Origin of the sequence: Nocardia amamiensis, from assembly GCF_015477605.1 — a bacterium.
In the GTDB taxonomy this organism is placed as follows: domain Bacteria; phylum Actinomycetota; class Actinomycetes; order Mycobacteriales; family Mycobacteriaceae; genus Nocardia; species Nocardia amamiensis_A.
In genome coordinates, this window is record NZ_JADLQX010000009.1 from 1 (window position 1) to 57,671 (window position 57,671).

Below are 57,671 nucleotides of genomic sequence, written 5' to 3' on the forward strand. Positions count from 1 at the left end.
TCACCCACGTGTTACTCACCCGTTCGCCGCTCGTGTACCCCGAAGGGCCTTACCGCTCGACTTGCATGTGTTAAGCACGCCGCCAGCGTTCGTCCTGAGCCAGGATCAAACTCTCCGTTGAAGACTCTCGAAACACCCCACAGGGTGAATCAGAAATATCTAACTAGAGTCCGAAAACCCAGCAAAACAATCGCCAGCCGGAAAATTAGCTGACAAAAAATGCCCGACCCTCCACACGGGGAGCGGAAGGCCGGAACCAAAAATATTTGGCACTGACATTCATCGACACACTATTGAGTTCTCAAAGAACACACGCACACACCGTCGCCCGGTTCGAGCCGATTGATCGGTGAAGCAACTTTTCCAGCTTAGCTCAGCCTCGAACCGCGTTGCAAACAAGGTTCTCGTTCGAGCTAGTGTGATCGTCAGGCGCTCCTCGTCCTACCTCGTTTCCCAGTCCTCTAGCTCAGCGTTTCCGCTCAGCTTCTCGGCTCCGGGTCGGTGTCCGTGTCGCTCTGACTTGGACAAAGTTACGTGTCTGCGTGCACGATGTCAAATCCCCTGGTCAGGAAGCGTTTTCAAGGAAACGTTCGGAAGGCGTGGACAACCGGGATCGAATCGGCGATCAATCCGCGGCGCCGACGCGCGCTACCGCACCCCCCAGCGCCTGCAGCTGCTCGACGAAATTCGGATAACCGCGATCGATGTGGAAGACGTCGTGCACTTCGGTGGTCCCGTCGGCGACCAAGCCGGCGAGGACCAATCCGGCACCCGCCCGAATATCGGACGACCACACCGGAGCACTCGACAACCGGGGAATGCCGCGCACCACGGCGTGGTGTCCATCGGTGCGGGCGTCGGCGCCGAGCCGGATCATCTCCTCCACGAAACGGAAACGCGCTTCGAAGATGTTCTCGGTGATCATCGAGGTCCCGTCGGCGATGGACGCGAGCCCGATGGCCATCGGCTGCAGGTCGGTCGGGAAGCCGGGGAACGGCAGGGTCGAGAAGTTCACCGCGCGAGGGCGCTCGGCCTGCACCACGCGGAAGCCCTCCTGCTCGAACGAGATCCGCGCACCCGCGGAACGCAGCTTGTCCAGCACCAGTGACAGGTGCTTCGGGTTCACTCCGGTGACGCGGATGTCTCCCAGGGTCATCGCGGCGGCGATACCCCAGGTCGCGGCCACGATGCGGTCGCCGATGACGCGGTGGGTGGTGGGCGAGAGCCGCTCGACGCCCTGGATGGTGAGCACCGAGGTGCCCGCCCCGCTGATCCGCGCGCCCATCCGGACCAGCATGTTGCACAGGTCGACGATGTCCGGCTCGCGCGCGGCGTTGTCGATCACTGTCTCGCCCTCGGCGAGCACCGCCGCCATGAGGATGTTCTCGGTCGCGCCGACAGAGGGGAAGTCGAGGCGGATCCTGGCGCCCTGCAGTTCGTCGGCCTTCGCCACCACGCAGCCGTGTTCGATCTCGCTGGTCGCGCCGAGCAGACGCAGGCCGGCCTGATGCATATCGAGCGGACGCGAGCCGATCGCGTCACCACCGGGCAGGGCGACGACCGCACGCTTGCACCGAGCCATCAGCGGACCGAGCACACACACCGACGCGCGGAACTGGGTCACGGCGGGGAAGTCCGCGTGGTACTTCGGCTCGGCGGGCGTGGTGATGGTGACCGCCCCACCGTCGATGGTCACGTCGCAACCGAGGCCGCGCAGCACATCGGCCATCAACGGCACGTCGAGGATGTCCGGGCAGTTGGTGATCGTGGTGGTGCCCTCGGCCAGCAACGCAGCGGCCATCAGCTTGAGGACGCTGTTCTTGGCGCCTCCCACCGTGACCTCACCGACGAGTCGATTCCCGCCGGTAACCAAAAACCGTTCCATGCCGCCTCTCCGCGTATTCGGCGCACTGTTGGTGCAAGGATAGTTGCGGCGACCGACTACGGTGCCACCTCTCCGCGACTCCCCCTCGCGTCTGGCCGTTTTTGCCGTACGAGCGGGTGCCGCGCGCTGGGTTTGCGCGGCCGACGGTGTGGTCGGCGTCGTGGTCCTGGCATACCCGGTGGTTACTCGCGTACTCGCATGTTCTCGCCGACGCGATCAGGCGCTCGGCAGGTCCCCACCGGGCTTCCACAGGATATCGCCGCCGGGATTGGCCACCCGGCTCAGGATGAACAACAGGTCCGAGAGGCGGTTGAGGTATTTGGCGGGCAGGACGTTGGTGTCCTCCGGATACGCCTCGATCGCGGCCCACGCGGAGCGTTCCGCGCGGCGCGCAACGGTGCGGGCGGTGTGCAGCAGGGCTGCCAGCGGTGTGCCACCGGGCAGGATGAACGAATTCAGAGCGGGCAACTCCGCGTTGAATTCATCGCACCACGCTTCCAGCCGGTCGACGTAGGACTGGGTGACACGCAGCGGCGGGTACTTCGGCTCCGCGACCACCGGGGTGGAGAGATCGGCGCCGGCGTCGAACAAGTCGTTCTGAATGCGCCGCAGCACCGCGAGCATCGTCTCCTCGGGCTGCCCGAGTGCGATCGCCACGCCGATGGCGGCGTTCGTCTCGTCGCAGTCGGCGTAGGCGACCAGGCGCGGGTCGTTCTTGGCGACCCGGGAGAAGTCGCTCAATCCCGTGGTCCCGTCATCGCCGGTCCGGGTATAGATCCGCGTCAAGTGCACACTCACAGCACAACCCTAATGGGCGCAGGCAGGCGAAGTCCGCCACCGGCCCGCGGTCAGGTCCAGCGGAGACTGGAGGCAGGCGCTCATGCGCCAGGTCCAGCGAAGGCGAGGCAGCCGCACATGTGCCGGCCGGGCGAAGGTTGAGCAGCCGCGTGTGTTCTACAGACCCGGCATCCGTCGAGTGCGGTCCGAAGGACGGGACTCGACCCAGGAAAGAAAGGCGGTCAAGGAGTCGCGATCCAGTGCCAACTCGAAGCCGCCCGCCCGATCCGACACCGCGATCACGGCGATGTCGTCGGTCATGATGTCGTATTCGTCACCGCGCGGGCCGCGGCGATCACCGATCTCGATGCCTTGGCGCCGAATCATGGAATCCGGGCCCAGTTTGAGGCTGGTGAGCTTGAAGAATACGAGCCGGTCCTCGTCGTACCGGATCAATCCGTGCCGCCAACCCTGACCACCGCGGGCGGGTAGGACGCGCAGAATCGCGGCAGTTCCGCCGCGGCGCAACATGATCAGGCGATAGGTCGAGGCCAGTGCGAGGAACACGAGCATGAGCACCAGAATGATCAGCAGAACCATCCCGGTTTGCAATGCCGTTCGTCCCTTCGCTCCGCCGCCGTGTCGTCGACACGGTATTCGATGTGCGGTCATTCAACCACGGCCCTGAGTTTACAAATGGCCCGGCCGTGTCCGACTCGCCTACAAAGACGCTGTCGGCGGTGAAGAGTGTCTTCACCGCCGACAGCCGTCGTTGCGCAATGACAGGTTGTTGCTTACGCGTTCGAGGTCTGCTCGACCGCGCGCACCCGGGCCTGAGCAGCCTTCTGCTGCTCTTCACTGGCCTCCGTGTCGGCCAGCACCCGGCGAGCCGCCTCGACGTCCACCTCGTCGGCGAACTCCGCCGATTCGGCCAGTACCCGAACCGAGTTCGCGGTCACCGAGAAGAAGCCGCCGTGCACCGCCGCGACGATGCGCTCGCCCTCGGTGGACACGATGTTCACGGTGCCGCCCTCGACCAGCTGGCCGAGCAGCGGCTCATGCCCGGGCATGATGCCGATCTGGCCCTCGGTGGTCTGCGCGCTGACGAACGACGCCTGACCGGACCAGAGCAGCCGTTCGACCGCGACGAGATCGACTGACATTTCCGCCATCCGTGACTACTTTCCGGCGATCTTCTTCGCGGCCGCCTCGACGTCGTCGAGACCACCGCAGCTGTTGAACGCCTGCTCCGGGAAGTGGTCGAACTCGCCCTTGCAGACCCGGTCGAAGTCGTCGATGGTCTGCTCCAGCGGCACGACCGAACCAACCTGACCGGTGAACTTCTCGGCCACGATGAAGTTCTGGCCGAGGAACTTCTCCAGACGGCGGGCCCGGCCGACGAGGACCTTGTCCTCTTCGGAGAGCTCGTCCATACCGAGGATGGCGATGATGTCCTGCAGCTCCTTGTACTTCTGCAGGATCCGCTTCACCTCGTTGGCCACCGCGAAGTGCCGGTCACCGACGATCGCGGCCTCCAGGATGCGGGAGGTCGAGGTCAGCGGGTCGACGGCGGGGTAGATGCCCTTCTGCGAGATCGGGCGGGAGAGCTCGGTCGTCGCGTCCAAGTGGGCGAAGGTGGTGGCGGGCGCCGGGTCGGTGTAGTCGTCGGCGGGCACGTAGATGGCCTGCAGCGAGGTGATGGACCGACCGCGGGTCGAGGTGATGCGCTCCTGCAGCTCACCCATCTCGTCGGCCAGCGTCGGCTGGTAACCGACGGCCGAGGGCATGCGGCCGAGCAGGGTGGACACCTCGGAACCGGCCTGGGTGAACCGGAAGATGTTGTCGATGAACAGCAGCACGTCCTGGTGCTGCACGTCGCGGAAGTACTCGGCCATGGTCAGAGCCGAGAGGGCGACGCGCATACGGGTGCCCGGCGGCTCGTCCATCTGGCCGAAGACCAGGGCGGTGTCCTGGAGGACGCCCATCTCTTCCATTTCCAGATGCAGGTCGGTGCCTTCACGGGTGCGCTCACCGACACCCGCGAACACCGAGGTACCGGAGAACTCCCGCGCGATACGGGTGATCATCTCCTGGATCAGCACGGTCTTGCCGACGCCGGCGCCACCGAACAGGCCGATCTTGCCACCCTTCACGTACGGGGTGAGCAGGTCGATGACCTTGATGCCCGTCTCCAGGATCTCGGTCTTGCCCTCGAGCTGGTCGAACGACGGCGGCTTCCGGTGGATGCCCCACTGCTCGCCGTCGCGGCCGGTGCCCGGCGCGTCCAGGCAGTCGCCCAGTGCGTTGAAAACGTGGCCCTTGACCACGTCGCCGACCGGAACCGAGATCGGCTTGCCGGTGTCGGTGACGGTGGCGCCACGGACCAGGCCGTCGGTCGGCTGCATCGAGATGGTGCGCACGATGTTGTCGCCGAGGTGCTGGGCGACCTCGAGGGTCAGGGTCTTGGCCACCGAGGTCAGCGCGATCTCGGCGTGCAGAGCGTTGAACAGCTCAGGGATGGCTCCGCGGGGGAATTCGACGTCCACGACGGGGCCGATGACCCGGGCGACGCGGCCCGTGGCGGCGCCGGTCCGGCTCGTGTCTTCTCGGGTGACAGCTGCGGTCATTGGTGTTGGTTCTCTCCGTGTCGATAGGCGGCCCTCGGGCCGCGGCGCTTAGTCGCGGTCCGAGCTCGCCGCCAGCGCGTTCACGCCGCCGACGATTTCGCTGATTTCCTGCGTGATCTGGGCCTGACGTACCGAGTTCGCCTCGCGCTGAAGCACGCTCGCGAGTTCGTTGGCGTTGTCGGTGGCGGCCTTCATTGCGGTGCGCCGAGCCGCGGACTCGGATGCCGCTGCCTCGAGCAACGACGCGTAGACACGCGTGTTGATGTACTTCGGCAGCAGCGCCGCCAGCAGCACATCGGCGTCGGGCTCGAACTCGTACTGCGCGTGGACCTCCGCGGTCGGGGAATCCGACACGATGTCTTCGCCGATGTCGAAGTTCTCGTCGATGTAGCTCACCTGGATCGGCGCCAGCCGGCGCACCTCCGGGGTCTGGCTGAGCATCGACACGAAGCGGGTGTACACGATGTGCAGTTCGTCCACTCCGGCGATGTCGCCCGTCCCGTGCGGGTGGGGAACCTCGCCGTCGGCCCCGGCCATGAACGCATCCACCAGGTGGTGGCAGGCGGCCGACGCATCGGTGTACTTCGGCTGCTGCGAGAACCCGGTCCAGGCGGACACGAACGGGCGGTTGCGGAAGGTGTAGTACGTCAGGCCCTTGTTGCCCATGACGTAGAGCACCGGTTCCTTGCCCTCGTCGCGCAGGGTGGTCATCAGCTCCTCGGCGCGCTTGAGCACGTTCGAGTTGTAACCACCGCACATACCGCTGTCACTGGTGATCACCAGCACCGCCGCACGACGCGGGTTGGGGCGCTCGGTGAGCAGCGGGTGCGACAGGTTCTTCGACGCACTCGCCAGCTCACTGAGGACCTTGGTGATCTCCTCGGCGTACGGCTTCGCGGCCGCGACCCTGGCCTGGGCCTTGGAGATGCGCGAGGTCGCGATCAGCTCTTGAGCCTTGGTGATCTTCTTGATCGAATTCACACCACGAATGCGGGAGCGCAATTCACGCAAGCTTGCCATCAGCGGTTCACACTCCCTTCATTCGCACGAATCGAATAGCGCATGGCAGGCTCGATTACTTCTCGACGTGCTTGCGCGTCACCGACAGCGACTCGACCTCTTCGTGGTCGAGCTCGCCCGCCTCGGCCTCGTTCACCACACGGCTGCCGTCGGAGGCGAGGAAGCCCTGCTTGAACTTGTCGGTCGCGGTCTTGATCGCCTCGGCCGCGTCGCCGTCGAGCACCTTGCCGCCCGCGATGGCCTTGAAGGCGTCCGCGGCGGTGCGGTGCAGGTCCTCCAGCAGCTCCGCGCTGAAGCGGCGGATGTCGGCGACCGGGACCGAGTCGTAGTAGCCGCCGTCGACCAGGTAGATCGAGACGATCTGGTCCTCGACCGGCACCGGCGAGTACTGGTCCTGCTTGAGCAGCTCGACCCAGCGGGCGCCGCGCTCGAGCTGCGCCAGCGACGCGGCGTCGAGATCGGAGGCGAAGGCGGAGAACGCCTCGAGCTCGCGGTACTGCGCCATTTCCAGACGCAGCGAACCGGCGACCTTCTTCATGCCCTTGGTCTGGGCGGCGCCACCCACGCGGGACACCGAGGTACCGACGTTGATCGCCGGGCGGACACCCTTGTTGAACAGGTCGGACTCGAGGAAGACCTGGCCGTCGGTGATGGAGATTACGTTGGTCGGGATGAACGCCGAGATGTCGTTGGCCTTGGTCTCGATGATCGGCAGACCGGTCATCGAGCCAGCACCCATCTCGTCGGACAGCTTGGCGCAACGCTCCAGCAGACGGGAGTGCAGGTAGAAGACGTCACCGGGGTACGCCTCGCGGCCCGGCGGGCGACGCAGCAGCAGCGAGATCGCGCGGTAGGCCTCGGCCTGCTTGGTCAGGTCGTCGAACACGATCAGCACGTGCTTGCCCTGGTACATCCAGTGCTGGCCGATGGCCGAACCGGTGTAGGGGGCCAGCCACTTGAAGCCGGCGGAGTCGGAGGCCGGGGCGGCGACGATGGTGGTGTACTCCAGCGCGCCGTGCTGCTCCAGCGCGGCCTTCACGCCCGCGATGGTGGAACCCTTCTGGCCGATGGCGACGTAGATGCAGCGCACCTGCTTCTTGGGGTCGCCGGTCTCCCAGTTGGCCTTCTGGTTGAGGATCGCATCGATGCAGACCGCGGTCTTGCCGGTCTTGCGGTCGCCGATGATCAGCTGACGCTGGCCACGGCCGATCGCGGTCAGCGCGTCGATGGCGGTGATGCCGGTGGCCAGCGGCTCTTCGACCGGCTGGCGCTCCAGCACGGTCGCCGCCTGCAGCTCCAGCACGCGCTGCTCCTCGGCCTCGATCTCGCCGAGACCGTCGATCGGCTGACCGAGCGGGTTCACCACGCGGCCGAGGAACTTGTCGCCGACCGGAACCGAGAGCACGTCACCGGTCCGGCGGACCTCGTGGCCTTCCTCGATCTCGGCGAACTCGCCGAGGATGACCGCACCGATCTCGCGGTCCTCGAGGTTCAGCGCCACGCCGAGCACGCCGCCCGGGAACTCGAGCAGCTCGTTGGCCATCGCCGAAGGCAGGCCGCTGACGTGCGCGATGCCGTCACTGGCGTCGGTGACCACACCGACTTCTTCGATGGAGGTCTTGGGGGTGTAGCTCTGGGTGTAGCTCTCGATCGCGCTACGGATCTCGTCGGAGGAGATCGTCAGCTCCGCCATGTTCTTCCTGCTCTCGCTGTCTGGGTCTGGAATGTCGGGGGTGGTGGGAGCGCGCTAGGTCAGGGCCCGGCGCAGCTTTTCCAGTCGGCCGAGGGCGCTGCCGTCGATCACGTCGTCACCGACGCGCACGACGAGCCCGCTCAGCAAACTCGGGTCGACCTGGACGTGCACCGTGATCGCCGTGCCGTAGATACGGCCCAGCGAGGTGGCCAGCCGGTCCCGCTGCTGGTCGGTGAGCGCGATCGCGGCGCGCACGTGCGCGACGATCTGCTCGCGGCGACCCGCCGCCAAGTCGGACAGCTCGTCGAAGGCCGCGCCGAGGCTCGTCCGCTGCCTGGCCACCACCTGCTCCGCCAGGGTCAGCGTGATCGGCTCGGTCTTGTCCGCCAGCAGACGGGCGACCAGCTCGCGCTTGGCCGAAGCCGGCTTCGCGCGATCCGACAGAGCCTGCTCCAGGTCGGGGTTGTCGCTGATGATCCGGCCGAGCCGGAACAGCTCGTCCTCGACCGCGTCGATCCGGCCGCGCTGCGCCGCCGACTCCAGCAACGCCTCCTGGCCGAGCAGCACCAGGGTGTCGACCAGGTCCGCCGTGCGCGACCAGTCCTGGGCCACCGCGGTGGTCAGCACCGCCAGGGTGGCAGCGCTGACCTTGCCGCCGAAGACCCGCTCGCAGAGTTCCGCGCGCGCGGAACCCGGCACCGACACGTCCGCGAGCGCCACACGCAGCGAACGCTGGTCGTCCAGCACGGCGACAACGGCGAACAGTTCCGAGCCCGTCGTGGCCGCAGCCGTGTCGCTTCCGGTCAGAGCGGCCCGAAGCGCCTCCCGGGACCGGGCGCTTGCCTCGCGGCTCGCTGCGTACATGCTTCTCACTTTCGCGTCGTTACCTTCCGACCCCGATGCCTGCGTCCGACTCGTCGAGCTCGTCGAGGAACCGCTCGATCGACGCCGCCTGCTTGGCCTCGTCCGACACCGACTGTCCGATGATCTTCTCGGCCAGGTCCACGGCCGTGCGGCCGACTTCGGAGCGGAGTTCGGTCAGGATCTGCTGGCGCTGGGCTTCCAGCTGGGTCTGGCCTGCCGCGATGATGCGGTCGGCTTCGGCCTGGGCATCCGAGCGCATCTGCGCGAGGATCTCCTGGCCCTGAGTGCGCGCGTCCTCCCGGATGCGGGCGGCCTCCAGCCGGGCGTCGGCCAGCTGCTGCTGGTACTGCTGCAGGGTGAGCTGAGCTTCTTCCTGCGCGGCCTCGGCACGAGCGATGCCGCCTTCGATCTTGTCGGAGCGCTCGTCGAGCGTCTTCATCAGGCGCGGAACCACGTACTTGTAGAACAGGGCCGCGATGATGACGACGCAGACGATCGACCAGACGATGTCGTACGTTTCGGGGACGAGAGGATTCACTTCCTCTCCCTCCGCCGCCGCGAGCAAAACTGACTCGTACATCGGAATCAGAAAATGAAGCCGGCGACGAGACCGATAAGGGCGAGCGCCTCGGTGAACGCGATACCGAGGAACATGTTGGTGCGGATGGTGCCCTGCAGCTCAGGCTGACGCGCGATGCCCTCGATGGCCTTGCCGACAACGATGCCGACGCCGATGCCGGGGCCGATCGCGGCGAGGCCGTAGCCGACGGCGCCGAGACCCTTGAAGGTGCTCTCGTTGGTCGCGGCTTCCTGGGCCAGGTAAGCGAGGCTCATGAGTCTTCCATTCCCTTTCTGTTGCTCACCCGCCGGTCGGCGTGGTGTAGCAGGTTTCCGGTAGTTGTGTCGGTCAGGTCAGTGATCGGCCGCGTGCTGCGCGAGCCCGATGTAAACGGCGGTCAGCAGCGCAAACACATAGGCCTGCAGGAAGATGACCAGCATCTCGAACAGCGTGAATCCGAGTCCCGCGAGCAGCGAGAACGGCGAGAACACCTTCATCCATGAGGTGGCGTCGAACAGGAAGAACCAGGTGGCGCTGAAGAACAGCACCAGCATGATGTGACCGGCCAGCATGTTGGCCATGAGTCGGACGGTCAGCGTGAACGGACGCAGGATGAAGGTGGAGACGAACTCGATCGGAATCAGCAGCACGTGCAGTGCGGGGGGAACATTCGGAACGACGATGCTGCTGCGCATGTAGTTGAAGAATCCGTACTTCTTGATACCGACGTAGTTGAACGCCAGGTACGCGATGACGGCCAACGTCAGCGGCATGCCGATGCGAGCATTCGACGAGATGTTCAACCCCGGAATGATGCCGGAGAAGTTCAGAAAGAGGACCGTGAAGAAGATCGTGGCGATCAGCGGGAAGAATCTGCGTCCCGATTCCTTGCCGAGCACCTCTTCGCAGATCTGCTCTTTGACGAAGACCAGGCCGATTTCGGCGACATTCTGCAGACCGCGCGGAACGATCTTCGGCGAACGGAACGCCAGCAGCATCACGGCGACCAGAACGGCCGACATCAGGATGCGGATCAGCATCAATCGATCGAGTTCGAACGGCGTTCCCTCGAACAGCACAGCTGGAGGGAAGAAGTCGGTAAGCGACGGCGCATGGAACTCGGCCGCCAGAGTGGTGACGCTCAGCGTTCTCTCCCGTGTTCGGGCCGCGGGTACGGTCATTCCCGCGGTTCGATCGGACATTGACGATCAATTTGGGTCGACTCAGGTCGGCTCGAAGTTCGTCAGCAGCTGTGCGGCGGTTTGGACTCCACCCGGCGTCTGTACGTGTGTCGGCGACATCGTCGACATGCAGAACCGGAACCCCTCTCGGAGCCCGGTACGGCAGTAAGCATAGCTGCCGTCATGCGGGATCCAGCGGGTGACCCCTCACTTGGTCGCTTGCTTACCAACACTTTACCAAGTGATCTACGACAGCGCGTAGGGGGTGTGCGTTTTTTGTTACTCGCGGGTATCAGACGCTTCCGTGTCGGTGGTCGTCACGTATGGAACCTTCTGGCGCAGAACGCCATACGTCTCCGCGCCGAGCACGATGACCAAGGCTCCGATGACGGTGAGGAACAGGACGACCCGGTCGTAGAAATCGAACTGATTGAGGATCGCGATGACGACCAGCGCCACCAGCATCTTGCCCACCCAGCTCACCAGCATGACCAGACCGGCCGTGGTCGGCGGCAGTTTCGCGCCGAACAGCACGACCGCCGCGGTGGTCAGAATGAAGCCCCCGCCGATCGCGGCGCCGAGCAGCGCGCCCCATACCCCCGGCATTCCCGAGACGGCGGCGCCCAGTCCGACCGCCAGGACCACCAGTACGCCCAAGCCGATCAGTCCGTAGCGCAGAGCGGACCGCAGCGGCGCGTCGGGGCCGGGAACCGGTTCGGGTGTGAAAGTCACAGCCGCCGACTTTACCCCGACGCCGATCCGTCGCCTGCCGGGTCCCTACGCCGCAGCCCCGGAATCGCGGTGATCACCAGCGCGAAAACCAGACCGCCCGCCATCATCAGGACAACCAGCCTGCGGTCCATCAGCGAGGTGCCCACCGCGCCGAACGCGAGCACACCGACCCACAAATAGATCAGCAGCACGACGCGCCGGTGCGAATGCCCGATCTGCAGCAAGCGATGATGCAAGTGCATTTTGTCGGGCGTCGAGAAACTCACGCCCGCGCGAACCCGGCGCACGATGGCGAGCAACAGGTCCAGCACCGGAATGAACATCACCGCACCCACCAGCAACAGCGGGGAAAGCAGACCGACGATGTCGCGCGGCCCGTATCCCTGCAACGGGATTCGACCCGAAGCGCCGGTGGACACCGCGGCCAGCATCAATCCGATCAGCATCGAGCCGGAGTCGCCCATGAATATGCGCGCGGGCTGGAAATTGTGCGGCAGGAATCCGAGGCATCCGCCCGCCAGCGCGGCGGCGAGCAGCGCGGGCGGGTAGGTGTCCACCGAGCCGCCCTGTTCGTTCATCAATCCCAGGCAGAACACGAAAACGGCCAGCGCGGCGATCAAGCCGAGGCCGGCGGCGAGACCGTCCAGACCGTCGACGAAGTTCATGGCGTTGACCAGGGTGACGGTGACCGCGACCGTGACCAGGCCGCCTTGCAATCCGTCCAGCACGACCGTGGTGTTGCTGAACGGGTTGTAGATGACGTACCAACCGAGCCCCATGACGGCCATCACACCCGCCGCCGTCACCTGTCCGGCGAACTTCGTGAGCGCGTCGAGTCCCCACCGGTCGTCGACGATGCCGACCGCGACGATGAGCGTGCCTGCCACCAGCACGGCGATCGGGATATTGGGCTTGTAGTCGAATCCGCTGCGCAGCGCGGGCAGTTGGTGCGCGAACAGCACCGAGGCGACCACACCGATGTAGATGCCGACGCCGCCCATCCGCGGAATCGGCTTGACGTGCACATCCCGATCGCGCGGCACGGCGACCGCGCCGAAGCCGATCGCCAGCACGCGCACCCCGCCGGTGGCCAGGAAGGTCACCACCGCGGAGATGAGCAGCACGACGAGCAGCTCCCGCAGGGGGACGACAGCGCTCGAACCCATCATCCGAGCCGCTGCGCGGCGCCACCGAGCGCCTCCGGCGACATACCGAGCACCTCGGCGATGTCGGCGACGGGCACCGCGCCCGCACGCAGGATCCGCGGTTGGTCGGCGGTCAGGTCGACGATGGTAGAGGCGACCGCGTGATCGGCGGGACCGCCGTCGAGGTACACACCGACCAGCTCACCGAGCTGCTCCTTGGCCTCGGCAGCGGTCTTCGCCGGTGGCTGACCGGACACGTTGGCGCTGGACACCGCCAGCGGGCCGACCTCACGCAACAGCTCGAGCGCGACCGGGTGCAGCGGCATCCGCAGCATCACCGTCCCACGCGTGTCACCGAGATCCCAGGCCAGCGAAGGCGCTTGCTGCACAACGAGACTCAGGCCGCCGGGCCAGAACGCCCGGATCAGCTCGCGCGCTTGCGGCCGCACCGAGAACACCAGGCCGTCGATGGTGTGCCAGGACCCGACGAGCACCGGCACCGGCATGTCCCTGCCCCGGCGCTTGGCCGCGAGCAGCGAGCTCACCGCGGTGGAATCGAACGCGTCGGCGGCCAGGCCGTACAGGGTGTCGGTGGGCAGCACGACCAGCCGTCCGGATTTCAGGGCGCTGGTCGCCGCGGACAGTCCGGCGGCGCGCGAGTCGGGATCCGCGCAGTCGTAGACGGTACTCACGGCACCCATCCTGTCACGGACGCCACTTCGCGCCTAAGTCCGGATCACTGCGAATAAGGTGATCGCAGCCTCAGGTGCGGATGGCGGCGACAAACCGCGGCTTGCCCGCCAAGTCGGGGTGTTCGACGATGTCGGTGAATTCCCCGTGCTCTGCCAGCAGAGCGGCCAGGGCTGAGCCGTTGGTGTCGTCGTGTTCGATGGCGACGCCGCCGCCCGGGCGCAGCAGACGGGTGATGTTCGGGATCATGCGGCGGATGACCGACAGACCGTCCGGGCCGCCGAACAGGGCGATCGGCGGATCGTGCTCGGCCACCTCGGGGTCGAGGCGGGCGCCTTCGGGGATGTAGGGCGGGTTGGAGACCACCACGTCCACCCGGCCGTCGAGGTTTGTGAGCAGCGTGGGGTCGGTGGCGTCGTCGGCGTAGAGCGTGATCGGTGTGTCGCCCGCCGCGATCCGGTCGTCGGCGTTGCGGCGCGCCCAGGCCAGCGCCGCTGGATCGAGCTCGATCGCGTGCACGTCGGCGTCGGGGCGCGCATGTGCGACGGCCAGGGCGAGCGCGCCCGATCCGGTGCACAGGTCGACGACGAGCGGGGCGTGATCGTGCGGCAGGGCCTCCAGCTGCGCCAGCGCCCACGCGTACAACAGCTCGGTCTCCGGGCGCGGCACGAAGACGCCGGGTCCCACCGCGAGATCGAGCGCACCCATCACGGCCGTTCCGGTCAAGTGCTGCAACGGAATCCGCTGTGCACGGCGATCGACCAGCTCGCGATACTCGGCCAGCTTGCCCGGCGGCACCAGCGGGGTCAGCGCCAGCCTGGTCCGTTCCACGCCGAGGACGTGCGCCGCCAAGTGCTCGGCGTCGGCCTGCGGACTGTGCACCCCGGCGGTCCGCAATGTCTCGATGGCGTCGTTGATGGCGGGGCGCAGCGCGACTCGGGTGGTAGACATGGCGTCGACTCTGCCCGAAACGGAATCATTCCGAAGCCATACGCGCTTCGCGATCCGCCTTACCCAGGGCATCCAGCAATGCGTCGAGGTCGCCGTCGAGCACCGCGTCGAGGTTGTGCGCCTTGAAGCCGATGCGATGGTCGGTGATCCGGTTCTCCGGGAAGTTATAGGTGCGAATCCGCTCGGAGCGGTCCACGGTGCGGATCTGGCTCGCCCGGCCCGCGGCCGCTTCCTGGTCGGCCTGCTCCTCGGCCAGCGCTTGCAGCCGCGCCGCGAGCACTTGCATGGCGCGGGCCTTGTTCTGCAACTGGGATCGCTCGTTCTGGCAGGTGACCACGATGCCGGAGGGCAGATGCGTGATGCGCACCGCGGAGTCCGTGGTGTTGACGCCCTGACCGCCCTTGCCGGAGGAGCGATAGACGTCGATCCGCAGATCGGATTCGTCGATCTGCACCTCTTCGATTTCGTCGGGTTCCGGGTAGATCAGCACGCCCGCCGCCGACGTGTGGATGCGCCCCTGCGATTCGGTCACCGGAACGCGCTGCACGCGGTGCACACCGCCTTCGAATTTGAACCGCGACCACACGCCGTCGCGCGCGGCGTCCCGGCTCTTGATCGACAACGTGGCCTCTTTGTAGCCGCCTAGATCCGACAGCGTGGCGTCGAGGATCTCGACCTTCCAGCCGTGGCGCTCCGCGTAGCGCACGTACATGCGGGCCAGGTCGGCGGCGAACAGCGCGGACTCCTCGCCGCCCTCCCCGGACTTCACCTCGAGCACGACGTCGTCGCCGTCGTGCGGGTCGCGCGGGGCGAGCAGGTCGGCGAGGGCCTGTTCCAGTTCCTCGACCTCTCGTTCCAGGCCGGGGATCTCGGCGGCGAAGGCGGCGTCGTCGGCCGCGAGTTCCTGGGCGGCGGACAGATCGTCGCGCGCCGTCTCCAGCTTGCGGTATGTGGCCATGACCGGGGCCAGCTCGGCGAACCGCTTGCCGACCCGGCGCGCGGCGCCCGCATCGTTGTGCAGCGACGGGTCGGCCAGCTGCGTCTCCAAGCCGGCGTACTCGGCCAGAACGTCATCGATCGCGGACGGTTGCGTCACGGTGCTTCCTTTTCTGGTTACCGGTCCATACAAAGCACCGACGCCCGGCCTGCGCTGCAGGACCGGGCGTCGGCGAGGAAGCTACTTGGCGTCGGCCTTCTTGCCGGCACGCTTGCCGTAGCGGGCCTCGAAGCGGGCCACGCGGCCACCGGTGTCGAGGATCTTCTGCTTGCCGGTGTAGAACGGGTGGCACTGCGAGCAGACCTCGACGGTGATGTGTCCCGACTCCTTGGTGCTGCGAGTCTGGAAGGTGTTGCCGCAACCACAGACGACGGTGGTGTCGACATACGTCGGGTGAATTCCTGCCTTCATGGATGTCCTCTCGAGATGTGGCCGCCGGGTCGCCCACGCGAATTCGCGACGAGCGTGAACCGGAACCGACTAGGCGGGAGGTCTGCTCATCTGAGCAGACGCAACGACCGTTCAGTATGCCAGAACTGCCGTTACGCTCCCAAAACGCCCCCGGCGAGTGGTTTGTTCCCGCCCTAGGTACTTCCCCCGTCGTTCGCGCCCCTGGAAATTCGGGCGCGCGAATCCGCACCGCCTGCAGCGATCCCGAAGTCGGGTAGTGCGCTACTCAGGAATGCGAACAGATCCGTTCATAGAGTGGCAGACCTGGGCACATCGCCGTTGGGCGGCTGGAAGGAGACCGGCGTGGCAATCCGAATCGCGTCCGCGATTTTCGTTCTCCTGATCCTCACCGCGGCCGCCGGCTGGTGCGCCCTCCCCGAAACCACGAACTATTCCGCGCCCGCGAACACCGTGTACGTCCGGAGTACCACGCCGGGTCCCGCAGACCCGACCTGCGCACTCATCCTCGGTTTCCTGATCATCGGCTCGGCCGCGATCGGCTCGGCGTTCTTCGCCCCGCAAACGCCGAAAGGGTCCCGCGGTAGCGGGACCCTTTCGGCCGTTGCCTCGGCGACAACTCGGTGCTATGTACTACTCGTCGAGCGCGCCCGGCGCGGTCTTGCTCACCTGCATGAGGAACTCGAGGTTGTTCTTCGACTTCTTCAGACGGTCGATCAGCAGATCGATCGCCTGGTGCGAGTCCAGGCCGGACAGTACGCGGCGCAGCTTGTGCAGCACGCCCGCCTCGTCGGGGCTGAGCAGTAGCTCGTCCTTGCGGGTGCCGGACGGATTGACGTCCACCGCCGGGAACACCCGCCGCTCCGCGATCTTGCGGTCCAGCTTGAGTTCGGCGTTACCGGTGCCCTTGAACTCCTCGAAGATCACCGTGTCACCGGTCGAGCCGGTCTCCACCATCGCGGTCGCGATGATGGTCAGCGATCCGCCGTTCTCGATGTTGCGCGCCGCGCCGAGGAACCGCTTGGGCGGATACAGCGCGGTGGAATCGACACCACCGGAAAGGATTCGGCCCGAGGCGGGCGAGGAGTTGTTGTACGCGCGGCCGAGCCGGGTGATCGAGTCGAGCAGCACGACGACGTCCTTGCCCATCTCCACCAGGCGCTTGGCGCGCTCGATGGCGAGCTCGGCGACCGAGGTGTGGTCTGACGGCGGCCGGTCGAAGGTCGAGGAGATGACCTCGCCCCGCACCGAACGCTGCATGTCGGTGACCTCTTCCGGACGCTCGTCGACCAGCACGACCATGAGGTAGACCTCGGGGTTGTTGGTCGCGATCGCGTTCGCGATGTCCTGCAGGATCGTGGTCTTACCGGCCTTCGGCGGCGACACGATCAGCGCGCGCTGCCCCTTGCCGATCGGCATGATCAGGTCGATGACCCGGGTGGTCAGCTTGTTCGGCGTGGTCTCCAGCCGCAGCCGCTGGTTCGGGTACAGCGGGGTGAGCTTGCCGAACTCGGGGCGGCGCTTCGCGGCCTCGACCTCACCGCCGTTGACCGTGTCCAGCCGCACCAGCGGATCGAACTTCTGGCGCTGGTTGCCCTGTTCGCCGTCGCGCGGGGCGCGCACCGCGCCGGTGATCGCGTCACCACGGCGCAGACCGTTCTTGCGCACCAGGTTCATCGACACGTACACGTCGTTCGGCCCGGCCAGGTAGCCGGAGGTGCGGACGAAGGCGTAGTTGTCCAGCACGTCGAGGATGCCCGCGACCGGCTGCAGCACGTCGTCCTCGCGGATCTCCAGCTCGCGGGTCTCGCCGCCGCCACCCTCGCGGTCGCGCCCACGACGACGCTCCCGGAAGCGGCGTCCGCGCCGACCGCGACCGCCTTCTTCGTCATCACCGCCGCGCGCCGCGCTGCCGTTCTGGCTCTGGCCACGCTCGCCCTGGCCACGCTCGCCTTGGCCACGCTCGCCTTGGCCACGCTCGCCCTGGCCACGATCCCGGCGACGCTCGCCGCCCTGTTCGGCGTCCTGCTTCGCCTCGTCACCGCGTGCTTCGGCGGGAGCGCTCTCACCGCCGGATCGTGCCTGGTCACGACCGCGCCGCTGCCGGCCGCGGCCACGCTGGCCACCCTCGCGGCCGGACTCCTCGGTGGTTTCGGGCGCGGCATCGGCGGGCGCGGTCTTCGCCGGGGCGGGAGCCTCGGTGGCCGGGGCCGAAGCCGCGGTCGTCACGTCGAGGGTCGCCTGCTCGGCCTTCGCCGGCGCGGCCGGAGCCGATGCGGCCGCGGAATCGTCCTTCGCCGGGGCGTCGGCCTTGGCGGTCACCGCGGACTTCGCCTCGCCTTTGGCGGGCTTTTCCACCTTCGCCGGTTTTCCGGCGGCCTGATTTTCCTTGATGGCGGCGATCAGATCGCCCTTGCGCATTCCGGAGGTACCTCGGATACCGAGTTCCCCCGCGAGGGCGCGCAACTGCGGCAACAACATTCCAGTCAGCCCCGATCGTGCGACGTCGGTGTGTTCGCTCATCTTCGAAATCTGTCCGGATTCACTTTCGCGGTCGCCCGTCGGGTTCGATTCCACGCCGGGTGTCGCGAGCAGGTCCGTATCTGTCACGGAAATCCTTTCCTTCCCTCGATCGCCGTGTGCTGTTTCGAGGGTTCGTCCCGCAGTCCGGGCATTCTGCCGGACTGGGATGCGTCCGTCCGGGCGCTATGTGCCGTATCACCTGCCCCGCCGGACCGGCGGCTTCTCCACCATTGGCGAGAGGTGGGGAGTGATCATTCCAGTTGCGCAGCTACGCAGCACCCCCATGGCCTGGAGGCTCGAGCCTGGAGCCTGCTGGAGCGATTGCCCTGATGAAGCACCGGCGTCTGATGCGCACGATGTACGGACTTGCCCAGAATAGCTGTCCATTGTGAATCTCGGCAAGGCAGACTCGCCGTCAGTCGACCCGGACGCCTTCGGCGATTCCCGGCTCCACCACGCGCAGGCCGTCGGATGCCGCGAGTTCGCGGAGTTCCGCAGGGAATTCGCTGGTACTCAGGGCCAGGATGGTCGGCCCCGCGCCGGAGACGGTCGCCGCGATGCCCGCCGCCCGCAGGCGGGTGATCCATGCCGTGGTCAGCGGTAGCGCGGGGGCACGCTGGGGCTGGTGCAGGCGGTCCGCGGTAGCGGGCAGCAACAGGTCGGGACGCTGGGTCAGGGCGACCACCGCGAGCGCGGCGCGGCTGACGTTGAAGGCGGCGTCGCCGTGCGGCACGACATCGGGCAGCAGGCCGCGGGTGTGCGCGGTGGACGAGCGCTCCTCGGGAATCAGCACGACCGGTCGCAGCGCCGGATGCGCCTCCAGCCGCACCGCGCGGTAGACGCGACCGTGGTACTTCGCCTCGGGCGCGACCTCGCGACCCGCGTCGGCGGCGAGCTCGGTGTCGGCCTCGGTCCACGAAACCACGATTCCGCCGAGCACGCTGGCCGCCGCGTTGTCCGGGTGACCTTCGAATTCCGACGCCAGCTGGACCAATTGATCGACCGGCGTGGCCAGGGCGGGGTCCAGCTTCGCAGCGAGGGCACAGCCGGCGGCCAGTCCACCGACCACCGCGGACGCCGACGAGCCGAGCCCGCGCGCATGCGGAATCACGTTGCGGCACACCACGTCGAGCCCGTCGGCCCAGACGCCCGCCGATTCCAGGCCGCGCTCGATCGCGCGGACCACGAGATGCGAAGGGCCCCAAGGGACATCGTCGGCGCCTTCACCCTCGACCCGGATGGTGAGTCCGGAATCGGTGGTGCGCACCTCGATCTCGTCATAGAGACCCAATGCCATACCGAGCGAGTCGAAGCCGGGGCCGAGGTTCGCGGTCGACGCGGGCACCCGCGCAGTCACGGCGAGGCCGGCGGGCAGCGTCGCGCTCACGCCCGCGCCTCGGTGGCGCTCGGTTCCGGTATGCGCGGTGCGCGGGGTATCGATGGTTCGCTCGCTACGCTCGCCCACGAGCTGGCTGTCGCGCGAACTCAACTCAGGCCAGCTCGAGTTCGGCGGCGACCGCGACCGGGTCGACCGGAATCGCCTGCACCTGCGGCATCCCCGACAGCGCCGTGTCGGGATCCTTGAGGCCATTGCCGGTCACGGTGCACACCACGGTGAGCCCGGGCGCCAGCCAGCCTTCCTTGCGCGCGGCGAGCACACCGGCGACACTGGCCGCCGACGCGGGCTCGACGAACACGCCTTCGGTGGCCGCGACCAGGTGATATGCCTCGAGAATCGCCTCGTCGGTGGCGGCGCGGAACGCTCCGCCGGACTGCTCCTTGGCCTCGACGGCGCCGTTCCACGAGGCCGGCGCGCCGATCCGGATGGCCGTCGCGATGGTCTCCGGGTCCTTCACCGGCGCCCCGTTGACCAGCGGCGCGGCGCCCGCGGCCTGCACACCGAGCATGCGCGGGAGCTGACCGGTGACGCCGTCGGCGTAGTACTCGCGGTAGCCACGCCAGTAGGCGGTGATGTTGCCCGCATTGCCGACCGGGAGCGCGTGCACGTCCGGAGCCTTGCCGAGCACGTCGCAGATCTCGAAGGCCGCGGTCTTCTGGCCCTCGATGCGCGCCGGGTTCACCGAGTTCACCAGACCGATGCTGGGGAAGTCGGCGGTGACCTTGCGTGCGAGCTCCAGGCAGTCGTCGAAATTGCCCTGCACCTGGATGATCTTCGCGCCGAGCATGACCGCCTGGGCCAGCTTGCCCATCGCGATCTTGCCCTGCGGGATCAGCACCGCGCAGCTCATGCCGGCGCGGGTGGCATACGCCGCCGCGGATGCCGAGGTGTTGCCAGTGGACGCGCACAGCACCGCTTGCTGGCCGCGGTACTTGGCGTCGGTCATCGCCATGGTCATACCGCGGTCCTTGAACGACCCGGTCGGGTTCAGGCCCTCGACTTTCAGGTACACCTCACACCCGGTCAGCTCGGACAGGTGCGGCGCGGGCACCAGCGGCGTTCCGCCCTCGTACAGCGTGACCGGCTCCCAGTCGGCCGCCCCGACGAGCCGGTCGCGGTAGGCCGCGATCAGGCCCGGCCAGCGGGAGTGCACTCCTGCCTGGGGCGCCACGCCACCGGTCTCCCGGCCGCCACCCCTGACGGCGTCGCTGCGCGACACTGTGGTCATTCTTCGGTGCCTTCCAATCTCAGAACGCTGGTCACGGATGTGACGGATGCCATTTCCGCCAGTGCGGCGACGGTGTCCGCGAGCGCCGACTCGGTTGCGTGGTGGGTCACCACGACCAGGCGCGCACCCGAACCGTGCCCTTCTTGACGGACGGTCGAGATGCTCACCTCGTGCTTGGCGAATTCGCCCGCCACTTTTTCCAAGACCCCAGGACGGTCCTCGACCTGCAGGTTCACGTGATAGCGGGTGGGCGTATCGCCGATCGGCGCGATCGGTAGCTCAGCATAAACCGATTCGCCGGGAGCGCGACCCCCGTAGAACTTGTTGCGTGCCGCCATCACCAGATCGCCGAGCACCGCGGAGGCCGTGGGAGCGCCGCCTGCGCCCTGCCCGTAGAACATCAGCCGCCCGGCGTTCTCCGCCTCCACGACGACCGCGTTGAAGGCGCCGGTCACCGCGGCCAGCGGGTGCTTACGCGGAATGAGCGCCGGATAGACGCGCACCGAGACGCGTTCCTTGCCGCCCTCGTCCGGACCTGGCTCGCCGGGGCCCGCGTCCACGCGCTCGCAGATGGCCAGCAGCTTGACGGTGCAATCCAGCGCCGAGGCCGTCTCCAGATCCTCGGCGGAGATCCGCGAGATGCCCTCGCGGTACACGTCGGCGGCGGTGACCCTGGTGTGGAACGCCAGCGAGGCGAGGATCGCGGCCTTGGCCGCGGCGTCGTAGCCCTCCACGTCGGCCGTCGGGTCGGCCTCCGCGTACCCGAGGCGGGTGGCCTCGGCCAGCGTCTCCGAGTAGTCGGCGCCGGTCTCGTCCATCGCGGAGAGGATGAAGTTGGTGGTGCCGTTGACGATGCCGACGACCCGGTTCACCCGGTCCCCGGCCAGCGACTGGATCAGCGGGCGCACCACCGGGATGGCGCCCGCGACGGCGGCCTCGAAGTACAGGTCGGCGCGGCTGCGTTCGGCGGCCGCGGCGAGCTCGCCGGTGTAGTCGGCCAGCAGCGCCTTGTTCGCGGTCACCACGGATTTGCCCGCGTTCAGCGCCGCCAGGATCAGCCGGCGCGGCGGATCGATGCCGCCGATCACCTCGACGACCAGATCGACGTCCTCGCGGGCGACGAGAGCGTCGGCGTCGGTGGTCAGCAGATCCGCCGGGATGCCGCGGTCGGTGCCGAGGCTGCGCACGGCCACGCCGCGTAGCACCACCGGGGCGCCGACGCGGGCACGCAGGTCCTCGGTGTGCTCACGCAGGATGCGCACGACCTCGGTACCGACGTTGCCCATGCCGAGGACCGCGACCCCGATCGGGCGATCGGTCCCCCAGACGCCGTTCTTCGCGTTCGCCGTCACGCTTCCACCTCCAGGCTGAGCAGGTCCGCCACCGTCTCCCGGCGCAGGATCAGGCGCGGCTGTCCGTCCCGCACCGCGACGACCGCGGGGCGGGTCAACTGGTTGTACCGGCTGGACATCGAATAGCAATACGCGCCGGTGGCGGCGACGGCGACCAGGTCACCGGGGCCGACATCGGCGGGCAACCAGGTATCGCGGATGACGATGTCGCCACTCTCGCAATGCTTTCCGACCACGCGCGCGACCACCGGCCCGGCCTGCGACGAGCGCGAGACCAGACGGCAGTCGTAATCGGCCTGATACAGCGCGGGACGGATGTTGTCGCTCATGCCGCCGTCGACGCTGACGTAGCGCCTGCGCAGGCCGCCGTCCAGCGAGACGTCCTTGATGGTGCCCACCTCGTACAGCGTCACCGTGCCCGGGCCCGCGATGGCGCGGCCCGGCTCCACCGCGATCACCGGCACGGGCAGGCCGGCGCGTTCGGCCTCGGCGGCGACCAGCTCGCGCAGTTTCGCGGCGAACTCGCCCAGCGGCGGCGGGTCGTCCGACGGCAGATACGAAATGCCGAGCCCGCCACCGAGATCCAGCGTGGCGATCTGGGCGGTGCGCTCGATGCCGAACTTGTCGATGGCCTCGCGCAGCAGACCGAGCATGCGCCGCGCGGCGATCTCGAATCCGTCGATCTCGAAAATCTGCGAGCCGATGTGGCTGTGCAGGCCGACCAGACGCAGGTTGTCGGCGTCGAAGACGCGCGCGAGCGCCTCCATGGCGTCGCCGCCCGCGATCGAGAAACCGAACTTCTGATCCTCGTGCGCGGTCGAGATGTATTCGTGGGTATGGGCTTCCACGCCGACCGTCACCCGGACCAGCACGTCCTGCACCACGCCGGCGAGGCCCGCGACGGCTTCCAGGCGCTCGATCTCGATCAGCGAGTCGACCACGATGTGGCCGACCCCGGCGGACACCGCGGCCTCCAACTCGGCGACCGATTTGTTGTTGCCGTGCAACGCGATTCGCTCGGCCGGGAAACCCGCGTGCAGCGCCACGGCGAGCTCGCCGCCGGAGCACACGTCCAGCGACAGGCCCTCGTCCCGGATCCAGCGTGCGATCTCACCGCACAGGAACGCCTTGGACGCGTAGTGAACGCGTGCGTTCGCCCCGAAGGCGCGGACCATGTCGCGGCAGCGGGAACGGAAGTCGTCCTCGTCGACCACGAACAGCGGGGTGCCGAACCGAGCGGCCAGCTCGTGCACCGGCACGCCCGCCAGCCGGACCACGCCGTCGGCGTCGCGAGCGGCGTTGCGCGGCCAGACGTTCGCGGGCAGATCGATCATCTGTTCCGGATCGCTCGGACGTTCCGGCAGATTCGGCGCGTGCGGGATCTCGGCGTGCCGGGGCCCGGCAGGGTGCGCGCTCATGCCTGCACCTCGCTGCCGCTCGGCTCCGGCATGACCGCGCAGGCGGCTGTGTCGATGGCTCGCTCGCTGCACTCACTCATGACAGCTTCCTTCCTCGCTCTGGTCCGGTGCCCGGTCACATGCGCTCCGGCGCACTGACGCCGAGCAAGCCGAGGCCGTTGGCCAGGACCTGTCGCGTGGCGTTGACCAGGGTCAGGCGGGCGGCGTTCGTCGGCGAGACAGGCTCGTCGCCCAGCGGCAGCACGCGCAGGTTCTTGTTGGTCTGGAAGCGGTGATAGGCGCCGGCCAGCTCCTCCAGATAGCGAGCCACCCGGTGCGGTTCGCGCAGGCTCGCCGCGCCGGCCACGACGCGCGGGTACTCACCCAGGGTGCGGATCAGCTCGCCTTCCTCGTCGGCGGACAGCAGCGCGAGATCCGGGGTGACGGAGTGGTACTCGAACTCGGCGGCGTTCCGCGCGATGGACGCGGTGCGCGCGTGCGCGTATTGCACGTAGTAGACCGGGTTCTCGTTGCTCTGGCTGGCCCACAGGTTCACATCGATATCGATGCTCGAGTTCACCGACGAACGAACCAGCGAGTACCGGGCCGCGTCCACGCCGATCGCCTCGACCAGGTCGTCGAGCGTGACCACGGTGCCAGCGCGCTTGCTCATCCGGACCGCGACGCCGTCACGCAGCAGGTTCACCATCTGCCCGATCAGCACCTCGACGGTGGCCGGGTCGTCGCCGAACGCGGCCGCGGCGGCCTTCAACCTGCCGATGTAACCGTGATGGTCGGCGCCGAGCATGTAGATGCACAGATCGAAGCCGCGCGAACGCTTGTTCTGGAAGTAGGCGATGTCACCGGCGATGTAGGCGGCCTTGCCGTCGCTCTTGATGACCACCCGGTCCTGATCGTCGCCGTATTCGGAGCTGGCGATCCACCAGGCGCCGTCCTTCTCGTACAGGTCGCCGGAGTTCTTCAGCTTCTCCACCGCCTGCTCGACCGCGCCGGAGGCGAACAGCGAGCTCTCGTTGAAGTAGACGTCGAAGTCGGTGCCGAACTCGTGCAGCGACTCCTTGATGTGCGCGAACATCAGCTCGACGCCCTCGGCGCGGAACAGCTCCAGGCGCTCGGCCTCCGGCTTGGTCAGCGCCTCGGGGTGCGCGGCCACGATCTTGTCGGCGATCTCGCCGATATAGGCGCCCGCGTAGCCGTTGTCCGGGGTCGGGGCGCCCGTGGCGGCCGCGACCAGCGAGGCGGCGAACCGATCGATCTGCGCGCCGTGGTCGTTGAAGTAGTACTCGCGCACCACGTCGGCGCCCTGTGCGGCCAGGATGCGGCCCAGCGCGTCGCCTACCGATGCCCAGCGGGTGCCGCCCAGATGCACCGGGCCGGTGGGATTGGCCGAGACGAACTCGAGGTTGATCCGGGTGCCCTCCAGCGTGTCCGCGGTGCCGTACGCGGCGCCGGCGGCGAGCACGCGCTCGATGATCGCGCCCTGCGCTGAGGCGGCGAGGCGGATGTTCAGGAAGCCGGGTCCGGCGACCTCGGCGGCGGCGACGCCGTCCGCGTCGGCCAGTGCGTCGGCCAGCCAGGTCGCCAGCTCGCGCGGCTTGGTTCCGGCGCGCTTGGCCACCTGCATCGCGACATTCGTGGCATAGTCGCCGTGTTCCGGGTTACGGGGACGCTCCACGTTGACCTCGTCGGGCAGGACCGCAGGGTCCAGTCCACGTTCGACAAGCACCTTCGCCGCGGTGGCGCGAAGGAGATCTGCAAGGTCAGCTGGAGTCACGAGTCTCTATCCTATGGTCTTGGCGGGTGTACACCACGGGGTGGGCACTGCGCAGCCAGCGGATCCACCACGTCGAAAGAGCACAACGAGCGATGCCGAACAATCCCAGCGCCAAATCGGCCAAGGCCGCCAAGGCCGCGGCGAAGTTGTCGGCTCCCCGCAAGCGGGGCAAGCAAGGGCAACTTACGAAGAAGAATCGCCAGATCCCCTGGCTGGCCATCGGCGCGGCCGTAGTCATCATCGCATTGATCGGCGCCTTGGCCTACAACCTGGTCCCCAAGTACCAGGAGAAGGCCGAGCTGGACAAGTACACACCGAGCGCGGAGCGGAAGGATCCCTCCGACGGGATCGCGGGCGTAGTGAAGAAGGAATACCCCGCGGGCCTGCACATCAGCGCGAGCCAGCGGGTGGCCTACGACCAGGCGCCGCCGTTCGGCGGCCCGCACGACCAGTCCTGGGCGACCTGCACCGGCACGGTCTACACCAAGCCGATCCGGGTGGAGAACGCGGTGCACTCACTCGAACACGGCGCCGTATGGATCGCCTACAACCCCGACAAGGTGAACGCCGACGGGATCGAGACGCTGAAGGCGAAGGTCGAGGGCAAGCCGTACACGATGATGTCGCCCTACCCGGGGCTGGATGCGGCGGTGTCGCTGCAGTCCTGGGGGCATCAGTTGAAGCTGGACAGCCCTGATGACAAGCGGGTCGGCCAGTTCATCACCGCGCTGCGGTTGAACTCCTACACCTATCCCGAGGTCGGCGCGGACTGCTCGACCATCGTCTTCGACACCGACAACCCTCCGCCGTTCGACCCGACTCCGCCCGGGCCCGATGCGGTGCCGATGGACGGCAAAGGTCTGCAACCGGACCCATCCGAGTTCGGCGGCATGCCCCCGGGTGGCCTGCCGGGCGTCCCCGGCGTGCCCGCTCTTCCCGGTGTGCCCGGCGCGCCGGCGCCGAGGCAGCCCGCACCGGGTGCGGGGCAGTAATGCCAACCGACAAAGTGCCCGTCGACGACGTCGCGGACAACACCGGACCGGGGCGTGAGCCGGCGGCATCCGCCGGAAAAGTGCCCGCCGACGCCTCGGACAACACCGAGACCAGGTCGGGGCGCGAGGCAGCGGCGTCCGCCGATAATGTGCCCGCAAGCGAGGTCCCGGACGACGTCGAGACCGAATCCGGTCTCGGCCGCCAGTTCCGGCGTCAGCGCACCGCGCTGGTGATCCTCGGCACCATCGGCGCCATGCTGATCGGCTTCGCGATCGGCGTGCTGGCGCGGATTCCGCTGGACAGTTCCAGCGAGCCGGATCCCGGACCCGTCGACGTGGGCTTCAGTCAGGACATGTCGGCGCATCACGCCCAAGCGGTGGAAATGGCGGGCGTGGTGCTGGTTCGTTCCACCGACACCGAGGTACGCCGCCTCGCCTACGACATCCTCACCACGCAGCAGAACCAGATCGGCCGCATGCAGGGCTGGCTGCAACTGTGGGGCGAACCCGCGCAAGGCGTGGACGGGTACATGGGCTGGATGACCGAACCGATGGGCGGCCACGAACATTCCGAGCCGAGTTCGCACCATTCCGGCCCGGTGTCCGCCATGCCCGGCATGGCCACGCCCACCGAACTCGCCGCGCTGCGGCAGGCCACCGGATCCGCACTCGACACGATGTTCCTGCAGCTGATGCTGCGCCACCACGAGGGCGGCCTGCCGATGATCGACTACGCCGCCCAGCACGCCGAAACCACCGCGGTGCGCACCCTCGCCGACACCATGGCCAAAACCCAGCGCGGCGAATCCGCCCTGATCACCACGATGCTCACCGCCCGCGGCGCCGCTCCCCTCCCCGCGAGGTGACCCGAAACCATGCCGCCCGCCGCGCTTTTTGGCGGACGGCGGTCGATACGATAGGCTGACCCAGCCCGATCGGACCGCCATCCGGCCCGACCGAGCCCTATCCCGCCCTCGTAGCTCAGGGGATAGAGCGTCTGCCTCCGGAGCAGAAGGCCGTAGGTTCGAATCCTACCGAGGGCACGTACGAGCTGGACGAGCCTTGCTCGCGGAATGCGTGAGCCGGGGCTCGTCCTTCGTGTTTTGTGGGGATGCAACCCCCACACCCCCCCGGCGGGCTTTGCCCCCCGGACCCCAATGCACGTCGCTGGCATAGGTGGCACCCGGCAGTTCGGATTCTCTGACTCACTCCGCGACACAGCTGCACCTACGCGCGCCGAGGCACTGCTTGCCTGGACTGGGCGAACCCACCTTGGCGACGAGACGATCGGCGCGGCGGGCAACTTGCCGACCCTGCCCCGACCTGGAAATCGACCACGCGACTGAGATTGCGGGCAGCGCCTCGGTTGATCCGGAACGCGCGGTTCAGATGCAGCTCATAGCGCAGACCGTCGGGTATAAATCCCTCATCGACGATCTCCAGTGGCTGGCAGACGAGATCCACCCGCGCGGACGGGCAGATGATTCGATGCGCGCGAACCGCACCCTGGGACATTCCGGGACGGGGCGGGGGCGCGCCGCGAGAGGCTTCCACGCCCCGCCGCAGCGGGAGCATCGCGGCGCTGACAGCCCAGAAGTGTGCGCCCGGCAGGTGGGTCTGCCCGAGATCGAGGCCGGCCGATCGAGTACGGGCCCGCTGGCGCGACGGATGGCGGGTCCGGGTGGTGACCGACGATGATCGCTCGCGCCGTCTCCGGGTTCGCTGCCGCGCTCGTGGTCTTCATCAGCGGCGCCTACTTCGCCGGGCTCGCACACGCCGACGTGCCCGCGCCGACCGGCGGATATCTCGTCGGTCGCACCGACAGGACCGTCGCGGCCGGTGGCCGAGAGTTGCCGGTGTCGGTCTGGTATCCAGCTGCCGCCCCTGCGATTCCAGCGCACTATGTTCCCGCGTCCAACCCGGTCGCAGCGGCGCTGCTCGCGACCGATGCGGCGCTGTGGCTGCGCGAGCCCAGCGCCGTGCCCGCGATGCTCGCCGCAACGGTCGCGGCCGGACAGGACGCGCCGCTGGACACCGCGCTCGGGCCCTTGCCGGTGGTGGTGTACTCCCCCGGTCTCGGCACGCCGCGCTGGCTCGCCTCGGGCCTCGCCGCCGATCTCGCCTCGCGCGGCTACGTCGTGATCGGCGTCGACCACCCGGGCGAGACCCCGGCGGTCGAGGTGCACGGCAAGCTCGTGCTCGGCACTCCGCCTGCGTACGACGACGCCGAATACATGCGCCGCGCACTGGACATCCGTGTCGCCGATGTGCGCCTGGTTCTCGACGAACTCCGCACGCTCCCGGTCGTCGGCGCGCACGTCGACCTGGCCCGGATCGCGGTGGCGGGCCACTCCTACGGAGGACTGACCACGGTGGCCGCGATGCGCGCCGAACCGCGCGTCCGGGCGGGCGTGGTGCTCGACGGCCCAGCGGGTTGGACCGACAACACCGATGTCGAGCGCGGCGGCGTCGACCGGCCCGTGCTCATGCTCGCCTCCGGCGACATGCTGCACGCGTCGTGGATCCGGTTCGCTTCGGACAGCCCGGCGTTCACGCTCGGCACGATCCGCGGTGCGGAGCACTACGCGGCAACCGACCTACCCGCGCTCGTGCCGTCGACAGCGCGATGCGGGTCACTGCCCGCCGAACGTGCCACGGCGATCACCCGCAGCGTTGTCACCGGCTTCCTCGACGAGCAGCTGCGCGGCGCGGCGACGCCGGTGCCGGTGTGGCCAGAACTCGAGTGGCGCACACGCTGATCATGCCTCGGGCAAATGCGCGCTGGTCTATGCGGATCAAGCCCACGTCGAATTCGACAGCCCGCTCACGTCCGAAGGAGCATCGTGTCACCGTCGGCTACGGATCGTATGGACCAGCGAGCCGGCTCACGGCTGCATTTCGTCGAGCTCGCGAGCCTGGTCGGGATCATGTCGTCGCCTGTGCCGATTCTATTGCCTTGGCCAACAGGACATCCCACGGGAACTCTGCACCAGGGTCGGTGTGGTTGGTGTCGTACCAGGCCTCAGCGGTGTCGCCGTGGCCGCCGACGCCGGAATCTCCCGCGCGCATCTGGTCGGCGGTGAGTTTCACGAGCGGAATGCCGTAACGGTCGGACCAGTCGCGCAGCACGCGGGCGCCGGCGTCCAGCTGAGCCGGGCGCGAGAGCCATTCGTCGCGGAGCTGCCGCGACCACCCGAGGAAACACAGGTGCAGTCCGCGCTCGTTGGCGGGTGAGCCTGCGGCCCACGGGATGTAGTCGTCATCGTTGCTGCGCCCGATGCGGCCGTCGGCGCCGACGACCATCGTGTACGACGCCCGCACCTCTGGCTGGGCGAGGTAGTTGAGCAGTCCCTCGAGCGAGCCCTCGGCCGGGCCTTCGTTGGCGTGCACGATGATGAGCGAGCAAGAGTGCGGGTCGCGCGGACCGCCGTCATTGGGAGACAGGATCGTTACGTCTGCCTCGAGTTGGTTGCCCACCGTACTCCTATCGGATAGCTGATTCGGGTTCGCGGGCGCCACGCAACCATGGCAGCGGTTCGGGAAATCCGGGCGATACGGTGATGATCAGCTGCACGCCCCCCGTGCTGATCGTGTAGTTGCTGGAGCCAGTGACTCTGCGCGCAGAGCATACCATGGCGTTGCCATCTGAATACATTGCGCCACAACGTTATTAACCTCAGGTGTGACCAGGATCCGCTTCCAAGGGCGAACTGGATGCCGGCCCGAACTGGTTCCCGCGTCCCGCCAGAGCGCCTACGGTGTCACTGCGTTGATCGGCGCCGCCCACTCTGCACCCGGGAGCAGGCGGCCCGTTCACAATTCGCCGGAACGGGCATACGTGCGCCCGACCTAGCCATCTCATAGGAGCGTGAACACCGTTGGGAGATAAATCAGCCCAGAACAGGCCGGCACGCAAGTGGACGGTGGTCGTCGCGACCGTCGTGGTAGTGGTCGCAGCACTCGGCATCGTGCTGTTGCGCGAGATCACCGGCGACCGGCCACCGTTCGACACGGACGCGATTCCGGGAACTCAGGTCGTCTGGGTGACGGCGCCTGCGGGCGCGAATCGTGGGACGCTGGAATTCTGGCAGCGCAACCGGCTTCGGCAGTGGAAACGCACGTTCGCGGTACCCGCCTGGGTCGGCACGGGAGGGATCTCCCGGGAGGCCAGGGAAGGCGCCGCGTTCACGCCGGAGGGAACTTTCGCGTTGACCGAAAGCTTCGGGCGGCTACCCGACGTGGGCGCCAAGCTTCCGTATCTGTCGCTGGACCAGTCGAACACCTGGTGGTGGGTGTCCGACACGGAGAGCCCGCTGTACAACCAGAAATATCAATGCGCCGAGGGCGAGTGCCCGTTCGACACCAGCCTGAGCGAGAACCTCGGACGAACCGAGCCGCAGTACAACTACGCGCTGGTCATCGACTACAACCGTTTCCCCGTCGTGCCGAAGCAGGGCTCGGCCTTCTTCGTCCACGTCGAGGCGGGCAGGCCGACCGCGGGTTGCGTCGCGGTCGGCGCCGATGTCATGCGGACGCTGCTGGCAGCCCTGGAACCGTCGAGGAAGCCGGTCATCGGCATGTACGCGACCTGAGACATCGAACGTGGGCGGATACGAGAGAAGGGCTCCCGGTAACCGGGAGCCCTTCATCGGAGTGGTCGGGTGTCGTCTACGGCTGGACGATCACGGCAGGGGTGCGGTCGGCTTGTCGGTGGCGCTCAGGACGCCGGCCGCGGAGAGGTAGGTGAACGCGGGCGCGGTCAGGCCCGGCTGGAGAAAGTAGAGGTGGGCTTTGGTGAGGGTGCCGTTTTCGGTGGCGTCGCACAGCGCGTTCAAGGCGGTGGGGTCGACGGTGCGAGCGGTCAGCTTGCCCGCCTCGTAGTCCATCTCCACCCATTTCGCATGGATCGCGGCGCTCATGACGCTGCCGGTGAAGCCTTCCCGGTCGGCGGCGGCGCTGAGACTCATCTCCAGACCATCGTCGAGATCGGTCGGCGTGTGCTGCCAGCGACCGAATTCCCACCAGCGCACGAAGGTGACCGGACCGTCGACGCCGCCGGGCAGATTCGTCGCCGGATCCACCGCGCGCACCCAGCCGGGCGCCGCGGCCAGCGGATCGTAGGCGGTCCCCGCGACCTCGTTGTCCTCGTCCCTGCCGAATAGGAGCGCACGCTCACCGGGATATCTGACCAGCGAGTACCAATTGCCCTCGCCGTCGTCGTTGATCAGCCGGCCACCTGCCACTCTGGCCGTCTGCCCGATCTCCTCTCCGCCCGCAGCCCGCTGGTCGGCATGGGTCGCGGAGGTGATCACGTCCAAGACGGTCACGCGCGCCCACAGCACCTCGGGATGCGGCAACTGAAATCCCATGCCGGGCAACGTATCACCGGCCCCCCACAGCGACAACCGGATCGGCTACCAGCCGGACAACCCACTCGTCCACCACCGCACGTGCCGGCAAACCCGCTCGCCAGGGGCGCTCACAGGGGGCTCGGAAGAGTTGCCAGCACAGGCAAACTGGTGGCTACGAGTTCGACACCACTCGCAAAGCCTTCCCGTACCAGAACTTTCACCGACCAGCTCAGTCACCGACAGCCTGGAGACATCCGCACAACTACCGCTCGTAAGCAACTGCCGAAGATGGGACGTGGGAGCCTAAAGACCCGGAGGGTCGGAGAGGCCAGGAGAGGCGGAGGGGCCGCGCCGCGGGCGCAGCGCATAGGCGGGGACCAGCTGGTCCCGCACATGCAGATCCGGGCGCCCGTCGGCGAACTGGATGCTGTAGTTCACGCGACCCATCCAGTCGCCGTCGACGGTGGGCAGCCAATGCGTGAGGGTTCCCGGGCGCTCGCCGCGCATGATCACACCCGCGCCGTTCACATGCCGCGGGGTACCGGGGTCGCGGACCAGGATCGCGTCCAGCCGGACCCAGACCGGCCGCGGCGGATAGGTCAGCGTCCGGTAGTAGTGGCCCGTCCGGTTCGGGTAGACCAGCTCCGGTTCCGTGCCCTCGGTTCGCGGCACGTCATCGCTTGTCGAACCCATGTTCGAATGGTAGCCGCGATTGCGTGGCAAGCACCAGGCAACCCACCCTCGAATCCGACGGCATGACGGCCGCCACAGATTCTGGCCTTCCCGCGAGCACGCTTTTAATATGATCGTTCTAGAACGAACATATTAGAAGGAGTCCGACATGTCAGCGAAGTTCGAGGTCGTCAAGGGTTTCTACGCCGCGACCCAGGTTGGCGACGGCCCGTCGATCCTGGCCCTGTTGCATCCGGAGTTCCTGGCGCAAACCGCGCCGGGCATGCCGTGCGGCGCGGGCGGCACCTTCCACGGCCCGCTCGAGGCGATGACCCGCATCTGGGGCGCGGTCGACCGGGAGTTCGACACCGCGCCGTACGACGAGACCTGGCACGAGACCACCGATGGCACCGTCGTGGTGACCGGTCACTATCGCGGCGCTGCCCGCGCCACCGGCCGCGAGTACGACGCCGAGTTCGTGCACCTGTGGCAGGTGGACGACGACGGCCGCATCACGCGGCTGCACCAGTACACCGACACCGCACGCTGGTATGGCGCGCTCGCGGAGTCCGACGCCTGATCAGGCCCATGCGGGTCCGTTCGGCACCGGCTTCCGTAAGCTCGCGAACGGTCCCGCCGGTCTGGTTTCCGATCTGCCGGGCACGTCGGTTGCCGTAACGTTCCCGGACATCGGGGCGGACCGGAGGTCGGCATGGCTTACCGGGCGGGCATCCGACGGATCGACCGCGCCGCGTTCGACACGATGACCAGCAGCCAGTGAGGACCGAGCACCTGAAGAGAGAAGCCGGCAAGTGGAAGGCCCGCTCCGCGGAGGGCACGCGCTGACCCGATGCACACACCGATGAGCTGCTGCGGGCCGACCCGCAGGACCGTACTCGGGGCGCTCGGCCTCGCCGCGCTGCTCCCCTTCGCCGGACAGGCGAAAAATGCTCGGGCGCAGCATAATCCACTCGTCGCCACGGATCTCGAAGTGGTCACGATCACCGACACCTCGGTCGTCCTCACCTGGACCACCCTCGCGCCCGACCCGGCCGGCCGATTGATCCCGGTGGACGCCGACACGCAGGTGCGCATCGGCCCCGCCGATTCCCCGCGTATACCGGCGCCGGTATACGCCGACGACCGGCCGACACCGTTCCACTATGCCGAGATCGACGGGCTCGAACCGGGCCGCGCCTACCGCTTCGAGGCATGGTCGGCGGGCCGTCGCGCGACTCCTGCCCTCTCGCTCACCACATCCGGTCCGGTGGCGCCGGAAGCACGCGGTGAGTTCACCACGCTGCTCCCGCCGCCCGGCCGCAGGCTACGCACGATCGCCCTGGCCAACGACGTGCACTACGGCGAGCAGGTCAGCGGTCTGATCGTCGGCGAACTGCCGCCGGGTTTCCGGCAGGACCCCGGCTCGGCGCCTTACCCCGAGGTGATGCTGGCCGCGATGCTGGACGACCTGCGCCGCCCCGACCGCGCAGCCGAGCGCCTGCTGGTCGCGGGCGACCTCACCGCCGAAGCCTCCGAGCACGAAGCCCGCGCGGTGCGCGCCCACCTCGACGCCTGGGGCTCGCTCGGCAAGGACTACCTGGCCGTGCGCGGCAATCACGACCGCCCGCACCGGGGTCCCGAATACGCCCGGTGCGCAGCCGCACCCGCGGGGCACCACGACTGCTGGGCCGAAGCCTTCTCCCCGCGCCAGCAGCTGATCGAAGACGAGATCGGCGGCCTGCGCGTGCTGGGATTGGACACCAGCGAACTGGACGGCGCGGGCGGGTCCATCGATCGCCCGCAATTCGATCTGCTCGCCGAGCGCTTGGGCGGGGACCCGGACCGGCCGACGCTCATGTTCGGCCACCACCCCGTCACCACGGAGTCCGGGCTGACCAACATCGCCGGGCCCGGCTTCGTGCTCAACGGACGCGACAGCGCCGAACTGCAAGCGCTCTACACCCGGTGCCCCGGCGTCTTCCTGCACCACAGCGGCCATACCCATCGCAACCGGCGAACCCGGCCGGACGCGCACTGCGCGGTGGAATTCCTGGAGGTCGCCGCGATCAAGGAGTATCCGGGCGGCTACAGCCTGCTGCGCCTCTACGAGGGCGGCTACATGGTCAACTTCTACAAGACCCGCACCGAGGGCGCGCGGCGCTGGAGCGCCCTCACCCGCGGCGAGTATTTCGGACTGCTGCCGGATTACGCGTTCGGCACCTGCGCCGATCGCAATCATGTTGTGCTGCGCGACTTCTCGGGGCTGACGTAACGAGCGGACGAATTCCCGGAATCCGCCGCGAGACCGAGACCGTTCGCGCACGTCGGAGGCGGTATCTTCCTTAGGTAAGCCTCAACATACGCACGGGGCACTGGACGCGCTCGGAAGGACGAGGATGAAGCCGGTCAGATGGAAGACGATTGCCGCTGGACTGGCCGTTGCGATGACGGCACTCGGCATGACGGCCTGCACGAATACCTCGGACGACGCGAACGAGATCACCGTCTACAACGCGCAGCACGAATCCCTCACCAAGGAATGGGCTGACGCGTTCACCAAGGAAACCGGCATCAAGGTGACGTTGCGGCAGGGTGGCGACACCGCGCTGGGCAATCAACTGGTAGCCGAGGGCGCGGCCTCGCCCGCCGACGTCTTCTTGACCGAGAATTCTCCCGCGATGGCGCTGGTGGAGAACGCGGGGCTGTTCGCCGACGTGGACCCCGAGACCGTGAAGCAGGTGCCCGCGCAGTTCCGTCCGTCCAGCGGCAAGTGGACCGGCATCGCGGCGCGCGCGACGGTGTTCGTCTACAACAAGAACAAAGTCCAGCCCGGACAGCTGCCCGCCTCGCTGCTCGATCTGGCGCAGCCGCAGTGGAAGGGCCGCTGGGGCGCGGGCGTGTCCGGCGCCGACTTCCAGGCCATCGTCGCGGGCCTGCTCGCGCTGAAGGGCGAGGACGCCACCCGCGCCTGGCTGAAGGGCATGAAAGAGAACGCGACGCCGTTCCCGAACAACGTGGCCACCATGAAGGCGGTCAATTCCGGCAGCCCCGACGGCGGCGTCATCTACCACTACTACTGGTACCGCGACCAGGCGAAAACCAAGGAGAGCAGCGGCGATACCGCGCTGCACTACTTCAAGAACCAAGACCCCGGCGCGTTCGTCAGCATCTCCGGCGGCGGCGTGCTGAAGTCGAGCAAGAAGCAGGAGGCGGCGCAGAAGTTCCTGGCGTTCATCACCGGTAAGGCCGGACAAGAGGTGCTGCGCGACGGCACGTCGCTGGAGTACCCGGTCGCCAGCGGCGTGGCCGCCAACCCGGCGCTGCCGCCGCTGGCCGAGTTGCAGGCCCCGGCGATCGATCCCTCGAAGCTCGACTCCAAGAAGGTCACCGCGCTGATGACCGAAGCGGGTCTGCTGTAGCCGTGGCACTGCGGACCGTTGTCGCCGCGCCCCGGGTCGGCAGGCCGGGGCCCCTCGTCACGGGCGTCGCGCTGCTACTGGTGGCGGCGACGTTCGTGCCGCTGGGGTACATCGTCTCGACGGTCTTCTCCACCGGTTCCGAGCAAGCGGCCGAGTTGGTGTTCCGGCCCAGAGTCGCTGAGCTGCTGCGCAATACGCTCGGGCTGGTGGTGTGCACCGTACCCGTCTGCGTGACGCTCGGCGTCGGGCTGGCCTGGGTGGTCGAGCGCACCGACGTTCCGGGGAAGTCCTGGTGGGGGCCGCTTTTCGCGGCGCCGCTCGCGGTGCCCGCATTCGTCAACAGCTATGCGTGGGTCAGCGTCTTCCCTGGCATGCACGGCTTGTGGGCAGGCGTGGTGATCTCGACGATGTCCTACTTCCCGCTGGTGTATCTGCCCGCCGCGGCCACGCTGCGACGCCTCGACCCAGCGGTGGAGGAGTCGGCGCGGGCGCTCGGCTCCGGGCCGGTGGCGGTGTTCGCCCGGATCGTGCTGCCACAGTTGCGGCTGGCAATCCTCGGCGGTGGGCTGCTCATCGCGCTGCACCTGCTCGCCGAATACGGCGCTTTCGTCATGGTCCGGTTCGACACGTTCACCACGGCCATCTTCGAGCAGTACCAGTCCAGTTTCGCCGGACCGGCGGGCAGCATGCTCGCGGGCGTGCTCGTGCTGTGCTGCCTGGCGCTGCTCGGGGCCGAGGCCGGGCTGCGCGGCGGGGCCCGCTACGCACGGATCGGCGGTGGGGCGCCGCGCGTCGCGGCCCGGATCCCTTTGGGCATCGGCGCGATACCGGTCCTAGGGGTGCTCGTCGCGGTGACCGCGGGCGCGCTCGGCGTGCCGCTGTGGACGATCGGGCGCTGGCTGAGCATCGGCGGCACGGCCGTGTGGGATGCCACCGAGATCGGCAACGCGCTGGGCCAGACGGTCGGCCTCGCGGCGTTCGCCGCGCTGCTCACCACGCTGTGCGCGTTTCCGGTCGCGTGGATCGCGGTGCGCTCCACCTCGGCCTTCGCGCGGCTGGTCGAAGGCGCGAACTACATCACGAGTTCGCTGCCCGGCATCGTGATCGCGCTGGCCATGGTGACCGTGACCATCCGGTGGGCGCCGCCGCTCTATCAGACGGTGTTCATGGTGATCGCGGCGTATGTCCTGCTGTTCCTGCCCAGGGCACTGGTCAGCGTGCGGGCCGGGCTCGCCCAGGTGCCGGTCGGCTTGGAGGAGGCGTCCCGCTCGCTGGGCAAATCGGGACCGGCCACCTTCTGCCTGGTCACCCTCCGGCTCACCGCGCCGGCCGCGGCCTCCGCGGCAGCGCTGGTGTTCGTGGCGGTGGCGACCGAGCTGACCGCGACACTGCTGCTCGCACCCAACGGAACTCGCACGCTGGCGATGCGGTTCTGGGCGCTCTCGGGCGAATTGGACTATGCGGCCGCCGCGCCGTACGCCCTGATCATGATCGCCGCCGCGGTGCCGGTGACGTATCTGCTGTTCACCCACTCTCGGAAGGCGGCTGGGATATGAGTCGCGTTGTCGTCGCGGACGTGTCCAAGACGTTCGGGCACACCCAGGTACTCGGCGGGGTCACCCTCGACGTGCCCGATCACACCGCCACCGCCGTGGTCGGCTCGTCCGGGTGCGGTAAGACCACGCTGCTGCGGGTCATCGCGGGATTCGAGTCGCCGGACGCCGGTTCGGTATCGATCGGTTCGGAAACCATTGTCGGCGACCGTGTCTCGGTGCCACCACAGCGGCGCAACATCGGCTACGTCGCGCAGGACGGCGCGCTGTTCCCGCACCTGACCGTGGGCCAGAACATCGCCTACGGGTTACCCGGCCTACGCCGCCGCAGCCGCGATCGGGTGCGGGAATTGCTGGAGATGGTGTCCCTGGACCCGTCCTATGCCGACCGGCGACCGCACCAGCTGTCCGGCGGCCAGCAGCAGCGCGTCGCCCTGGCCCGCGCGCTGGCCCGCAAGCCCTCCGTGATGCTGCTGGACGAGCCGTTCAGCGCACTGGACGCGGGCCTGCGCGCGACGACCAGGCAGGCGGTGGCCGACACCCTGCGCGCGGCCGGCATGACCAGCATTCTGGTGACCCACGACCAGGAGGAGGCGTTGAGCTTCGCCGAGCAGGTCGCGGTGATGCGCGAAGGACGCTTCACCCAGGTCGGCACGCCGGAGGAGGTCTACGGCACACCGAGGGACCTGTTCACCGCCCGCTTCCTCGGCGACTGCGTGCTGCTCGACGCGGTGGTCGAGGCCGACGTGGCGAAGTGCGCACTCGGCCGTATCCCGGTACAGCGCAACGCACCGGCCGGAGCAGTGACCATCATGATGCGACCGGAACAACTTGTCGCCCAGACGGTTCCCGAAGGCGAGCCGGACAGCGGCCGAATCCGCGCCGTCGAGTTCCGCGGCGCCGACGTCATCCTGACGATCGACCTGGAAGGCACCACCACCCCGGTGCGAGTCCGCCGAGTCAGCGTCGACGCCCCCGCCACCGGACAGCGAGTACGCCTCGAAGTACTCGGCTCAGCAGTGGCGTACAACGAGCCGAGCGCGGCCGCCTGACCCACCGCCCGGCACGCACGCGAGTGGCACACCATGGAGGGGTCTTCTCGCGTTCTGCCGCAGCCATGTGCCACTCACCGGTAAGCCTCGAGGGTATTTGGAGCGAGCGGCGGGAATCGAACCCGCGTAAACGGCTTTGCAGACCGTTGCCTGAACCACTCAGCCACGCCCGCCTCGTTGTAGATAGTGCCCGGGGCGGGCGGCGGGGACCAGTATTGCGCTCACCGTGATCCGAAGGCTGGTCGGATGTCCCCGGCTGCGGTCGGCCGCATGGAATGATCGAAATATGTCTCGGCCACGCCCGCTTCCGCTGGACCCGATCGAGGAGGCCCACCGTCAGTGGGTCGGCCACGGCTGGGGCGACGTCGCCGACGGCATGGCCGCGGTGACCTCGCTGGTGCGCGCCCAGCAAATCGTGATGGCACGGGTCGACGAAGCGCTGAAACCGACCGGTTTGACCTTCTCGCGCTACGAGCTGCTCATGCTGCTCAACTTCAGCAAGACCGGTGCGCTGCCGATGGCGAAGGCCAGCGCGCGCTTGCAGGTGCACCCCACCAGCGTGACCAACACCGTCGACCGACTGGAGGCGGCGAAACTCGTCGAGCGCGTGCCGCATCCCAGCGATCGGCGCGCCACGTTGATCGAAATCACCGATGCCGGAAGAGAATTGGTGGCGAAAGCGACGAAGGAACTCAACGAGAAGGTCTTCTCGCTCCCGGGGCTCCCGCCGGACCGGCTGCACACCCTGCTGCAACTGCTGGCCGAATTCCGCCACGCCGCGGGCGACTTCGACACCGGGGAGGGAACGGCGCGCTGGTCGGCCAACGCGGCGCGATGAGCGAAAGTACCGGTCGGTCGCATCCTCCTGGTGTCCCGATCGGAAAGTGACTACCGCGCATCCGAACGACGAATTGCCGGGCCCGTCATCTTGGCAGCGGCAGGGAAAGGGTTCACCATGTAAATCATGGTGCTGGTCTTGGGTGTATCGGCGGGCGCTGGAGGCGCACACGCGATGCTGACACACTCCGATCAGCCACATCTCCCCCCGATCGATCACTGCGAGGTGCCCCGGCGGGCGGGCGGCGGTGTCGAGGAGTCGGTCTTCGAGGCGATCCACCAGATGATGGGCGCCGCAGGCGCGCGTGACGAGCTGGTCTCCGGAACGGCCGTCACCTGCCGCTGTCCCCTGCATGCCGATGCCATCCGCGCCGGTGCGGGCGCGCGCAGGCTCACCATCGTCGAGGAACCGCTCGCCCAGCTGCGCTACCTGCGCTTCACCGGGCAACTTCCGGACAGCGGCTCGGTGATCCTGTACGACCTGGGCAGCTCCGGGCTGACCATCACCCACGCCGATTGCCGCACCGACACGATCCTGTCCAGCAGACGCAGCACGGTGCTCGGCGGCGACGGCTACGACGCCCTGCTGCGCTGGCGGCTGGCTCGCGACGGCGTGCTCACCGACAAGCCGACCAGCAGGCGTCATCGCGAGGAGTTGAGCGACGCCAGGGTCGTCACGGCGATCGATACCGACACCGGCGACCGAGCCGTGCTGACCCGCAGCGACCTGACCGAGCTCTTTTCCGCGGGCATCCACCACTCCGCGTCGTTCGTGCGCCAGCTCATCGATGAAACCGGCGTACGACCGGAGGCCATGGTGCTGCTCGGCGGCTGCACCCGCAGTCCCAGCATCCGGTCCGAGCTGGCCGAACTGGTCGACCTGCCGATCATCTACGACCCGGAACCGGACCTGGTCTCGGCACGCGGGGCTGTCCTGCTGGCCACCGACCGACGCGGCGGCGACCTCCGAATGCCCCGCGTCCGCGCCGGAGCCCCCTTGGTTCCCCCCACCGTGGACCGGCGCAAACTCATCGCCGCGGTTGCGGTCACAGTCGCCCTCGGCGCCACCATCGCCGGACTACTCGCCACCGGCAAAGGCTCCCCCCGGCCGGAAAGCGGCACCGAGCGCACACCAGCCGAAATCGTCGCGCCCACACCGATGTCCTCCGGGTAACCCACGGCGTATCCACGCCGATGCACACGCACGGCATCGAGTTCGGCCGCGCTTCGAGATTCGAGGTTGGCAGCTTTGGGGTCGAGATGGCGTTTCGTTACTCGCTCTCAGCCAAGGCAGCGAGAATCGAGTCGCTGACCACCTTGGTGGACACCGGGTTCTGGCCCGTGATCAGACGGCCGTCACGCACCGCATGCGGCGTCATCGGGATGGTGGAGCGCACATAGTTGGCTCCCTTGGCGCGCAATTCGTCCTCCAAGAGGAAAGGCACCCTGCTCTTCACGCCGGCAAGTCTTTCCTCGACCGTCGCGAAGCCTGTGACGGTACGGTTCTGGACGAGCGGATTCCCGTCGGCGTCACGGAGGTTGATGAGCGCGCAGGCGCCGTGACAGACCGAGGAGACGATGCCGCCCCCGGCGTAAATTGCTTGGGCTGTTCGCTGCAAATCGGCGTTGTCGGGAAAGTCCCACATGGTGCCGTGACCCCCCGTTAAGAAGATCGTGGAGTAGTCGTCCGGATCTACGTCGGCAATAGAAACGGTGGTTTTCAGGGCGTTCATGAAGGCCGGGTCGTCGAGATAACTGCGAACCGTCTTGTCGGCGAACAACCGGCCGAGGCTCCGGGGATCGAGTGGCACCTCGCCGCCCGCCGGGCTCACCACATCTACGGTGTAGCCGGCCTTCACCGCCTTGTCGTAGAAATGGACGAGTTCACCCAGCCACAAGCCGGTTCGGTGCTCGCTCTCCCCATAGGTGGGCTGATTGGTCACCACCGCCAGAATCTTTTTCTGTTTCACCTACGCCTCCTTTATCGGTCGATACGAATTCGGAGCCCGGTGCAGAACAAAGGCACGTCGGAAGCGAGGATGATCCCGTGTCCGACAGGCTGGGTCCACGCTACCGCCCCGCAAACCTCCACGCACGGCACGGTTGCGCGAACGCCCCCAGGCGGTGGGTCCGTGCGGGAAGCATCCGGCCGTCCTTCCCCGCACATGCCGTCTGCTCGCCGAAATCGGCTGCCTCAGGCAGCGACTCGCACTTGAATGGCGCGAGCGCCTGAGCGAGTGAACCAGCCGGGTCATCTGCAGGACCCCGCCCTTATCGCTACCGTCTCGCTCAGGCTATCGGCTCCGCAACCGCCGTCAGCGGTTGGTGAACTTCGCGGGGCGTTTCTCGACGAAGGCGGTCATGCCTTCCTTCTGGTCCTCGATCGCGAACAGCGAGTGGAAGACGCGGCGTTCGAAGCGCAGGCCCTCGGCGAGGGTTGTCTCGAAGGAGCGGTTCACCGCTTCCTTGGCGATCATCGTGACCGGCAGCGACATCGACGCGATGGTCTCGGCGACCTCGAGTGCGGTGTCGAGCAGCTCCGCGGCGGGCACGATCCGCGAGACCAGGCCGGCGCGCTCGGCTTCCTCGGCGTCCATATTGCGGCCGGTGAGCACCAGGTCCATCGCCTTCGCCTTGCCGATCGCGCGGGTCAGGCGCTGCGAGCCGCCGATGCCGGGGATGACGCCCAGCTTGATCTCCGGCTGCCCGAACTTGGCGGTGTCGGCCGCCAGCAGGATGTCGCAGATCATGGCCAGCTCACAGCCGCCGCCGAGGGCGTAGCCCGCGACCGCGGCGATCGTGGGCTTGCGGAACTGCGCCAGCCGGTCCCAGCGGGCGAAATAGTCGTTGAGGAACATGTCCATGTACGACTTGGGCTGCATCTCCTTGATATCGGCGCCCGCCGCGAAAGCCCGTTCCGACCCGGTGATCACGATGGCGCCGATCTCGTCGTCGTGCTCGAGCTCGTCGAGCGCGGCGATGACGTCGTCGAGGACCTGCGCGTTCAGTGCGTTCAGCGCCTTGGGACGGTTCAGCGTGATCCAGCCGACCCGGCCCTTGCGTTCCAGCAGAATCGTCTCGAAGTCGGGCCCGCCCGTCACCCGGCCGCCACCCCCCACGGAATCGCTTCGCGATGCTTTCATCTTCAGGCACCCTCTTGGTCAGAACGGCTACGGACATCGGTGACGATAGCGGAGAAGTCCCGCCCGGCATCCGTCTGGTTGAACCGGGTGTAGATCTCGGCGGCGAGTATTCCCAGCCGGCCGTCGACATTGTTCTCGCGCAACGCGTTCGCGGCCAGACCGAGGTCCTTCGTCATCAAAGCGGTGGCGAAACCGGGCTGGTAGTCATTGTTGGCGGGGCTGGTCGGCACCGGACCTGGCACCGGGCAGTAGTTGGTCAGCGCCCAGCTCTGACCGGAGGCGGTGGAGACCACGTCGAAGAACGACTGGTGGCTCAAGCCCAGCTTCTCGCCGAGCACCAACGACTCCGACAGGGCGATCATCGAGATGCCCAGCAGCATGTTGTTGCAGATCTTCGCCGCTTGGCCCACGCCGGAGCCGCCGCAGCGCACGACTTTGCCGCCCATCACCTCGAGCACGGGAAGCGCGGCGGCGAAGTCCTCGGCGGCGCCGCCGACCATGAAAGTCAGCGTCCCCGCCGCCGCACCGGCCACACCGCCGGAGACGGGAGCGTCCAGGGCGCGGTGTCCGGCGTCGGTGGCGCGTTCGGCCGCGGTTTTGGCGTCGGCCACGTCGATGGTGGAGCAGTCGATGAACAGCGTGCCGGGTGCGGCGACCGGAAGGAGTTCGGCGTACACGTCGAGGACGAGTTTGCCGTTCGGCAACATGGTGATCACGGTGTCGGCGGCGGCCGCCTCGGTAGCCGTGCCGACCACCGTCGCGCCGTCGCGCTCGGCCTGTTCCCGCGCCGCCGGCACCGGATCGAAGGCGAGCACCTCGTAACCCGCCCGCACCAGGTTGGCCGCCATCGGCGCGCCCATGTGGCCGAGGCCGAGGAAACCGATTCGCTTGCTCATCACGCCACCTCCGGGGCCACCAGGCCCAGCTCTTGTTCGCCCAATTCGGCGAAATATGCGTCCACCTGCGCCTTCGTGACCTCGTCGAGGGTCGCGGGCGACCACTTGGGGGTTCGGTCCTTGTCGATCACCTGGGCGCGGATGCCCTCGACCAGATCATGCGAGGACAGCGACGCGATCGAGACCCGGTACTCCTCGTTCAGCACCGCCTCCAGGTTCGGCGCGGTGCGCGCGCCACGGAGTGAGCGCAGTGTGACCTTCAGGGCGACCGGTGATTTCGCCAGAACCTCGGCGGCGGCCGCCCGCGCCTCGGGCGCTTCGTGCGCCGCCAAGCGCGCGACGATCTCCTCGACGGAGTCGGCGCTGTAGCAGGCGTCGATCCATTCCTGTCCGGCGACCACCGCGGATTCCGGCGCGTCCGTGGCGAACTTGGCGATCGCGATATCGGCGGTCTCCGAGCGCAGCGTCTCGAGCAGAGCGGGCAGGTCCGCCGAAGCGACGAAATAGTCGGCGAAGCCTGCCGCGATGGCGTCACCGGCGCTCATGCGCGCGGTGGTGAGCGCGACATGGGTGCCGATCTCGCCAGGGGTGCGCGCGAGCAGATAGGTGCCGCCGACATCGGGAACGAAGCCGATGCCCACTTCCGGCATGCCGATCTTGGACCGTTCGGTGACGATGCGGTGGCTGCCGTGCCCGGACAGGCCGACGCCGCCGCCCATCACGATGCCGTCCATCACCACCACGTACGGCTTCGGGTAGCGGCCGATCAGTGCGTTCAGGACGTACTCGTCGCGCCAGAATCGGCCGGTGGCCGAATCCGCGGTGTTCGCACCATTTTTCGCGTCGGCGTGGATGGCGACGATATCGCCGCCCGCGCACAGCCCCCGCTCACCCGCACCCGTGACGACAACGGTGCGCACCGCGTCGTCATCGGCCCAAGTGCGCAGTGCATCCGTAATGGCGAGGGCCATCGAATGATTCAGCGCGTTGATCGCCTTCGGCCGGTTCAGCGTGATCAGGCCCAGCCCGTCGCGCTGTTCGAGCAGTACTTCTGGTTCGGTCATGCCATGTCCTCTCGCGCATGAGCGGGGCCATGCGTGGTCACGCCGGGCTGCCGACTCCGGGCTGCGCCGAGCCGACGCACCGCTCCGTCATGCGCGGTGCGCGCGGTGTCGATCATTCGCTGGCTCATGCCGCTCCTACCACCGAGCGGGCGACGACCACCCGCATGATTTCGTTGGTGCCTTCCAGAATCTGGTGCACCCGCAGATCCCGGACGATCTTCTCTACGCCGTACTCGGCCAGGTACCCGTAGCCGCCGTGCAACTGCAGCGCTTTGTTCGCCACATCGAAACCGGCGTCTGTCGCGAACCGTTTCGCCATGGCGCACAGCTCGACCTTGTCCGGCGCATCGGCGTCCAGGGCCGCCGCGGCCCGCCACAGCAGGGTGCGCGCGGCCTCCAATTGGGTACGCATGTCCGCGAGTTCGAACTGCAGCGCCTGATTTTTCAACAGCGGTTTGCCGAACGCATGTCGCTCGGCGAGGTACGGCACCGTCTTGTCCAGCGCCGCCTGCGCGCCGCCGACCGAGCACGCGGCGATATTGAGCCTGCCGCCGTTGAGCCCGTTCATCGCGATGCGGAAGCCGTCGCCTTCCGCGCCGAGCCGGTTGGCCGCCGGAATCCTGGCGTCGGAGAAGATCACCTGACGAGTCGGCTGCGCGTTCCAGCCCATCTTCTTCTCGTTCGCGCCGAAGGAGACGCCGGGGGTGTCGGCGGGCACGATGAACGCCGAGATTCCACGCGCCCCGGCGTCGCCGGTCCGCGCCATGACAACGTAGACGTCGGTGGCGCCCGCCCCGGAGATGAACTGCTTGGCGCCGTTGAAGATGTAGTCGTCGCCGTCGCGAACGGCCTTGGTGGCCAACGCCGCCGCGTCCGAGCCGACGCCCGGTTCGGTCAGCGCGTAGCTGGCCAGCAGCTCCATCGTGGTCAGGCGAGGCAGCCAGCGGTTGCGCTGTTCCTCGTCGCCGTAGCGGTCGATCATCCACGTCGCCATGTTGTGGATGGAGATGTAGGCGGCGATGGCCGGGCAGCCGGTGGCCAGCTGCTCGAAGATACGCACGGCATCCAGCCTGCGCAGGCCCGAACCGCCCACGTCCTCGCGGACGTAGATGCCGCCGAGCCCGAGCGGGCCCGCCTTGCGCAGCACGTCGACCGGGAAATGCTTCTGCTCGTCCCATTCCAGCGCGTTCGGGGCGAGGAATTCGTCGGCGAAGCCGCGCGCGGTGTCGCGGATCGCCTTTTCGTCGTCGTTCAAGTCGAACATCGGCGTCAGTCCATGGTCGGGATGACGAACGCGTTGCTCTCCTTCAGGCCGGAGGGCCAGCGCTGCGTCACCGTCTTGGTCTTGGTGTAGAAGCGGATCGAATCCGGGCCGTGCTGGTTCAGATCGCCGAAGCCGGAACGCTTCCAGCCGCCGAAGGTGTAGTACGCGATCGGCACCGGGATCGGGACGTTGATGCCGACCATGCCGACCTGCACCCGCGCGGCGAAGTCGCGGGCGGTGTCGCCGTCGCGGGTGAAGATCGCGACGCCGTTGCCGTACTCGTGCTCGTTGGCCAGGCGCAACCCTTCTTCGTAGTCCTTGGCGCGGACCACGCTGAGTACCGGGCCGAAAATCTCCTCCCGGTAGATCCGCATGTCGGCGGTGACCTTGTCGAACAGCGTGGCGCCGACGAAGTAACCGTCCTCGGCGCCGTCCACCACCAGTCCGCGGCCGTCCACCACCAGCTCGGCACCCTCATCGATGCCGAGCTGGACGTAGTCGTTCACGCGGTTCACCCCGTCCTGGCCGACCAGCGGGCCGAAGTCGGCGCCGGGGTCGTCGGAGCGGCCGACGTTGAGCTTGTGCACCCGCTCGGTCAGCTTCGCCACCAGGCGGTCGGCGGTCTCCTCGCCGACCGGAACGGCCACCGAGATGGCCATGCAGCGTTCGCCCGCGGAACCGTAGCCCGCGCCGATCAGCTGGTCGGCTACGTCGTCGAGGTCGGCGTCCGGCATGACGATCGCGTGGTTCTTCGCGCCGCCGAAGCACTGGGCACGCTTGCCGTTCGCCGTCGCGGTCTCGTAGATGTACTGCGCGATCGGGGTGGAGCCGACGAAGCCGACGGCCTTGATCCGCGGGTCGTGCAGCAGCGTGTCGACCGCTTCCTTGTCCCCGTTGACCACGTTGAACACACCGGCGGGCAGACCGGCCTCGAGGAACAGTTCGGCCAGGCGCAGCGGCACCGAGGGGTCGCGCTCGGAGGGCTTGAGCACGAACGCGTTGCCGGTGGCCAGCGCGGGACCGGCCTTCCACAGCGGGATCATGGCAGGGAAGTTGAACGGGGTGATGCCCGCGACCACGCCGAGCGGCTGGCGCATCGAATAGACGTCGATGCCGGTGCCCGCGCTTTCGGTGTACTCACCTTTGAGCAGGTGCGGGATGCCGGTGGCGAATTCGATGACCTCCAGTCCGCGCTGGATGTCGCCCTTGGCGTCGGCGATGGTCTTGCCGTGCTCGGAGGACAACAGGGCGGCCAGCGAGTCCATCTCGTCCTGCACCAGGGTGAGGAACTTCATCAGCACGCGCGCCCGCTTCTGCGGATTGAACGCGGCCCACTCCCGTTGCGCCGCCTCGGCGTTCGCGATGGCCGCCTCGACTTCGGGCTTGCTCGCCAACGGCACCCGGGCCTGCACCTGCCCGAGGTTGGGGTCGAAGACGTCGCCGAAGTTGCCGGACGCGCCCGGCACATGCTGCCCGCCGATGAAGTGGGTGAGTTCGCGAACCATGCCAGTTCCTGTTCTTCTAGCCAGTCGGGACACCGCGACGCGGTATGTGGTCACCCTATAGTTGGATGTCCAAGTATCGACAGACCGTCCAAGCCGATGTGATTCATCCCACGCCTATGCAGTGGGCCACCCGAGTCCACTCCGGTGAGCATGTCCGACAGGTGGCAGTCGGTGGCGCACCGCACCCAGCCCGGCCTACTCACCGCACCGGCATACCCGGCGAGTGGCACATGACTGCGGCGAAACGCGAGCATGGCTCTCCGTGATGTGCCACTCGCGGAGCTAGCCGGGCTTCTTTTGGGATCGCGTGAGCTGGAATGCGCCGAAGGCGAGGGTGATGGCGCCGATCGCCACGACCACGGCGGCCGCGCCGAGTGCGTCGTCGGTCCATTCGGCGACGGCCTCGCCGGCGGCGAGCGCCACGGACACGGCACCGCCGATGAGGAGCACCGCCGACCGCTGGGTCGCGTACAGGGCGAAGCAGACCAGCGCAACCAGCGCCGTGAGCGCATAAGCCCAGGTCCGGCCGTTGACGTCGATGCTCTGGGCGGCTGCGACGGAGGTGACGATCGCGATGAGATATCCGACCTGGGTTTCGAACAGGGCGCCGATTCTGGTCAGCGCGAACCACGCGCCACCGAGCAGCAGTACCGCCACGCCGGCCCACACTTCGTCGAGGTCGAACACCTCGGTGAGCATCCCCGCGACGGCCGCGGGCACGAAGCAGGCGCAGGCGAGCATGCCGAGCACCGACGGCAGCGCGAGGTAACCGAGCACCGCGACCACCGCTCCCGCCAGGCACGCGAAAACCCATGCGGCGTCGAAGCTCCGGCCCTCGAACGCGGTGCCGACGGCCCCGGCGAGCGCGACGGAAGCGAGTGCGAACAACGCCGCCGCGAGCCTGGCGCGGGCGCCGTGCGCCCTCCGGCGGGTGAACAACGCACCGGCGAGCAGGACTCCGCCGAACAGCAGCCCGGCCGCCACGACAGCGAGCACCCCCACCCGGACCGGCCGCCCCAGGTCCTCCCAGGACGAAGCCATCACCAGGAAGATCCCGCCGAACACCAGACCGGCACCGAGGTACGCGGCGATCTCGGCGAGCACCTTCCCGCGCGCCGCCGCGGCCTGCTCGACAGCGAGCGCCGCGAGTACGGCATCGGCCTGCTCGCGGGAAAGCACGCCGTCGGCGACCAGCCGCCCTACCGCCGCCCCGGCCCTGTCGTCGCGCACCATGCGCCCAGTATGTCCGAGTCGGCAGGCCGGGCAACACAAATCACTCCTGGGCAGCCCCCGCCCCGCACCTCGGGTGGCGTCGACCTGGACAACCGCATTCGCGACCGGAGCATCTGGCGATGTGATCACTGTCACCGTAAGATTAGTTTGACGTCCTAGTATCGGGCGCCAATGGACTCGCCGGAGGAATCCCGTGGCCGACCGCAGCGCGCTCTACACGCCCATCCATCCCGTTCGCTTCGTCACCTCCGCGGCCCTCTTCGACGGACACGACGCGGCGATCAACATCATGCGCCGGATCCTGCAGAGCCAGGGCGCGGAGGTGATCCACCTCGGGCACAATCGCGCGGTCAGCGAGGTGGTGGACGCGGTGCTCACCGAGGACGCGCAGGGCGTCGCGGTCAGCTCCTATCAGGGCGGCCATGTCGAGTACTTCGAATATCTGGCGGACGCTCTGCGGAAGGCAGGGGCCGAGCATGTCCGGATCTTCGGCGGCGGCGGAGGCGTCATCGTCGCCGACGAGATCGCACGGCTGGCCGAATCCGGCGTCACCATCTTCTCCCCCGAGGACGGGCAGCGACTCGGCCTGCCGGGGATGATCAATCAGTTGATCCGGGACTGCGACATCGACTTGGCGGCCGAACCGCCCGCACTGGACGCGGTGCTCGCCGGCGAGCGTTCCGCCCTGGCCCGCGCCATCACCTGTCTGCAAGGGAACACGCTGCCGGAGACCGACCGGCAGAAACTGACCGAAGCCGCCGCGGCGCGCCGCGTGCCGGTGCTGGGCATCACCGGGACCGGCGGCTCCGGAAAGTCCTCGCTCACCGACGAACTGGTGCGCCGACTGCGTTCGGATCAACAGGACAAGCTGCGGGTCGCGATCCTCGCGGTGGACCCCACCCGGCGGCGCGGCGGCGGCGCGCTGCTCGGCGACCGCATCCGGATGAACGCGCTGGACACCGAGCACGTCTTCTTCCGCTCGCTGGCCACCCGCGGCGGACGGGAACTGCCGGACAACATCGATCTGATCGTGACCGCCTGCAAGGCCGCCGGGTACGACCTGGTCATCGTGGAGACGCCGGGCATCGGCCAGGGCGACGCGGCGGTGACCGAGCACGTGGACGTCTCGCTGTACGTGATGACGCCCGAGTTCGGCGCCGCCTCCCAGCTGGAGAAGATCGACATGCTCGATTTCGCGGACGTGGTGGCGATCAACAAGTTCGAACGCCGTGGTGCGGCGGACGCGTTACGCGACGTGGCCCGGCAGCTGATCCGCAATCGGGAGGAGTTCCAGGCGGCGCCGGAGGACATGCCGGTCTTCGGCACGAGCGCCGCGACCTTCAACGACGACGGCGTGACGGCGCTCTACCAGCACCTGACCGGGTTGCTCGGCGACCACGGCCTACCGCTGGAGCCGGGCACGCTACCGAAGGTGGACACCCGCGTCTCCACGCGCTTCGCACAGCTCATCCCGCCCGCACGGGTGCGCTATCTGGCCGAGATCGCCGAGACCGTGCGCGCGTACCACGCCGAGACCGCCGCCCAAGTCGTCGCGGCGCAACGCCTGCAACGCCTCGAGCAGGTGGCGGCCGAACTGCCCGACGACAACGCCGTCGCCGAACTGGCCGAACGCGCACGCGCCGACCTCACCCCGGCCAATGCCGCACTCTTGGCCGAATGGCCCGGGCTGGCCGAGTCCTATCAGGGAGCCGAGCAAGTCGTGCGGGTACGCGACCGCGAGATTCACACCCCGTTGCGCCGAGAAACGCTGTCCGGCAATTCGATTCCGCGCGTCGCTCTTCCCCGCTACACCGATCACGGTGAGCTGCTGCGCTTCCTGCGCGCCGAACACCTACCGGGCCGATTCCCCTTCACGGCGGGGGTATTCGCGTTCAAACGCGACACCGAGGACCCGGCCCGGATGTTCGCGGGCGAGGGGGACGCCTTCCGCACCAACCGCAGGTTCAAGGTACTGAGCGAGCACTCCGACGCCAAACGGCTGTCCACGGCGTTCGATTCGGTGACGCTCTATGGTCACGATCCCGCCGAGCGCCCCGACATCTACGGCAAGGTCGGCACGTCCGGGGTCTCGATCGCCTCGCTCGACGACATGGAGGTCCTCTACGACGGCTTCGATCTGACCGCGCCGACCACGTCGGTGTCGATGACCATCAACGGACCGGCGCCGACGATCCTGGCGTACTTCCTCAACGCGGCGATCGACCAGGCGCTGGATCGGTTCGCGACCGAACAGGGACGGCAGCCGACCGACGCCGAGGCGGCCGACATCCGCGCCCGCGCGCTGGCCACCGTGCGCGGCACGGTGCAGGCCGACATTCTCAAGGAAGACCAGGGTCAGAACACCTGCATCTTCTCCACCGAGTTCAGCCTGCGCATGATGGCCGACATCCAGGAATGGTTCGTACGCAACGGTGTCCGCAACTTCTACTCGGTGTCCATCTCCGGCTACCACATCGCCGAGGCGGGCGCGAACCCGATCAGCCAGCTGGCTTTCACCCTGGCCAACGGGTTCACGTATGTGGAGGCGTATCTCGCGCGCGGCATGCACATCGACGACTTCGCGCCCAACCTGTCGTTCTTCTTCTCCAACGGAATGGACCCGGAGTACTCGGTCATCGGCCGGGTGGCCCGGCGCATCTGGGCCGTCGCCATGCGGGATCGCTACGGCGCCAACGAACGATCGCAGAAGCTCAAGTACCACATTCAGACCTCCGGCCGGTCCTTGCACGCGCAGGAGATGAACTTCAACGACATCCGCACCACCCTGCAGGCGCTGATCGCGATCTACGACAACTGCAACAGCCTGCACACCAACGCCTACGACGAGGCGGTGACCACCCCGACCGAGGAATCCGTGCGCCGCGCGCTGGCCATCCAGCTCATCATCAATCGGGAGTGGGGCGTCGCGATGAACGAGAATCCGCTGCAGGGCAGCTTTCTCGTCGACGAGCTCACCGACCTGGTCGAGGAGGCCGTGCTGGTCGAGTTCGACCGGATCAGCGAACGCGGCGGCGTGCTCGGCGCGATGGAGACCGGCTACCAGCGCGGCAAGATCCAGGACGAATCGATGCGCTATGAGCAGCGCAAACACGACGGTTCGCTACCGATCATCGGCGTGAACACCTTCCGCAACTCACACGGCGAACCGCACCGGGTGCTGGAGCTGGCGCGCGGCACCGAGGCGGAGAAGCAGTCGCAGCTGCGGCGGGTCCGCGAGTTCCAGCAGCGCCACCGCGACGACGCGCACGCCGCGCTGGCCCGGCTGGAGGCGGTGGCCCGCACCGACGACAACATCTTCGAGGTGTTGATGGACGCCGCCCGCGTGTGCACGCTGCAACAGATCACCGACACCTTCTTCCGCGTCGGCGGGCAATACCGCCGCAACGTGTGAGGTGCGGAAGGCGCTGAGCCGTCAGAAGATTCGCACCTCCGGGATGGTGTCCATGAGCGCGGCCCACTCCGGGTACTTCGCGAGCTTCGCCTCGTGCAGCGCCATGATCTTCTCGCGCAGCTCGGGATCGGGCTGATCGGAGACGTCGGGACCGATCGCGATCTTCGCGAAGTGCGGGATGATGCGCGGATCGCCTTCCAAGTGGACCGGATCGTGCATATAGCGCTCCAGCGCGGCCAGGTCTTCGATGCCCACGCAGTAGGCGTGGGTCAGGCCCTCCGACGCGTCGCCGAGGTTCTGGCCGACCGTCGAGAACGACACCGACTCCACCGACGCGGTACGCCGCATCGCCGCAAGGACCTCGGCCTTCTGCTCCTCGGTGGTCTCGTGGCGGAAACCGAAGCGCAGCAGGTGAACGATCATGACTCCTCCTCTATTGAACTGATCAGTTCAATCTAGAGAACTTATCCGTAGATCCACAAGATTGAACCAGCGCGTTCATTAAGCCCCTCCGAGGCGATAGCATGCAGGGATGGCCGGAACAACGGCGGCGCGCGGCCGCATCGACAAGCGACAGGCGATCCTGGACGTCGCTTTCACCGTCTTCGCTCGCCGCGGCTACGACAAAGCCTGTGTGCAGGAGATCGCCGACGAGGCGGGCGTCGCCAAACCGACGGTCTACAACCATCTCAACGACAAGCAGACGCTGTTCGAGCACGCCGCGCTCGCCGCGGCCGACGCTGTCGCAGCCCAGACCTTGGCGATCGTCGACGAGTTGCGCGAGCCCGGGGATGATCTGGCCGCAGCGCTGACCGACGCGGCGCACCGGTTGCTCGAGGTCTGCGCGAGTGATCGCGCCCGCGCCTTGCGCGCGCTCACCTATGCCCAGCTGGGGGCGTTTCCCGACCTGGTCGACACTGTTCTCACGCGCACTTCGCGCACGGTCGCCGAGTCGCTGGCCGATCGGCTCGCCCGGCTCGCGCTCGCGGGCAGGCTCCGCGTCACCGACCCGTCGGAGGCCGCTGAGCAATTGCTCGCCCTGCTGACCGCCCCGCTGGAGGCTCGCTCCCGGCTCGGGACGCGCCCGGTCCCCGCCGAGGAACTCGACAGCATCGCCGCGGCCGCGATCCGCACTTTCCTGGCCGCCTACGGGTCCCGCTGATTCCCGGCCCCGACCCGCGGGACGTGTGACAATCGGCCGGGCAGACCTTCAGCGCGGTTGGGACGGCAGACATGGACCTCTCGGGCATTCGGATCATCGACGCACACATCCACCAGTGGGACCCGTTCACCACGCCCAGGGATTTCAGCGGGCTGGCGAAGCTGTTGCGGCGGCTGCCGGTGCCGGTGGACCTGGCCAAGCGCCTCGCACCGCGGCGCGACCGCGAATTCGTCGGCGACCCGGTCGCCTACTTGCGGCCCTACCTACCGTTCGACTACCGCGCCGATGCCGGGAACGCGCCGATCGAGGTGATCGCGCACATCGAGGTCGAATGGTCACAGCCGGGGCCGCTGGGAAAGGCAGGCGAGACCGCCTGGGTGGCGGGCCTGCCACTGGAGGCCGCGCCCCGACTGGGCGCGATCCTCGCGGGTGGCGACCCGGCTGAGCCCGGATTCCCCAAGTTACTGGACGCGCACGCCGCGGCGTCGCCGCTGTTGCGCGGCATCCGGACGATGGTCGCCCACCACCCCGATCCAGGCGTGCGGTCGTTCACCGACACGCCCGGCAAACTCACCAGCAAGGCGTTCCTGGACGGCTTTGCGCACCTCGCCGACCGCGGCCTGTCCTTCGAGGCATGGGTGTACTCGCACGCCATTCCGGATGTCACCGCGCTCGCCGAGCGTTATCCCGAGGTGCCGATCGTGCTGAACCATCTCGGCACGCCCGCGGGGATCTTCGGCGCGGTCGGCAAGCGCACCGGTACCCATCCGGGACTGCGCAGACAACTGCTGGTGCGATGGCGCGACGATCTCAGCGCGCTGGCCGCGCACCCGAACGTTGTCGCGAAGGTCAGCGGGCTGATGATGCCCATTCTCGGCCACCCGGTACCGCCCCGCGGAACGCCGACGCCCGTGCCGCAGTTGCTCGAGCGGGTCGGCCCGCTGGTCGAGCACGCCCTCGATGTCTTCGGCGCCGATCGCCTCATCTGGGGCTCGAACTTCCCCGTGGACAAGCCGATCACCACCATTCCCGGCAGCATCGAGACGATCGCGACCGCGATCACCGGTCACGGCGGCGGACGTCCGGAACTCGAGCAGGTCTTCCGGACCACCGCACAGCGGGTGTACCGGATCGCGGACTGAGCGGGCGCACTCCCTGCGGCACGCACCACATCCGGTTCGACTACGAACTCGGCTGATTCGGCGGCCGCGCACGCCCCAGCGCCGCGGTGAGTTCGCCGCGGGCGGTCGCCAGCGACGGCCCGTACCAGGTGAGGGTGCGGCCCGCGACCAACGCGACCGGAATGTTCGGGAATGCGTCCGGCCCATCGGATTCGGTGAAAACGTAGGGCTCGTCCGGGAGCACCGCGAGGTCGACGCCCTCGGTCAGCTCCGCGTCGGTGAGGCGGGGATAGCGCTCGGGGCGAACGGCGTGCACCAGCCGCAACCCGAGGCGGCGCGCGATATCGCCGGTGAAGGTGTCGCGTCCGACCACCATCCACGGATTGCGCCAAATCGGGATGACCGCGGCGCATTCCAGCTCGGGTGGCGCTGGCGCCCAGGCGGATTCGGCTTCGACCAGCCAGGGCGGGACGCCGACGCCGAGGGCCTGGGTGCAGAGCCGGGCGAGGGAGGCCATGGCGTCGTCGACGGTTTCGATCTGCGTGACCCACACCGGGATTCGCGCCGCGCGAAGCCGCATGACATCGAGGCGGCGGTTCTCCTCCATGTTGCACAGCACGAGGTCTGGGCGGAGTTCGATGATGCGCCGGACGTTCGGGTTCTTGGTGCCGCGGATCCGCTCGACCGCCAAGTCCGCCGGGTGCGTGCACCACTGTGTCGCGGCGACAAGGACTTCCGGGCACGTCATCGCCACCGCCTCGGTCAGCGACGGCACCAGTGAAACCACCCGGCGCGGCGGCGTGCGGACGTCGACGGATGTTCCGAGGTCGTCGCGCGGCAACGCTGCCGGTGGGCTGTTCATTGCCACGCCTGCCAGCCTATAACAGAAGATATGCGCTGGTCGGTGCGCATTTCTTGGAGTCGTCGCACGGCGTCGAGGCTTGGCCGGTCTGAGTTTTGGGGCGTGGCCCCACTGGTTTACGCGTCAAGTATGGCGCAAGGGCAGTGCGAGGGCAGTTCCATACGGAAGGGCCTCGCGGGAGACTGAGAAAGGCACCCGGCGTCGGGAAGTCTCCGGTCCCTTCGATGCGTCGGACTCGATCCCGCCCCGATTATCCGGCGCTCAACCGACAGCCCCGATTCCGGGTGCCTACCAAGCCGTTCGGCCGTCGAATCGGCGATAGAGCGCGGTGAGTTCGCGCAGGCCGGCCGCGGCGGTCGTCTCGTCGGGGGCGGTCATCCGCAGCGCCTTGCGCAGCAGCAGCGGATCCAGATCCTCTGGTGCGGGACGGAATTCGGGGTCCGGCAGGTCCGGCAAGACGATGTGGTCGCCGTACGGGTCATCGGATGCGGCAGGCCGGGCGTCGCGTTCGATGCCGCCGATCAGCGTGTCCAGGTCGAGGCCGCGCAGGGTGAGAATCTCGCGCGGGCGTTCGTCGAGCCGCTCGGCCAGCAGGTAGCACACCGCGGCCACGTGCTTGCACGGCCAGCCCGGATCCGGGCAAGTACAGGTGAAATCCAGATCCGCCGCGGTGGTCGGCAGCAACAGCGGCCCGAGACCGGTCGGCAGCGCTCCCGACGCGATCTCGGCGAGCATGCCCGGCGCGGAACGGATGGTCTCGATCAGCAGTTCGAGCTCGTCCTCGCGCAGGGGACGCACGGTGAACACCGCGGTGAACGGACGCGGTTGGCTGCCTTGCACTTCCGCGGTCACGGCTCCAGGGTCGATCCGGTAGTTCACCACCTGGCCCGACCTGGCGTAATTGCGGCCGCGCGCCAGACGCCCCGGCTCCGCCATCCGCTCGACGGAGTCCACCAAGGCCTTGCCCCACCAAGTGCGCCCGAACGCGCCGCGGCGGCTGCGCGCGGCCACCCCACCGCGCACCGGCAGCTTCTTCCCATACTCGGAGTAGTCGACGAAGGGGCTCATTCGCCCACCGCCGCGGCGCCCAGGGTGAACAAATCGCGCAACTCGTCGGTGCTCAGCTCGGTGATCCAGTTCTCCCCCGCGCCGACGGCCAGATCAGCGAGCTGCCGCTTGCCGGTGATCATCTCATCGATCCGCTCCTCGATGGTGTCCACGCAGACCAGCTTGCGCACCTGGACGTTGCGCCGCTGCCCGATCCGGAACGCGCGGTCGGTGGCCTGGTTCTCCACCGCCGGATTCCACCAGCGGTCCAGATGGACGACGTGATTGGCGGCGGTGAGGTTGAGTCCGGTGCCACCGGCCTTGAGCGACAACAACATCAGCGGCGGTCCGTCCGGCGCCTGGAACCGCGTGACCATGTCGTCGCGCTTCTGCTTCGGCACCCCACCGTGCAGGAACGGGATCTCGGCGCCGAAGCGCTCGATCAGATACGGCGCGACGAGTTCGCCGAACTCACGGAACTGGGTGAACAGCAAGGCTTTCTCGCCGTCGGCCAGCACCGCGTCGAGCACGTCTTCGACGAGGGCGAGCTTGCCGGAACGATGGGCGCCGCGGTGCAGCACACCTGACCCGTCGCCGAGGAAATGCGCGGGATGGTTGCACACCTGCTTGAGCCGGGTGAGCGCGCCGAGGACGGCTCCCTTGCGGGCCATCCCCTCGGCGTCCTCGAGCTTGGCGAGCATGTCGTCGACGACCGCCTGGTAGAGCGCGGCCTGCTCGACGGTGAGATTGGCCCGCACCGTCATCTCCAGTTTGTCCGGCAGATCGCTGATCACCGCGGGGTCGGTCTTCACCCGGCGCAGCACGAACGGCCGGGTGAGCCAGCGCAGGCGGCTTATCGCGTTCTCGTCGCGCTCGCGTTCGATGGGCACCGCGAAGCGCGCGCGGAACGACTGCGGGCTGCCGAGCACCTTCGGCATCGCGAAATCCATGATGGAGCGCAGCTCTTCCAACCGGTTCTCCACCGGAGTTCCGGTGAGCGCCAGCCGATGCCGCGCAGGCAGCGACCGAGCCGCTCGCGCCTGCCGCGTGCCCGCGTTCTTGATGTGCTGCGCCTCGTCCAAGACGACGCGGTCCCACGGTTGCCTGCCGAGTTCCTCGACATCCCGGGCGAGCAGCGCGTAAGTGGTGATCACCAGATCGGCCGCGGCGACCGTCTCGTCGAGTTCGGCGCCCGCCCGACGTCCGGCGCCGTGGTGCACCCAGACTCGGAGGTCGGGCGCGAATCGCTCGGCCTCGCGCTGCCAGTTGCCGACCACGGACATCGGACACACCAGCAAAGTCGGGCCCGGCTGCTCGGTCTCGGCGGGAGCGTCGGCAGCCGTCTCGCGCTCGTGTACCAGCAGGGCGAGCACCTGGACGGTCTTGCCGAGCCCCATGTCGTCGGCGAGAATCGCGCCGCAACCCATCCGGCTCATGGTGGCCAGCCAGGCCAGACCGCGTTCTTGATACGGGCGCAGTTCGGCTTTCAACCCGACGGGCGGCGCGACCGGCGCGGGCGCGTGGGCGCCATCGAGCAGATCCGCCGCCCAGCCCGAGGCCGTGACCTCGGCGATCGGCACCTGCTGCACCCGTGATCCCGCGATCTGGCCGAGCATGTCCGCGAAGGTGACCGGCGAGTCGTCGGTGTGCGCGGCGACATAGCGGGCCGCGGCGGCGAGCACCTTGTGGTCGGCCTGCACCCACTGGCCGCGCAGTTGGACCAGATCGGACTTGCCGCGCACCAGCCTTTCCATCTCGGCCGGGGTCAGCACGATGCCGCCGAGCGCGAGTTCCCAGCGGTAGGAGACCAGGCCGCGCATGCCGACGGTGCTCTCGGCGGCGGGCACCGCGCTGTCCACCCGC

General features: G+C 68.0%; 51 protein-coding genes, 2 tRNA genes and 1 rRNA gene (1 of these 54 running past the window's edge). 15 read left to right on the forward strand and 39 right to left on the reverse strand.

Features of this window, described 5'->3' with window-relative positions:
• The 24 genes from IU459_RS13885 to argS all read right to left on the reverse strand — a co-directional run.
• A 16S ribosomal RNA gene (locus IU459_RS13885) occupies positions 1-121 on the reverse strand; the annotation flags it as partial.
• Positions 122-625: 504 nt separating this feature from the next.
• Positions 626-1,885, reverse strand: a complete 1,260-nt coding sequence (gene murA / locus IU459_RS13890; RefSeq protein ID WP_195129935.1) for a UDP-N-acetylglucosamine 1-carboxyvinyltransferase — start codon at positions 1,883-1,885, stop codon at positions 626-628.
• A 216-nt stretch (positions 1,886-2,101) separates the two neighbouring features.
• Positions 2,102-2,683, reverse strand: coding sequence for a cob(I)yrinic acid a,c-diamide adenosyltransferase (locus tag IU459_RS13895; RefSeq protein ID WP_195129936.1), 582 nt, complete (start codon positions 2,681-2,683; stop codon positions 2,102-2,104).
• A 156-nt stretch (positions 2,684-2,839) separates the two neighbouring features.
• The gene (locus IU459_RS13900; protein ID WP_067479060.1) at positions 2,840-3,262 is read right to left on the reverse strand and encodes a DUF2550 domain-containing protein; all 423 of its coding nucleotides are present in this window, start codon (positions 3,260-3,262) and stop codon (positions 2,840-2,842) included.
• Positions 3,263-3,456: 194 nt separating this feature from the next.
• A complete protein-coding gene (locus IU459_RS13905) occupies positions 3,457-3,834 on the reverse strand; it encodes a F0F1 ATP synthase subunit epsilon (protein WP_195129937.1) in 378 nt (125 codons plus the stop codon).
• A gap of 6 nt (positions 3,835-3,840) precedes the next feature.
• A complete protein-coding gene (gene atpD / locus IU459_RS13910; protein ID WP_195129938.1) occupies positions 3,841-5,289 on the reverse strand; it encodes a F0F1 ATP synthase subunit beta in 1,449 nt (482 codons plus the stop codon).
• 48 nt (positions 5,290-5,337) lie between these two features.
• Entirely contained in the window at positions 5,338-6,309 is a 972-nt protein-coding gene (locus IU459_RS13915) for a F0F1 ATP synthase subunit gamma (RefSeq protein WP_195129939.1), read from the reverse strand.
• A 55-nt stretch (positions 6,310-6,364) separates the two neighbouring features.
• Complete coding sequence (gene atpA / locus IU459_RS13920; RefSeq protein WP_195129940.1) at positions 6,365-8,002, reverse strand: F0F1 ATP synthase subunit alpha; 1,638 nt, start codon at positions 8,000-8,002, stop codon at positions 6,365-6,367.
• 54 nt (positions 8,003-8,056) lie between these two features.
• A complete protein-coding gene (locus IU459_RS13925) occupies positions 8,057-8,866 on the reverse strand; it encodes a F0F1 ATP synthase subunit delta (RefSeq protein ID WP_195129941.1) in 810 nt (269 codons plus the stop codon).
• A 19-nt stretch (positions 8,867-8,885) separates the two neighbouring features.
• Entirely contained in the window at positions 8,886-9,446 is a 561-nt protein-coding gene (locus tag IU459_RS13930; protein WP_195129942.1) for a F0F1 ATP synthase subunit B, read from the reverse strand.
• A gap of 5 nt (positions 9,447-9,451) precedes the next feature.
• Positions 9,452-9,700, reverse strand: a complete 249-nt coding sequence (locus IU459_RS13935) for an ATP synthase F0 subunit C (RefSeq protein WP_039796339.1) — start codon at positions 9,698-9,700, stop codon at positions 9,452-9,454.
• Positions 9,701-9,778: 78 nt separating this feature from the next.
• Positions 9,779-10,627, reverse strand: coding sequence for a F0F1 ATP synthase subunit A (gene atpB, locus IU459_RS13940; RefSeq protein ID WP_228837904.1), 849 nt, complete (start codon positions 10,625-10,627; stop codon positions 9,779-9,781).
• 258 nt (positions 10,628-10,885) lie between these two features.
• Positions 10,886-11,338 carry a hypothetical protein gene (locus tag IU459_RS13945; RefSeq protein WP_195129943.1) on the reverse strand — a complete coding sequence of 151 codons (453 nt, stop codon included), beginning with the start codon at positions 11,336-11,338 and terminating at the stop codon, positions 10,886-10,888.
• Between the two features lie 11 nt (positions 11,339-11,349).
• Positions 11,350-12,507, reverse strand: coding sequence for a glycosyltransferase family 4 protein (locus IU459_RS13950; RefSeq protein ID WP_195129944.1), 1,158 nt, complete (start codon positions 12,505-12,507; stop codon positions 11,350-11,352).
• The gene (locus IU459_RS13955; RefSeq protein ID WP_195129945.1) at positions 12,504-13,175 is read right to left on the reverse strand and encodes an L-threonylcarbamoyladenylate synthase; all 672 of its coding nucleotides are present in this window, start codon (positions 13,173-13,175) and stop codon (positions 12,504-12,506) included. The genes IU459_RS13950 and IU459_RS13955 overlap by 4 nt, the downstream gene beginning before the upstream one ends.
• Before the next feature lie 70 nt (positions 13,176-13,245).
• Complete coding sequence (gene prmC / locus IU459_RS13960) at positions 13,246-14,124, reverse strand: peptide chain release factor N(5)-glutamine methyltransferase (protein ID WP_195129946.1); 879 nt, start codon at positions 14,122-14,124, stop codon at positions 13,246-13,248.
• A 25-nt stretch (positions 14,125-14,149) separates the two neighbouring features.
• On the reverse strand, positions 14,150-15,220 hold the full coding sequence (prfA, locus tag IU459_RS13965) for a peptide chain release factor 1 (RefSeq protein ID WP_195129947.1): 1,071 nt from the start codon (positions 15,218-15,220) through the stop codon (positions 14,150-14,152).
• Between the two features lie 81 nt (positions 15,221-15,301).
• Complete coding sequence (gene rpmE / locus IU459_RS13970; RefSeq protein WP_039796334.1) at positions 15,302-15,532, reverse strand: 50S ribosomal protein L31; 231 nt, start codon at positions 15,530-15,532, stop codon at positions 15,302-15,304.
• A gap of 630 nt (positions 15,533-16,162) precedes the next feature.
• Positions 16,163-18,139, reverse strand: coding sequence for a transcription termination factor Rho (gene rho / locus IU459_RS13975; RefSeq protein ID WP_195129948.1), 1,977 nt, complete (start codon positions 18,137-18,139; stop codon positions 16,163-16,165).
• A 328-nt stretch (positions 18,140-18,467) separates the two neighbouring features.
• Complete coding sequence (thrB, locus tag IU459_RS13980; protein WP_195130088.1) at positions 18,468-19,439, reverse strand: homoserine kinase; 972 nt, start codon at positions 19,437-19,439, stop codon at positions 18,468-18,470.
• A gap of 103 nt (positions 19,440-19,542) precedes the next feature.
• Entirely contained in the window at positions 19,543-20,604 is a 1,062-nt protein-coding gene (gene thrC / locus IU459_RS13985; RefSeq protein WP_195130089.1) for a threonine synthase, read from the reverse strand.
• 71 nt (positions 20,605-20,675) lie between these two features.
• Positions 20,676-22,031 carry a homoserine dehydrogenase gene (locus IU459_RS13990; RefSeq protein ID WP_195129949.1) on the reverse strand — a complete coding sequence of 452 codons (1,356 nt, stop codon included), beginning with the start codon at positions 22,029-22,031 and terminating at the stop codon, positions 20,676-20,678.
• Complete coding sequence (gene lysA / locus IU459_RS13995) at positions 22,028-23,449, reverse strand: diaminopimelate decarboxylase (protein WP_195129950.1); 1,422 nt, start codon at positions 23,447-23,449, stop codon at positions 22,028-22,030. Before lysA ends, IU459_RS13990 begins: the two co-directional genes overlap by 4 nt.
• A 115-nt stretch (positions 23,450-23,564) precedes the next feature.
• On the reverse strand, positions 23,565-25,223 hold the full coding sequence (argS, locus tag IU459_RS14000; protein WP_195129951.1) for an arginine--tRNA ligase: 1,659 nt from the start codon (positions 25,221-25,223) through the stop codon (positions 23,565-23,567).
• Positions 25,224-25,315: 92 nt separating this feature from the next.
• Here argS and IU459_RS14005 point away from each other — a divergent pair, with 92 nt between their 5' ends.
• The 4 genes from IU459_RS14005 to IU459_RS14020 all read left to right on the forward strand — a co-directional run bounded on the left by IU459_RS14005 (position 25,316) and on the right by IU459_RS14020 (position 28,974).
• Positions 25,316-26,215, forward strand: a complete 900-nt coding sequence (locus IU459_RS14005) for a DUF3105 domain-containing protein (protein ID WP_195130090.1) — start codon at positions 25,316-25,318, stop codon at positions 26,213-26,215.
• On the forward strand, positions 26,215-27,081 hold the full coding sequence (locus tag IU459_RS14010) for a DUF305 domain-containing protein (protein WP_195129952.1): 867 nt from the start codon (positions 26,215-26,217) through the stop codon (positions 27,079-27,081). The genes IU459_RS14005 and IU459_RS14010 overlap by 1 nt, the downstream gene beginning before the upstream one ends.
• Positions 27,082-27,185: 104 nt before the next feature.
• Positions 27,186-27,258, forward strand: a tRNA-Arg gene (locus IU459_RS14015).
• A gap of 651 nt (positions 27,259-27,909) precedes the next feature.
• Positions 27,910-28,974 carry an alpha/beta hydrolase family protein gene (locus tag IU459_RS14020; protein ID WP_195129953.1) on the forward strand — a complete coding sequence of 355 codons (1,065 nt, stop codon included), beginning with the start codon at positions 27,910-27,912 and terminating at the stop codon, positions 28,972-28,974.
• A gap of 166 nt (positions 28,975-29,140) precedes the next feature.
• Here IU459_RS14020 and IU459_RS14025 read toward each other — a convergent pair whose 3' ends face one another.
• A complete protein-coding gene (locus tag IU459_RS14025; protein ID WP_195129954.1) occupies positions 29,141-29,692 on the reverse strand; it encodes a peptidoglycan recognition protein family protein in 552 nt (183 codons plus the stop codon).
• A 401-nt stretch (positions 29,693-30,093) separates the two neighbouring features.
• Here IU459_RS14025 and IU459_RS14030 point away from each other — a divergent pair, with 401 nt between their 5' ends.
• Entirely contained in the window at positions 30,094-30,807 is a 714-nt protein-coding gene (locus IU459_RS14030) for a L,D-transpeptidase family protein (RefSeq protein WP_195129955.1), read from the forward strand.
• A 90-nt stretch (positions 30,808-30,897) separates the two neighbouring features.
• Here IU459_RS14030 and IU459_RS14035 read toward each other — a convergent pair whose 3' ends face one another.
• Complete coding sequence (locus tag IU459_RS14035) at positions 30,898-31,584, reverse strand: hypothetical protein (RefSeq protein ID WP_195129956.1); 687 nt, start codon at positions 31,582-31,584, stop codon at positions 30,898-30,900.
• Between the two features lie 285 nt (positions 31,585-31,869).
• Positions 31,870-32,259 (reverse strand): hypothetical protein, encoded by a 390-nt coding sequence (locus tag IU459_RS14040; protein WP_228837906.1) that lies wholly within the window; start codon positions 32,257-32,259, stop codon positions 31,870-31,872.
• 148 nt (positions 32,260-32,407) lie between these two features.
• On the opposite strand from IU459_RS14040, the gene IU459_RS14045 reads away from it, so the two are divergent.
• From IU459_RS14045 to IU459_RS14065, 5 genes are all read left to right on the forward strand, one after another.
• Entirely contained in the window at positions 32,408-32,818 is a 411-nt protein-coding gene (locus IU459_RS14045; RefSeq protein ID WP_195129957.1) for a nuclear transport factor 2 family protein, read from the forward strand.
• Between the two features lie 270 nt (positions 32,819-33,088).
• Positions 33,089-34,510, forward strand: a complete 1,422-nt coding sequence (locus IU459_RS14050) for a metallophosphoesterase (protein ID WP_228837907.1) — start codon at positions 33,089-33,091, stop codon at positions 34,508-34,510.
• 124 nt (positions 34,511-34,634) lie between these two features.
• Positions 34,635-35,657, forward strand: a complete 1,023-nt coding sequence (locus tag IU459_RS14055; protein ID WP_195129958.1) for an iron ABC transporter substrate-binding protein — start codon at positions 34,635-34,637, stop codon at positions 35,655-35,657.
• Positions 35,658-35,659: 2 nt separating this feature from the next.
• Positions 35,660-37,213: an ABC transporter permease gene (locus IU459_RS14060; RefSeq protein WP_195129959.1), complete on the forward strand. Its 1,554-nt coding sequence runs from the start codon at positions 35,660-35,662 to the stop codon at positions 37,211-37,213.
• Positions 37,210-38,262 carry an ABC transporter ATP-binding protein gene (locus IU459_RS14065; RefSeq protein WP_195129960.1) on the forward strand — a complete coding sequence of 351 codons (1,053 nt, stop codon included), beginning with the start codon at positions 37,210-37,212 and terminating at the stop codon, positions 38,260-38,262. The genes IU459_RS14060 and IU459_RS14065 overlap by 4 nt, the downstream gene beginning before the upstream one ends.
• A gap of 98 nt (positions 38,263-38,360) precedes the next feature.
• Here IU459_RS14065 and IU459_RS14070 read toward each other — a convergent pair.
• A tRNA-Cys gene (locus IU459_RS14070) sits at positions 38,361-38,435 on the reverse strand.
• Positions 38,436-38,548: 113 nt separating this feature from the next.
• Here IU459_RS14070 and IU459_RS14075 point away from each other — a divergent pair.
• Together IU459_RS14075 and IU459_RS14080 are read left to right on the forward strand one after the other, a co-directional pair.
• Positions 38,549-39,100, forward strand: coding sequence for a MarR family winged helix-turn-helix transcriptional regulator (locus IU459_RS14075; RefSeq protein WP_195129961.1), 552 nt, complete (start codon positions 38,549-38,551; stop codon positions 39,098-39,100).
• 126 nt (positions 39,101-39,226) lie between these two features.
• Complete coding sequence (locus IU459_RS14080) at positions 39,227-40,273, forward strand: Hsp70 family protein (protein WP_195129962.1); 1,047 nt, start codon at positions 39,227-39,229, stop codon at positions 40,271-40,273.
• 97 nt (positions 40,274-40,370) lie between these two features.
• On the opposite strand, the gene IU459_RS14085 is transcribed toward IU459_RS14080, so the two are convergent.
• From IU459_RS14085 to IU459_RS14115, 7 genes are all read right to left on the reverse strand, one after another.
• Positions 40,371-41,069 (reverse strand): type 1 glutamine amidotransferase domain-containing protein, encoded by a 699-nt coding sequence (locus tag IU459_RS14085; RefSeq protein WP_195129963.1) that lies wholly within the window; start codon positions 41,067-41,069, stop codon positions 40,371-40,373.
• 345 nt (positions 41,070-41,414) lie between these two features.
• Positions 41,415-42,242, reverse strand: a complete 828-nt coding sequence (locus IU459_RS14090) for an enoyl-CoA hydratase (protein WP_195129964.1) — start codon at positions 42,240-42,242, stop codon at positions 41,415-41,417.
• 2 nt (positions 42,243-42,244) lie between these two features.
• Positions 42,245-43,138, reverse strand: coding sequence for a 3-hydroxyisobutyrate dehydrogenase (gene mmsB / locus IU459_RS14095; RefSeq protein WP_195129965.1), 894 nt, complete (start codon positions 43,136-43,138; stop codon positions 42,245-42,247).
• The gene (locus IU459_RS14100) at positions 43,138-44,202 is read right to left on the reverse strand and encodes an enoyl-CoA hydratase/isomerase family protein (RefSeq protein ID WP_195129966.1); all 1,065 of its coding nucleotides are present in this window, start codon (positions 44,200-44,202) and stop codon (positions 43,138-43,140) included. The genes mmsB and IU459_RS14100 overlap by 1 nt, the downstream gene beginning before the upstream one ends.
• 124 nt (positions 44,203-44,326) lie before the next feature.
• The gene (locus IU459_RS14105; protein WP_195129967.1) at positions 44,327-45,466 is read right to left on the reverse strand and encodes an acyl-CoA dehydrogenase family protein; all 1,140 of its coding nucleotides are present in this window, start codon (positions 45,464-45,466) and stop codon (positions 44,327-44,329) included.
• Between the two features lie 5 nt (positions 45,467-45,471).
• Positions 45,472-46,971 (reverse strand): CoA-acylating methylmalonate-semialdehyde dehydrogenase, encoded by a 1,500-nt coding sequence (locus tag IU459_RS14110; protein WP_195129968.1) that lies wholly within the window; start codon positions 46,969-46,971, stop codon positions 45,472-45,474.
• Positions 46,972-47,253: 282 nt separating this feature from the next.
• Entirely contained in the window at positions 47,254-48,204 is a 951-nt protein-coding gene (locus IU459_RS14115; RefSeq protein WP_195129969.1) for a DUF2157 domain-containing protein, read from the reverse strand.
• A 193-nt stretch (positions 48,205-48,397) separates the two neighbouring features.
• On the opposite strand from IU459_RS14115, the gene icmF reads away from it, so the two are divergent.
• Positions 48,398-51,616, forward strand: coding sequence for a fused isobutyryl-CoA mutase/GTPase IcmF (icmF, locus tag IU459_RS14120; protein WP_195129970.1), 3,219 nt, complete (start codon positions 48,398-48,400; stop codon positions 51,614-51,616).
• Between the two features lie 21 nt (positions 51,617-51,637).
• Here icmF and IU459_RS14125 read toward each other — a convergent pair whose 3' ends face one another.
• A complete protein-coding gene (locus IU459_RS14125) occupies positions 51,638-52,039 on the reverse strand; it encodes a Dabb family protein (RefSeq protein WP_195129971.1) in 402 nt (133 codons plus the stop codon).
• Between the two features lie 109 nt (positions 52,040-52,148).
• On the opposite strand from IU459_RS14125, the gene IU459_RS14130 reads away from it, so the two are divergent.
• Positions 52,149-52,778 (forward strand): TetR/AcrR family transcriptional regulator, encoded by a 630-nt coding sequence (locus tag IU459_RS14130; protein ID WP_195129972.1) that lies wholly within the window; start codon positions 52,149-52,151, stop codon positions 52,776-52,778.
• A 71-nt stretch (positions 52,779-52,849) separates the two neighbouring features.
• Positions 52,850-53,920, forward strand: a complete 1,071-nt coding sequence (locus tag IU459_RS14135; RefSeq protein ID WP_195129973.1) for an amidohydrolase family protein — start codon at positions 52,850-52,852, stop codon at positions 53,918-53,920.
• A gap of 40 nt (positions 53,921-53,960) precedes the next feature.
• Here IU459_RS14135 and IU459_RS14140 read toward each other — a convergent pair whose 3' ends face one another.
• The 3 genes from IU459_RS14140 to IU459_RS14150 all read right to left on the reverse strand — a co-directional run.
• Complete coding sequence (locus IU459_RS14140; RefSeq protein WP_195130093.1) at positions 53,961-54,761, reverse strand: helical backbone metal receptor; 801 nt, start codon at positions 54,759-54,761, stop codon at positions 53,961-53,963.
• Positions 54,762-55,049: 288 nt separating this feature from the next.
• Positions 55,050-55,829 carry an SWIM zinc finger family protein gene (locus tag IU459_RS14145; RefSeq protein WP_195129974.1) on the reverse strand — a complete coding sequence of 260 codons (780 nt, stop codon included), beginning with the start codon at positions 55,827-55,829 and terminating at the stop codon, positions 55,050-55,052.
• A protein-coding gene (locus tag IU459_RS14150) for a DEAD/DEAH box helicase (protein WP_195129975.1) crosses the window boundary here: on the reverse strand, positions 55,826-57,671 show its 3' portion. 989 nt of this gene lie beyond the right edge of the window; the window shows 1,846 of its 2,835 coding nt (coding positions 990-2,835); its start codon lies beyond the right edge, outside the window; its stop codon occupies positions 55,826-55,828. Before IU459_RS14150 ends, IU459_RS14145 begins: the two co-directional genes overlap by 4 nt.

What these genes read in the sequence shown, in the direction of transcription:
- murA (WP_195129935.1), bottom strand. Translation starts at nt 1,885, where the DNA reads ATGGAACGGTTTTTGGTTACCGGCGGGAATCGACTCGTCGGTGAGGTC.
- IU459_RS13900 (WP_067479060.1), bottom strand. Translation starts at nt 3,262, where the DNA reads ATGGTTCTGCTGATCATTCTGGTGCTCATGCTCGTGTTCCTCGCACTG.
- IU459_RS13905 (WP_195129937.1), bottom strand. Translation starts at nt 3,834, where the DNA reads ATGGCGGAAATGTCAGTCGATCTCGTCGCGGTCGAACGGCTGCTCTGG.
- atpD (WP_195129938.1), bottom strand. Translation starts at nt 5,289, where the DNA reads ATGACCGCAGCTGTCACCCGAGAAGACACGAGCCGGACCGGCGCCGCC.
- IU459_RS13915 (WP_195129939.1), bottom strand. Translation starts at nt 6,309, where the DNA reads ATGGCAAGCTTGCGTGAATTGCGCTCCCGCATTCGTGGTGTGAATTCG.
- atpA (WP_195129940.1), bottom strand. Translation starts at nt 8,002, where the DNA reads ATGGCGGAGCTGACGATCTCCTCCGACGAGATCCGTAGCGCGATCGAG.
- IU459_RS13925 (WP_195129941.1), bottom strand. Translation starts at nt 8,866, where the DNA reads ATGTACGCAGCGAGCCGCGAGGCAAGCGCCCGGTCCCGGGAGGCGCTT.
- IU459_RS13930 (WP_195129942.1), bottom strand. Translation starts at nt 9,446, where the DNA reads ATGTACGAGTCAGTTTTGCTCGCGGCGGCGGAGGGAGAGGAAGTGAAT.
- IU459_RS13935 (WP_039796339.1), bottom strand. Translation starts at nt 9,700, where the DNA reads ATGAGCCTCGCTTACCTGGCCCAGGAAGCCGCGACCAACGAGAGCACC.
- atpB (WP_228837904.1), bottom strand. Translation starts at nt 10,627, where the DNA reads ATGTCCGATCGAACCGCGGGAATGACCGTACCCGCGGCCCGAACACGG.
- IU459_RS13950 (WP_195129944.1), bottom strand. Translation starts at nt 12,507, where the DNA reads ATGATGGGTTCGAGCGCTGTCGTCCCCCTGCGGGAGCTGCTCGTCGTG.
- prmC (WP_195129946.1), bottom strand. Translation starts at nt 14,124, where the DNA reads ATGTCTACCACCCGAGTCGCGCTGCGCCCCGCCATCAACGACGCCATC.
- rpmE (WP_039796334.1), bottom strand. Translation starts at nt 15,532, where the DNA reads ATGAAGGCAGGAATTCACCCGACGTATGTCGACACCACCGTCGTCTGT.
- lysA (WP_195129950.1), bottom strand. Translation starts at nt 23,449, where the DNA reads ATGAGCGCGCACCCTGCCGGGCCCCGGCACGCCGAGATCCCGCACGCG.
- IU459_RS14005 (WP_195130090.1), top strand. Translation starts at nt 25,316, where the DNA reads ATGCCGAACAATCCCAGCGCCAAATCGGCCAAGGCCGCCAAGGCCGCG.
- IU459_RS14010 (WP_195129952.1), top strand. Translation starts at nt 26,215, where the DNA reads ATGCCAACCGACAAAGTGCCCGTCGACGACGTCGCGGACAACACCGGA.
- IU459_RS14020 (WP_195129953.1), top strand. Translation starts at nt 27,910, where the DNA reads ATGATCGCTCGCGCCGTCTCCGGGTTCGCTGCCGCGCTCGTGGTCTTC.
- IU459_RS14035 (WP_195129956.1), bottom strand. Translation starts at nt 31,584, where the DNA reads ATGGGATTTCAGTTGCCGCATCCCGAGGTGCTGTGGGCGCGCGTGACC.
- IU459_RS14040 (WP_228837906.1), bottom strand. Translation starts at nt 32,259, where the DNA reads ATGGGTTCGACAAGCGATGACGTGCCGCGAACCGAGGGCACGGAACCG.
- IU459_RS14045 (WP_195129957.1), top strand. Translation starts at nt 32,408, where the DNA reads ATGTCAGCGAAGTTCGAGGTCGTCAAGGGTTTCTACGCCGCGACCCAG.
- IU459_RS14050 (WP_228837907.1), top strand. Translation starts at nt 33,089, where the DNA reads ATGCACACACCGATGAGCTGCTGCGGGCCGACCCGCAGGACCGTACTC.
- IU459_RS14055 (WP_195129958.1), top strand. Translation starts at nt 34,635, where the DNA reads ATGAAGCCGGTCAGATGGAAGACGATTGCCGCTGGACTGGCCGTTGCG.
- IU459_RS14065 (WP_195129960.1), top strand. Translation starts at nt 37,210, where the DNA reads ATGAGTCGCGTTGTCGTCGCGGACGTGTCCAAGACGTTCGGGCACACC.
- IU459_RS14075 (WP_195129961.1), top strand. Translation starts at nt 38,549, where the DNA reads ATGTCTCGGCCACGCCCGCTTCCGCTGGACCCGATCGAGGAGGCCCAC.
- IU459_RS14080 (WP_195129962.1), top strand. Translation starts at nt 39,227, where the DNA reads ATGGTGCTGGTCTTGGGTGTATCGGCGGGCGCTGGAGGCGCACACGCG.
- IU459_RS14090 (WP_195129964.1), bottom strand. Translation starts at nt 42,242, where the DNA reads ATGAAAGCATCGCGAAGCGATTCCGTGGGGGGTGGCGGCCGGGTGACG.
- mmsB (WP_195129965.1), bottom strand. Translation starts at nt 43,138, where the DNA reads ATGAGCAAGCGAATCGGTTTCCTCGGCCTCGGCCACATGGGCGCGCCG.
- IU459_RS14100 (WP_195129966.1), bottom strand. Translation starts at nt 44,202, where the DNA reads ATGACCGAACCAGAAGTACTGCTCGAACAGCGCGACGGGCTGGGCCTG.
- IU459_RS14105 (WP_195129967.1), bottom strand. Translation starts at nt 45,466, where the DNA reads ATGTTCGACTTGAACGACGACGAAAAGGCGATCCGCGACACCGCGCGC.
- IU459_RS14110 (WP_195129968.1), bottom strand. Translation starts at nt 46,971, where the DNA reads ATGGTTCGCGAACTCACCCACTTCATCGGCGGGCAGCATGTGCCGGGC.
- IU459_RS14115 (WP_195129969.1), bottom strand. Translation starts at nt 48,204, where the DNA reads ATGGTGCGCGACGACAGGGCCGGGGCGGCGGTAGGGCGGCTGGTCGCC.
- IU459_RS14125 (WP_195129971.1), bottom strand. Translation starts at nt 52,039, where the DNA reads ATGATCGTTCACCTGCTGCGCTTCGGTTTCCGCCACGAGACCACCGAG.
- IU459_RS14130 (WP_195129972.1), top strand. Translation starts at nt 52,149, where the DNA reads ATGGCCGGAACAACGGCGGCGCGCGGCCGCATCGACAAGCGACAGGCG.
- IU459_RS14135 (WP_195129973.1), top strand. Translation starts at nt 52,850, where the DNA reads ATGGACCTCTCGGGCATTCGGATCATCGACGCACACATCCACCAGTGG.
- IU459_RS14140 (WP_195130093.1), bottom strand. Translation starts at nt 54,761, where the DNA reads ATGAACAGCCCACCGGCAGCGTTGCCGCGCGACGACCTCGGAACATCC.
- IU459_RS14145 (WP_195129974.1), bottom strand. Translation starts at nt 55,829, where the DNA reads ATGAGCCCCTTCGTCGACTACTCCGAGTATGGGAAGAAGCTGCCGGTG.